The organism is Mitsuokella sp. UBA4253 (assembly GCF_002395285.1).
GTDB lineage: Bacteria > Bacillota > Negativicutes > Selenomonadales > Selenomonadaceae > Mitsuokella > Mitsuokella jalaludinii.
In genome coordinates this window covers 1-56,937 of record NZ_DGWR01000008.1, presented here as the reverse complement: position 1 = coordinate 56,937, position 56,937 = coordinate 1, and the positions used below count along the sequence as shown (strand labels likewise).

Below are 56,937 nucleotides of genomic sequence, written 5' to 3'. Positions count from 1 at the left end.
GAGGGGAAGATGGCTCTTTTTACAGAATTTCCCGAATGGCGGCGTGCCTTCTACGAAGACTACGCGGCGCAGGGAGCGGCCTTCGTTTCCATCGCGGCCCGTGACCCGGAGATCTTTTGCGACATTGACCCGGAGAAACTCAAGCTGGCCAATCAGGCGGCAGGTGCGGCGCTCATGGAATACAGGGAGCGCCTGATGAACAACCGCAACACCTGGTGTGTCGTCTCCGTGCCGACGAAAGGCTGGGCGAAGAAGGTCTTCCCAGGGCTTGCAGAGGATAAGGCCGTCGCACGCCTCTGGCAGGAGATCTTCCAGACGGTGCGCGTCGGCGAGGGCATCGACACCGTCAAGGACTGGCAGGATCACATCGCCTTCCTGCACAGGGCGGCCGATTTCCTCAACGCGAATGACTTCCAGAAGCTCCACTACACGAATCGTCTCGGCACGGACCTGACTATCGAACTGCCGGAGGGTCATATCTGGGCGGGGGGCGCCGAGAAGTCGGAGCTTGGCACGGTGTTTGCCGCAAACATGCCGACGGAAGAGGTCTACACGCTGCCGAAGCGCGACGGTGTCAACGGCATTGTCTACGCGACGAAGCCATTGAACTTCAACGGCAATCTCATCGAGGACTTCTGGCTGCGCTTCGAGAATGGCCGCGTCACAGACTTCGCCGCGAAGAAGGGCGAGGAGATCCTCAGGGGGCTGATCGAGACGGACGAGGGCTCGCACTTCCTCGGCGAAGTGGCGCTCGTGCCGTATGACTCGCCTATCTCGAAGAGCGGCGTGCTCTTCTACAACACCTTGTTCGACGAGAACGCTGCCTGTCATCTGGCGCTCGGCAAGGCATATCCGACCTGCCTCAAGGACGGCGAGAAGATGGACAGCGTGACGCTCCTGCAGCACGGCGTCAACGACTCGCTGATGCACGAGGACTTCATGGTCGGCAGCCGCGACCTCGAGATTGTCGGCACGCGCCGTGACGGCACGGAGGTGCAGGTATTCCATGAGGGCAATTTCGCTTTTTGACGCATAGGAGACAGAAAGGAGATGGGATGATGCAGAGGACTCTAGTCATCTTCACAGCGCTCGTGCTGGTCTTGGCGGCACTCTGCCTGCCAGCGGGGCGCTCAGAGGCAGCTGGGCTTCGGGATGCGGATTTTTCCTGCCGCGGCGCCATGCTCGGCGCGAGCGAAGCGGAGCTTTTCAAAGCGTGGGGGGAGCCGCTCTTTGACCGGACGGAGATACGCCAGGGCGTGATGGTCAAGGTCTACGTCTACAAGGACCACTACGAGGCCGCCGTCGACAAGAGTGGCCACGTCGTCGACTTCCTCATCAAGAACGACCGCTACGAGGCGAGGAACGGCATCCGGCTCGGCGCGACTTCGTACTGGATCCAGAAGACGTACGGCAAGACAGAGCGCCAGCGTCTCGACGGGGCGGCGTACTACATCTACACGCGCGAGGGCCATCCGCACGACCATCTCCTACTGGGCATCGATGCGCAGGATGGGTATCTGACGTCGATGCGCATCACGTCTCTGCCGCTGACCGATGAGGAAGCGGAAAAGCGGGCGCTTGAAGACGATGCGGAAGAAGGGGAACTCGAACCGCGCTTTGCCGAGAAGGAAATCGACACCTCCGCACTCGGGAAGGCAGAGCCGCCCGTCCTCAAGGAGGTACGGCCATGATTCACCTCAAGATGATGCGCCACCGCCTGCTGCGCTATCTCGGCATCACCGTGGGCTGCCTGATCGCGAGCTGCTCCATCAACCTCTTCCTCGTGCCTTCCCATCTCCTGACGGGCGGCGCGACGGGCATCGCGATCATCGTCTACTACCTGGCGCAGCTGCCCATCGGCCTGCAGACCTTCCTCTACAACATCCCGCTGCTCATGGCAGCCTGGAAGACGCTCGGGCACGGCTACACGGTCGATGTCATCATCGGCACGGGCATCTTCTCGCTGTGCCTCGATCTCACGCGCTTTCTCAATGCCTACGCGCCGGTCAACGACATCATGCTCGCGGCCATCTTCGGCGGCGTATTCAACGGCATTGGCTACGGCATTGTCTTCCGCATGAACGGCAGTACGGGCGGCTTCGACATCGTCGGCGCCATCGCCAAGAAGTACTACTCGCTCAACATGGGCGGCGTCATCTTCGCCTTCAACTGCATGATCATGTGCGTGGCGGCTTTCCTTTTCGGCGTTGCTCCGGCGATGTTCACTTTGATCTGCATGTACATGAATGCGATGGTCACCGACAAGGTCATCGCTGGCTTCAACAGCCGCAAGGCCGTCCTGATCGTCTCGGACCGCGCGCAGCAGATCGCGGACGGCATCATGGAAGTCGGCCGCGGCGTGACATTTCTGCACGGGCAGGGGGCCTTCACGCGCAAGGAGCGCAATGTCGTCTTCGTCGTCGTCAAGCTCACGCAGGTCAGCAAGATCAAGCTGATTGCACACGCGGTCGACCCGCACGCCTTCATGATCATCATGTCGGCAAATGAAGTCATGGGCCGCGGCTTCAGTGAGCCCGGCATCGCCTTCCGGCGCTTCATCAACAAGGACAAGGTACAGCTAGAGCATCCGGAGCATCTGAAATGGCACGATGAGCGCTGAGCCTCTACCAAAAGAAAGGAAGAATCCACATGATTGAGATCACCTACCTGCTGAACAGCGGCTTTCTCGTGAGCGTCGGCCGCACACTGCTCGTATTCGATGACTTCAAGGACCCGGCGGGAGCCGTCGATGCAGCCGTCGAAGCGGCGGATTTTGACCACCTCTACTTCTTCGCGTCGCACGGCCACTTCGACCACTTCGATGCGCACATCTGCACTTACGAGGCAAAGACAGAACGCTACATCCTCAGCGATGACATCCGCTGCACAAAGGGCCTCAGCAGCTTTGACCAGGCGAAGCTCGTCTTCCTCAAGACGTACGCATCCTGGCAGGACGAGCACATCGCCGTGGCGTCCTTCGACTCGACAGATATCGGCACATCGTTCCGCGTCGTGCTCAAGGACGAGGGTGTGACGCTCTTCCATGCCGGTGACTTCAACTGGTGGGACTGGACGGGCGAGCCCCAGGAGCAGCGGAAGCTCGCCGAGAACGCCTTCCGCAAGCAGATGAAGAAGCTCAAGGGGCTAGAGGCGGATCTGGCCTTCTTCCCCGTCGACGGCCGCCTGGGCCCGAGCATCGACAAGGGCGCAAAGGTGTTCTGCGCCGAGACGGAGGTGCGCGCGCTCGTCACGATGCACTCCGTCGGCTATCCAGCCTGGCAGCCGCCAGAGGGCTTTTTCGGAGCAGGCCGTTCCATTCCCGTCTGGTCGCCGCGCACGCCGGGCGAGAGGGCCTGCCTCAAAGATGGCCAATTCCTTGCAGACTGACGGTCGACTATTGAAAACATAGGAGGATATAAGGTAAAATGAAGAAGGTGTTCTTGCTGCTGCTCGCCATGCTCGTGATGACGGGCAGTTGCCTTGCCGCATCCGGCAGTGAGAAAACAACAAGCATTCAAGACGGCCAGACCGTCAAAGATGTTCATGGAGGAGATAAGAAAATGGTAAATCGCATTGCAGTATTTGAGACGAACCTCGGCAACTTCAGCGTGGAGCTCTTTGAGGACCAGACGCCAATCACGACGGAGAACTTCATCGACCTCGCCGAGAAAGGCTTCTACGATGGCGTCATCTTCCACCGCGTCATCGACGGCTTCATGATCCAGGGCGGCGATCCGGAGGGCACGGGCATGGGCGGCCCGGGCTACACGATTGAGGATGAGTTCCTCGACGATCTGCGCTTCGACGGTGAGGGCATCCTCGCGATGGCCAACACGGGCATGCCGCACACGGGCGGCAGCCAGTTCTTCATCACACTCGATAAAACGCCGTGGCTCAACGGCCATCACACGATCTTCGGCAAGGTCAAGGAAGGTATGGATGTCGTGCGCCGCATCGGCCATTCGGAGACAGACATGGCCGACCGCCCGCTCGAGGACGTTGTCATCAAGACCATCGAGATCAAGTATCCGGAGTGATGGCAGAGGCCTACACCTACATCCTCGAATGTGCGGACGGCAGCCTCTACACGGGCTGGACGAATGACCTAGCGGGGCGCGTCAAGGCGCACAATGCAGGGCGCGGCGCGAAGTACACGCGCTCGCACCGCCCGGTCCATCTCGTCTACTTCGAGTCCTTCGCGACGAAGGGAGAGGCACTTTCGCGCGAGGCCGCCATCAAGAAGATGACGCGCGCGGCGAAGCTTGCCTTGATTGACACAGCTGAGAAAAGAAATTATAATAAATAAGTTAAACTGAAACATAAAGGGGCGTTTTATCATGGCAGATAAACAGGTCATGCTGACCGAAGAAGGCTATAATAAACTCGTAGAAAAGCTCAACTACCTCAAGAGCGTCAAGCGCATCGAGATTGCAGAGCGCCTGAAGGCCGCCATCGCACTGGGCGACCTCTCCGAGAACTCGGAGTACGACGATGCCAAGAACGAGCAGGCATTCCTCGAGGGCGAGATCCAGGACCTCACGGCCAAGATCCGCAACTCGCACATCATCAAGGCTGGTGCCGGCGACATCGTCCAGATGGGCAGCAAGGTCACGGTCAAGGACATCGAGTTCGGCGATGAGGAGACCTTCATGCTCGTCGGTTCGACCGAGGCGGATCCGGACGAGGGCAAGATCTCGAATGAATCTCCGCTCGGCCAGGCACTTCTCGGACAGAAGAGCGGCAGTGTCATCGACGTGCACGCTCCGGCCGGCATCATCAAGTACGAGATCCTCGAGATCAAGGGCTGATTGCAACGGATCGCTAAGATTGGAGTAATGGAAAGTATGTCAGATAAGAAGCAGAAGGGGCAGCAGGCTCCTGTGGAAGACCTCAATGAGATGATGAAGGTCCGCCGCGAAAAGATGGAAGAATTCCGCGCGATGGGCGTGCCGCCGTTTGGCCATCGTTACGAAGTCACGGATTATGCAGAGCCAATCAAGGAGAAATACGCACATCTTGAAGGCGATGAAGAGGGCGGCGAGGTCCGCATCGCCGGCCGTCTCATGGCCATCCGCGGCCATGGCAAGGCGTCGTTCTGCACGCTCAACGACCGCACGGGCAACATCCAGGTCTACTTCAAGATCGATGTGCTCGGCGAGGACAAGTACAAGAACCAGTTCAAGAAGCTCGATATCGGCGACATCGTCGGCATCCGCGGCATCGTCTTCAAGACGCACCGCGGCGAGGTGACGGTCCGCGTCGAGGACTTCGACCTGCTCTCGAAGTCGCTGCGCCCGTTGCCGGAGAAGTTCCACGGCCTGCAGGACGTCGACATCCGTTACCGCCAGCGCTACCTCGACCTCATCATGAACCCGGAGGTCCGCGACACCTTCCGCAAGCGCACGAAGATCATCCAGTCCATCCGCACGTACCTCGATGATCGCGATTACCTCGAGGTCGAGACGCCGGTACTTTCGACGATCGCCGGCGGCGCAGCAGCGCGCCCGTTCGTCACGCACCACAATGCACTCGACATCGACCTCTACCTGCGCATCGCGACGGAGCTCAACCTCAAGCGCCTCGTCATCGGCGGTTTCGACCGCGTCTACGAGATGGGTCGCGTCTTCCGCAACGAGGGCATGGATGTCCGCCACAACCCGGAGTTCACGACGATCGAGTTCTACCAGGCGTACGCTGACTACACGGACATGATGGACATCACGGAAGGCATTGTCGTCAATGCCGCCAAGAGCGTTCTCGGCACGCCGGTCATCAATTACCAGGGCGTCGAGATCGATCTCTCGAAGGTCAAGCGCATCAGCATGAACGATGCCGTCAAAGAGGCGACGGGTAAGGATTTCCTCTCTTGCAAGACCGTCGAAGAGGCCCGCAAGATGGCTGACGAGATCGGCGTCCCGTACGAGCCGCGCCACGGCATCGGCGGCATCCTCAACCAGGCCTTCGAGGAAAAGGTAGAGGAGACACTGATGCAGCCGACGTTCATCACGGGCCATCCGACGGAGATCTCGCCGCTCGCGAAGCGCAATCCGGAAGACCCGCGCATCACCGACCGCTTCGAGTTCTTCATCTACGGCCGCGAGCTGGCCAATGGCTTCACGGAGCTCAACGACCCGATCGACCAGGAAGGCCGCTTCCTCGACCAGCTCAAGCAGCGCGAGGCTGGCGACGATGAGGCGCATGTCATGGACCGCGACTACATCACGGCCATGGAGTACGGCCTGCCGCCAACGGGCGGCGTCGGCATCGGCATCGACCGACTCGTCATGCTGCTGACGGATGCGCCGTCCATCCGTGACGTCTTGCTGTTCCCGACGATGAAGCCGATCGAGCAGTGATTTCCGCTTGATAAAACTTTACAAATGAGAAAGCCTGAAACTTCCCGCTGTGACGAGAAGTTTCAGGCTTTTTGCTTTGATGAATTTACGAGCTGAGTGCAACAAGGCCAGTATTTTCTCTTAGAGAATAGCTGATATAGCACTTCTGCTTAGAACAGAGCTGGATGCGAATGAAAAGTCCGGACGCCTTTTGGTGGTGTCCGGACTTTTTTTCTTTACTGTTTTGCTCTGCGATAAGACTGACACTCTGATGGCCCAGCTGGCTTTTGGGAGAGACCCCATCGATGCGCTGCCTGTACCGATTGTTTCAGTCAAAGCAGACAAAAGCGTTGTTGAATAGCTGTTCTTGTGCTTTTGGTAACAGAGCTTGTCAAGGATACATCTATCTGTCAAATTTTTGGCCGAGAGAGTGTGTGCCATGATTCTGAAGGCACTGCAGCAGGAGTCAATTTTCCTCGACGTCAATGGCATGATCATTCTCAAATAGGAGATGCCAAGCGTGAGTTGTTCTATAAGTGTACAATAATAAAAATATAAATGTCTTGCGGGGGGGGACAAATATTGTATACTAAAGATAAAGTTTTCTGATAGAGTGATTTGAAACATATTACAATTCTAAGAGGTGAAGATATGAATATTGAAGGGCTTAGCGAACAAGAAGTTGCTGAATCCAGACGTCTTCATGGAGACAATCGGTTGACTGAACACGCAACGGAGAGTTTCTGGGACAAGCTGTGGGATAATTTTAATGATCCAATCATCAAGATTCTCTGTGTGGCTTTGATTATCAATGTAGTGTTTGCATTCATGGGGCAGGCTAAATGGTATGAGTCAGTTGGCATAGCCATGGCAGTCTTGATTGCTACGCTGGTGTCGACATTTTCGGAATACCGCAATGAAAATGCTTTTCAGAGCCTTCAGGCCGATGCCTCGCGTATTTTATGCAAGGTATATCGCAGCGGTAATATCAGTGAGATTGCTATAGATGATATAGTCGTTGGCGATTGTGTACTACTTCAGACGGGAGATAAGATTCCAGCTGATGGTGTAATCATTCAAGGGCACATCCAGGTCGACCAGTCCGTACTGAATGGCGAGTCGGAGGAGATAGAGAAAACGGCACTATCGGATAGTGACGCAGATCAGCAGCGTAATCTACTGGATTCTCATAGCGTCTATCGTGGTGCTATCGTGGCAGCAGGTAATGCAGTCATGCGGGTCACAATCGTAGGCGATGAATCTGAGTATGGCCGTATTGCTGGTGAATTGCAGACAGATGAGGAACGCGATACGCCGTTGAAGTTGAAACTTGGAAAGCTGGCTGATGATATCAGCAAGTTCGGCTACTATGGCGGTACACTCATAGCCATTGCTTATATGTTCCAGCGCATCGTGATTCAGAATGGCTTTGATATTGCAGCTATTAATGCATATTGCTCGAACTGGATGATTGTAGGTCATGATCTTATAGAGGCAGTGATGCTAGCTGTCATCATAATAGTCGTGGCAGTGCCAGAGGGGTTGCCGCTGATGATTGCAATCGTATCCGCTCAGAACATGGGCAAGATGTTGAAAGAGAATGTTCTAGTTCGCAAGCTGAGTGGAATAGAAACGGCAGGCAGCCTTAATATACTTTTCAGCGATAAGACCGGTACAATCACTAAAGGGCAGCTCGAGGTAGTGACCTTCTTGGATGGACAGGGAAGGACCCATAAAGCGACGACTGATCTGTCGGCGGAACTGGGCAGACTGGTATCACTCAGCATACGCCAGAATACGGCCGCTGTTGTTACCGCAGACGGGCAGATCGTTGGCGGTAATGGTACTGACAGAGCTTTGTTGAGTTTTATTCGCGATTTGCCTGATGAGCCGGGTGATGAAGTGGTTGATACGGTTCTCTTCAATAGCACGAATAAATATTCAGCTGCACAGATACGAGGACGTGATAATCTGACTCTCATAAAGGGCGCACCTGAGCGTATTATAGATCGATGCACAACGTACTATGACGAGACAGGTCATGTCCAGCCGCTTATAACAGACATGCTTAATGCCAAGCTCGATGAGTTGGCCGGTAGGGCTATTCGTCTGCTGGCTGTGGCTACGACATCGGCTCCATTGGAAAAAGGTAGTCTGCCGGACGGTGAATGGACGCTGGTCGGTGTTGTTGGTATTCGCGATGAGGTTAGACCTGAGTCAATAACTGCGCTAGAGGAAGTACGACGGGCAGGTGTACAGGTTGTTATGATTACCGGTGATCGACGCGAGACTGCTGCAGCTATCGCCAAGGAGTGTGGTCTCGTAAAATCTGCAGATGATGTAGTTATAACCTCAGATGAGCTAGCGGCTAAGAGTGACGAGGAAATAGTGGGGATACTGCCGCGGTTACGCGTGGTCGCACGTGCCCTGCCGAGTGATAAGAGCCGTCTTGTGCGTATAGCTAAATCTCTGAATCTTGTTGTTGGCATGACGGGGGATGGAGTGAATGACTCGCCAGCTCTCAAGCAGGCTGATGTCGGCTTTGCAATGGGTGGTGGCACTGAAGTGGCGAAGGAAGCCAGCGAGATAGTCATCCTCGACGATAATTTTAAATCTATTGAAAGAGCGGTACTTTACGGACGCACCATATACAACAACATCCGTAAATTCGTAGTATTCCAGCTCACAATCAACGTTGCTGCGGTAGGTATTTCGTTTGTTGCCCCTTTACTTGGCTTCCAGCCACCGTTGACCATCACGCAGATGCTGTGGGTGAACCTCGTAATGGATACATTGGCGGCCTTAGCACTTGGTGGTGAGCCGGCTCTAGCCGAATACATGCGGGAGAAACCAAAACGTCGTGACGAAAATATTATAAGCAAGCCCATGTGGACGCAGATATTAACAGGTGCGACGTGGACATTTGCGCTAAGCCTTGTGTACATAATGACATCATTTGCATCTGGATTCTTCCGTCCTGACCCAGATGATATGTTTAATAAATATCTGTTGACAGGCTATTTTTCGTTCTTTATTCTGATTGCAGTATGCAATGCTTTCAATGTTCGAACAAATGGGTTGAATCTGCTGGCAAATGTAGGACGTAACCCTGGCTTCATTCAGGTCATGGGCCTTATCGTCATAGTGCAGGTGATAATGACTTATCTTGGCGGTGAGGTGTTGAGCTGCTATGGATTGGTTGCTTCAGAATGGGGATTTGTCATAGTGACAGCATTGACAATCATACCTGTAGACATGATTCGCAAGATTATTATACGTTAAATGAGTACAATATAACTGAGTAATAGGTGAAATACATAAGAGCAGCATATAGAATAATATCACCATATAATTCCATGACATACATGACATAAAGGAGGAGATTCCATGTCTGTTAATTTATCCAAGGGCCAGAAGATAGACCTGACTAAGGGCAATCCAGGGTTGACGAAAGTGCTCGTCGGACTTGGTTGGGACGTTAATAAGTATGATGGTGGAGCTGATTTCGATCTAGATGCAGCTGCTTTCATGCTGAAAGACGATGGTAAGGTAGCAAAAGACACAGACTTTGTCTTCTACAATAATACCAAGCACGAATCCGGTGCGGTAGAATATATGGGAGATAATAGAACTGGTGCTGGAGAAGGCGACGATGAACAAATCAAGATAGATCTGTCAAAAATGCCGACTGGAGTAACCAAGATTGATTTCACAGTCACTATCGATCAGGCCGAGGAACGTCGTCAGAATTTCGGGCAGGTAAACAATGCTTATATACGCGTTGTAGATGAGGGATTAGGCAAAGAACTTATTCGCTATGATCTCGGCGAAGATTATTCACTAGAAACAGCAATAGTCGTCGGTGAGCTTTATCGCCATGGCTCGGAGTGGAAGTTCAATGCTATCGGCAGCGGCTTTGGTGGTGGCCTGGCAGCTTTGTGTCGCAATTTTGGAATCGATGCCTAAATTTCAAGAGGCAGCTAAGCTCTGCGGCATAAATCAGGCAGCAGAACTTTGGATATAGGTTCATAGTAGAAGGAGGAAACATAAAATGGCAGTAAGTCTATCAAAAGGTCAGAAAGTAGATCTGACGAAAGGCAATCCAGGGCTGACGAAGGTATTGGTAGGTCTTGGCTGGGATGTCAATAAGTATGATGGTGGCGCTGATTTCGATCTCGATGCAGCGGCGTTCCTGACGAAAGATAATGACAAAGTTGCCAGCGATGAAGATTTTGTTTTCTACAATAATCTGAAGCATAAATCTGGTGCTGTTGAGCATATGGGCGATAATCGTACTGGCGAAGGTGAGGGCGATGATGAGGAGATAAAGATAGATCTTGCTAAAGTACCTGCCTCGGTAGCGAAGATTGCCTTCACAGTAACCATCGATCAGGCACAGGAACGAGGACAGAACTTTGGGCAGATAAGTAATGCTTATATACGCGTTGTTGATGTTGCTACTAATCGAGAACTCATTCGCTATGATCTCGGTGAAGATTACTCCATTGAGACGGCCGTAGTTGTCGGTGAACTTTACCGTCATGGTTCTGATTGGAAATTCAATGCCATAGGCAGTGGCTTCCAAGGCGGCCTTGCTGCTTTGTGCCGCAATTTCGGTGTGAACGTATGAGGTAGGGGACATGAGTGTTAATCTACAAAAAGGTCAGAAAGTCAATCTGAAGAAATCGGATGGCGGGCGCCTGAAAAGGGTCATAGTCGGTCTAGGTTGGGATGAAGCTGAGCAAAAATCTGGTGGTTTATTTTCAAGCTTGTTTGGTAGTGGTAATCGAAATGCAGATATAGACTGTGATGCTTCGGCTATACTCTGTGTAGACGGTAAGCTTACCGACAAGGACGATGTAGTTTTTTTCGGCAATCTAAAACATAAGAGTGGCGCTGTAAAGCATATGGGTGATAATCTCACTGGTGCTGGAGAGGGCGACGATGAGCAGATTGTCGTTCAACTCGATTTGTTACCAAGTCGTTATGACAAGATTATATTCGTTGTGAATATCTATGAAGCTGATAAACGGAAACAAGATTTCGGTATGATTAAAAATGCTTTCATCCGTATTATTGATGCCGATAATGGACAGGAGTTAATGAAATATAATCTGTCTGAAAACTACGATGGTAAAACAGGTATGGTATTTGGCGAGGTCTACCGGCACAATGGAGAATGGAAATTCAATGCCATAGGACAGGGCGTCAATGCGTCTTATGTATTTGATCTTGCTGAGCACTTTATCTGAGCCGGCATAGTAGTTTATGAGGATAAAGGGGTTTGCAAAAATCCCTTTATTTTCATTTATGAGAAAATTGAAAGTTCGCTATATTGGGCTTGGATGAGATGGAATGGAGAGACGATATGTATGATTGACTTGAATGATCGTCGGCATAGACATAGTCCTACTGGAAATCGCGAGGAAGAAAAAAGGAATAATGGGCAACAAGCTCCTGAAGAGGATACGACCACACTTGAGGAGTTGCTGGCCGAGCTTGACAACTTGACTGGGCTGTCTGCTGTCAAGCATGAAGTCATGGAGAGTATAAATGTTGTGCGTGTTCAACAAGCCAGAGCTCAACTGGGACTGCGAAAGTCAAATATGTCTCTACATCTGGTTTTCTCAGGCAACCCTGGAACAGGTAAGACGACCGTAGCGCGTCTGCTTGCGCGTATATATCATAAGATTGGTATTCTGTCCAAAGGACAGCTTGTTGAAGTCGATCGCTCAGGACTTGTAGGCGGCTATGTGGGACAGACAGCATTGAAAGTGCAGGAAGTTATAAAAGAGGCGCTTGGAGGTGTACTTTTTGTTGATGAAGCATATACGCTGACTTCGAACCAAGGCGGCAATGATTTTGGTCAAGAAGCTGTAGATACTCTGCTTAAGGGTATGGAGGATCATCGTGATGATCTCATAGTCATAGTTGCAGGTTATCCTGACCTTATGGACAAATTCTTGGACTCTAATCCCGGTATGCGCTCCCGCTTTAATAAATATATTCATTTTGACGACTATAGCCCCGAGGAATTACAGGACATATTTGTCAAACTATGCAAGAAAGATGGTTATAAACTTTCCCGTAGTGCCAAACGCTATGCGGAGGATTATTTCTATGATGTCTATGAGAAACGTGATGAGCGATTTGGCAATGCTCGTGAGGTGCGCAATTTCTTCGAGCGAGCATTAGGAAATCAGGCGAATCGACTCGGGGCATCTTTTGGTGAAAATGGTCTGGCTCCCGGTATAGATCTGACGCAGCTACTGCTATGCGATCTTACTGGCAATCCGGATGATGTCGAAGGGGAGGTGCATGATGCGAACTGTCATGCACCGCAGGGACAATTGATGCACGCTGGTGAGCGCATAGATATTACATCATATTCACAAATGTCTCTGGCTATAGGGCTAGGCTATGCATCGATATCTGATGATATCGAGGTCGACTGCTATGTGTATTTGCTGCATGCTGATGGAAAGGCACATGGCGATAAAGACATGGTATATTTCGGCTTTCCTGCCTCATGCGATGGAGCGGTTGTGATAAATGCGGGAGAGTATACATCATCGGCATTGGTCAAACTTGCTAGCGTAGTCAGTGATACTGAAAAAATAGCGATTTGTTTCTCTGCTTATGGTGAAGATGAGGCGAAGAACCTTTCGGGGATGCGTAATGCTTTCGTACAGATTTCATGTGCGGGTAAAGGGATTTACTATTTGCCGCTTGATCGTATTTCTAGAGAAAAAACACTGGTAGGAATAGAGCTATATCGTCATCGGGGGGCATGGAAGATGAAAGGTGTCGGTTCAGGATATAACGATGGCCTCAGAAGACTATGTGAGAGCTATGGCATAGAGGTTCAGTGAGAATAAGGGGGAATAGAAATGAGAAGCATGGCGGCACAAACACAGATGGCACAGCAACTGCAGCGTGGTCAGAAAGTAGATATCGATAAAGCACGTCCAGAGATAAAACATCTGGAGGTTGAAGTGGGCTGGAATACCTCATCTAATCTCGATGTGGATGTGGCTGCATTCCTTCTTGATGGAAACGGAAAGGCAGCTGGCGATGACGATATGGTTTTTTATGGTCAACAGCGTCACCCTAGTGGCAGTGTCATCCATGAGGGTGGAGATGATGGGGAAGAAAGACTTCGCATAGACTTAGTCGCTATTCCCGAACGCGTAGAAAAAATAGATTTTACAGCGACTATATACGATGCTGATAAACGCGGTCAAAGTTTCCAGCAGGTACGAAACTTGCACGTCCAGGTCAGTGATAAGTCGAGTGGTAGCCGCATATGCCGTTATGATGCTGAACAGGGAGCGCTTCAAAAAGAGACAGCTGTTGTGATAGGTGAACTGTATCGTCACAATGGTAATTGGAAATTTCAAGCTATAGGTGCTGGATATAATGGCGGACTGGCGGCGCTTACTAAAAGCTATGGATTAGAAGTGACTGACAGCCAAATTTCCGCTACTAGGCATGAATCAAAGGTAAAATCAACACCAAAGATTGAGCCTAAATCTACTGTTTCATTAAAGAAAGTGGAATTGAAAAAAGGCCAGAAAGTAAGCCTTGTCAAAAAGAACAATGAGGCATTAGGCGAGATATCTATAAATCTCAACTGGCATCAGGGCAATCCTAACGGGAGCTCAGGTGGATTTTTCTCAGCTCTGTTCGGCAGTCGTAATAATGGAGCTATAGATTTGGATCTCGGCTGTCTATTCGAACTTTATGATGGACAAAAAGGAACAGTGCAGGCGCTTGGTAATGCATTCGGCTCATTGGAGCGTGCACCATATATAGCGCTCGATGGAGATGATAGAACTGGGGCATCGATAGGTGGTGAAACACTGCGCATAAATGGCAAGAAAGTCAATAAAATAAAGCGTGTCCTAGTTTATACCTTTATATATGATGGGATAGCGAATTGGCAGCAGGCAGATGGTGTGGTGACAATAAAATGTCCAGGAAGTCCTGATATTATCGTGAAAATGGATGAGTATGGATCTAATAAGATTATGTGTGGCATTGCTATGTTGGAAAATGATGGACATGGTAGCTTCACTATATCAAAAATTGTTCAATTCTATAATGGCCATAAATATTTGGATGAAGCTTTTGGCTGGGGATTGAGATGGGTCAGAGGAAGAAAGGATTAAATGAATGATAGATAGTGGAAAAGAAGATTTACAACAAGAAATAGAATTGCCATATCGTCTAGGAGGTCTTTTATATACTCCGGCTTTGAATGAAACTATTGCTCAGAAAATCATCGAACATAGGATACCATGTCTCACGTCGCTAGTATTTTGTCTAGAGGATTCAATAATGGATCATGCCCTAGACGAGGCAGAGAATCGCCTCAGGTGTACGTTGCAAAAAATAAGTGAATCAGGCAATAATTCTTTGCCACTGCTTTTTGTGCGTGTACGAACACCTAATCAATTAAGGCGGCTGCATAGGGAATTTGGAAGTTTGGCAAATCTGCTTACAGGCTATGTATTCCCAAAATTTGATACTACCAATGCAGCAGACTATCTAGACTTGCTGGCTGAAATCAATGCCGCATCAAGTCATAAGGTATATGGTATGCCGATTTTAGAAAGTAGAGCTATTGCCGATAGTAGGACAAGGGGGAAGGAACTCACTAATCTGCGTCAGGAATTGATGGCTATGAAAAATTGTATACTGAATGTTAGAGTAGGTGGTAATGATTTCTGCAATTTGTTTGGTTTGCGTCGTTCTTTTCGGCAGAATATCTACGAGATTGGAGTGGTTCGGGATATCTTGATTGACATAGTGAATCAGTTCAGCGATGTATTTGTCGTATCCGGACCGGTCTGGGAGTATTTCGGTGCTTCAGAAGATGAGAGATGGGAACCAGGGTTGCGGCGTGAGCTTGAACTCGATCGCTTGAATGGCTTCATTGGTAAGACCGTTATACATCCAAGCCAGCTGCCTGTAGTATACGAGAGTATGAAGCCGTCACAAGCTGACTATGAAGATGCTTGCAACATACTGGGCTGGAGAAGTGAGATGCTAGGCGTGGCTAAAAGCAGAGATACCGGTCGCATGAATGAAGTCAAATGTCATAAAAATTGGGCGAGAAAGATAAAAATTTTAGGTGATATATATGGAGCAAAGGCTGAGGCGTTTGGTGATGTGAAATGAAGAAATACGAAAAAGAAATATTCCGCTTGGCTAAGCGCTATGCGAATAAGAAGCGAAGCTATCTGCTGGTTAATCCATGGCAGGCCAAGCATATGCCAGTATCACCCACGGATGCTTTGCTGATGATGAATGATCTGGGGTGTCTTACAGCACAGAAATATCCGTCAGCACGGCTTGTCATCGGCTTTGCGGAGACAGCGACAGCTGTCGGAGCAATTGTTGCGGCCAATCTGGCAGATGATTGCTTTTATGTTCATACGACTCGTGAAAGTCTGGCAGGAGAATATATAGAATTCTCCGAGGAGCATAGTCATGCAGTGGAACAGAAACTGCCATCTGCGACATTATCACATATCACTGGTACACCGGTTGTGCTCGTCGATGATGAGATTTCGACAGGGAAAACCATGCGCAACATGGTTTCTGTCATGCGACAAGATGTGGCGGGACTGAGCAGGCAAGACTTTGCTGCGGTCTCCCTGATAAATCGTCTTGATTCGGATGATGAAATCAGGATGGAAGAAGCCCATATTGCTCATTGCGAACTATGTCGTTTGGAGAACATAGATTACGAGAGTCGAGTCAGAGGCATACCCATCGAAGCTGCACAAACTGCTACAGGAAATTTTGAACAGCGTAGCTACAGAAGGTATCGGGCGGCTACTCGGGTCAGTGATGTGCGCAAAGGCGAGTGGGCTGGCCTATATTACAAACAGTGCCGCGCACTGGCGGCAGAAGTACTCAGCTACCTCTCAAAGCAACTAGCTGGGCTCGATAGTGCGCTCATCATTGGTACGGAGGAATTCATGTATCCCGCACTCATTTGTGGGAAACTGCTAGAGGCGCGTGAGCAGTTTGAGCTGGTCCGTTGCCAGGCTACGACACGCAGTCCGATAGGGGTGTGCATCGATGGTGATTATCCTATCTATGAAGGACATTCGCTGCATAGTTTTTATGAAAACGAGCGGCAGACGTATATATATGATTTGGCCAATTACGATGCAGTCATTGTCGTGACTGATGCAGACGGTGATAAGGATTTGGCGATGCATGATATAATGACGGCGTTCGGACAGCGGTGTGACAGATTTTGTTTAGTGGAGGTGGCGCATTGATGAGAAGTTCCTATAGAGGTGATGATGTCACAATCTTGCTTAAGGACATCACTGGGATGGTAGATCCGCTCGAGAACAAGGTTCGTGAGCGATATATTCAATCTGGCACGCCATACTCGGCCATGCTGCCGTTAGAACATTTGCCTTCGCCGAAATACATGCGGCTTTTCTATGATGCATTGACTAGATATTCGTCGGTCACGGCGACAGCTGTGGCCTCAGTGGCAACAAAGATATATCACGAAAAAGGCAGGAGCGTAGTGCTCGTATCCCTCGCGCGGGCTGGGACGTCGATAGGAATTCTCATAAAGCATTATATGGAAAAATATTTTGCTGTGAGTCCGGTTCACTACACGATATCGATAATCAGGGGACAAGGAATAGATCGCAATGCCATGCGCTATATACTGACTCGCCATGCTGCAGAGGAAATTCAGTTTGTTGACGGCTGGACTGGTAAGGGCGCTATACGAAATCAATTGAAAGAGGCCATGCATGATTATCCTGCTGTCGATTCTGGACTGGCCGTGCTCTCTGATCCAGCTTATGTGGCGGCTAAGTGCGGCACACATGATGATTTCCTCATTGCTAGTTCATGCCTGAATTCTACTGTGTCGGGGCTCATCAGTCGTACTTTTTACCGACCGGATATCATAGGGGCGGATGATTTTCATGGTGCTATGTATTACGAAAAATTCAAGCCAGAGGATTTGACATATAGATTTCTAGATGCTATCGAGGCCGAGTTCCAAGCTCCGGAGCGTGTGCCGAAATCCTCGGCTACAACTGCTGAGGTACATTTTGGTATCGAAGAAGTACGATCCATCATGGCACATTTTGACATAAATGACATCAATTTGATAAAGCCGAGCATTGGTGAGGCCACACGGGTTTGCTTGCGGCGCATTCCATGGAAGATACTCGTACATAGTTTGCATGATGATGAGCATCTGGGGCATCTTTATGAGCTAGCACGGGAAAAGGGCGTGCCGGTTGAAGTTTATCCATTGAAGAACTACAGAGCTTGTGGGCTCATAAAAGAGTTGAGGGATGTATAATTGATATGGAAAAGAGGAAGATACTCTTTGCCTGTGATCTCGACAATACGCTATTTCATTCATATAAGAATCAAGCAGAAGGAGATGTATGTGTCGAGTATATAAATGGCAATCCGCAGAGCTATATGTCGTCAGCCAGTATTCGTATGCTTCATACAATCTGTCAGTCAGATCGAGTGGAATTTATGCCGCTAACGACCAGATCTATAGAGCAGTATCGTCGAATCGATTTTCCTGATGGCTGTAATCCTGACTACGCCTTAGTCGGTAATGGGACGAATCTGCTCGTGCGAGATAAGATAGATGTAGCATGGCAACAGACATCAGCATGTATAGAGAAAAGATATCACGATATACTGATGGATATATATCAGCGCTGTGAAAAAGACTCACATTTTCATTTAGCCAAGATAGTCGACGGGATGTTTATAAATGCCATCTGTGAAACAGTGAGTAAGCTGATGGATTGTGCAAATGAATATAGTGTATTGGCAGTAAAGAATGGTCTTTGTGCGAATAGCAGCGGGCGAAAGCTCTATATCTACCCTGCAGATTTTGATAAAGGCGAGAGTCTTAGTCGGTTCTGTGATAAATTTAACTTTGATGGAGTACTGGCGGCTGGCGACAGTACGATGGATGCAGGTATGCTACGCTATGCTGATGCAGGCATTAGCATTAGCAGTGTTCTGCCGTACATGCAGTCTGTTCGATTAGAGGATACAGTTGATGGTTTCGGTGAAAAAGTACTAGAGTGGGTATGCGAGCAGACTGATTTAGCAATCTAACAGTATGTAGTAGTGTTAAGGTAATGGTAACGACTGCGGCACTGGTTGTGGTTTTTCTGTACTTGCAGGTAAGGTCCTTCTGATTCCGTTGTATGATTGTGGCTATTGTTGTGATTATCTTGGTCTTATTCCGCATCATGATGTGCACTCATCTTCCGCTTGGATGCGCGGCGCCGTACGAGGCTGGCGTCCTGTATCATCCGCCCCTGTTCATCTTCTCGACAGATGCGCAGGAGCTCTTTGTCCATGCCCTCTATTGCGTGGAGTGCCTTCGCATAAGCACCCATCGAGACAGAGGGGCTTCCTTTTTCGATCTGCCAGATTGTCGTCTGGCCAAGTCCTGAGCGTTCGGCAATCAAGCTCGCTGGGATATTCCTGCGAAGACGAGCTAACTTGATCTGTTCACCCATCTGTTGCAGGATGCGGCGGATGCTCGGTGTTAGAATGATCCGTTTTCCCATATAGCAAAACTTCATAACATTTGCATTTGCAAATATTATACAATATAACATCTGCAAATACAAATATTATGTGGCTTAAATATCGCACAAATGGAATCTGGATAGATGCTTGCTCAATCGTGGCTCGGGGCAGAGTCATCCTTTCATGCACACTGTTTCTATTCATTGACAAGATTATCACTCTATATTAAAATGTCTGTAAAACATACTAACGAACTATGCATATAGAGTGAGGGATATATATGAACGAACAGGAAATCCTCCAGAAGATCACGGATGAATTCTACTGGTTCCACCGCCATCCGGAACTTTCTTATGAGGAAGTCGAGACGACGAAGCGCCTGAGAGACGACCTCGCGGCTGCTGGCATCGAGGTCCTCGACCTGCCGCTCAAGACGGGCCTTGTCGCCAAGGTTGGTACAGGTGAGGCGCCGTTCATCGCGCTGCGCTGCGATATCGACGGCCTGCCGATCCAGGAGGAGTCGGGTCTTGCCTATGCGTCTGAGCACGCGGGCCGCATGCATGCCTGCGGCCATGACTTCCACATCAGTGCGGTGCTCGGCTCGGCGTACCTGCTCAAGGCGAAGGAGCGCGAGCTTCGCGGCACAGTCTACCTGATCTTCCAGCCGGCAGAAGAGGCGCCGGGCGGCGCGTGCAAGGTCATGGAGACGGGGGTGCTCAAGGACGTACAGGCCATCTTTGGCCTGCACACCTCGCCGCTCTACGATGTCGGCACGCTCGGCATCCGCTCGGGCGCGGTGACGGCGTCTGTCGACAAGTTCACCGTGACGTTCCACGGCAAGGGCACGCATGCAGCTCATCCGGAGCGCGGCATCGACCCCATCATCATGGCCGCGAGCTTCGTCACGGCTGCGCAGAGCATCGTCTCGCGCAATATCGACCCGGCACACCCGGGCCTCGTCTCCATCACGCACATCGAGAGCGGCAATACCTGGAACGTCATCCCTGAATCCTCGTGGCTGGAGGGCACGGTGCGCTGCCTGACGGCAGAGGACCGGAAGCTCATCAAGAAACGCATCTACGAGCTGGCAGAGGGGCAGGCCGCATCCTTTGGCGGTCATGCAGAACTCACCTGGTATGCCGGCCCGCCGGCGACGGATAACACGCCGGACTGGACGGACTTTGCCATCGAGGTGGCGAAGGAGGCGGAGCTGGACGTCGTGCCCGCGCCCGTCAATCTGGCCGGCGAGGATTTCGCCTACTACCAGGAGAAGATCCCCGGCGTATTCGTGCTTGTCGGCACGGGCAAGTCGCCGGCTAACCACAATCCGAAATTTCACGTTGATCCGGCAGCACTCGGACCGGCTGCCAGATATATGGCAAGACTCGCCGTGGAGGCCTTTGCGCGCCTCTGAGGCGATGCGCCAAGATAAGGGGTAAGCAATGAAAATCATCGATGCACATCTTCACTTTGGGTCGGATGCCTACTTTGACGAGATCGCGAAGGCAGCCGAGCACGAGAACAGCGCCGACCACCTGCTCGAGCAGTACAGGATGCGCGGCATGGTGCACGGCATCGTCATGGGCAATCTGCCCGTCGAAGTGCTCGCGCCAGCGTATCCGTCCTTCCTTTCGTACTGCATCGGGCTTGACAGCCAGGTATTCGACATGGAGAAGCTGCCGCAGAAGCTCCATCTCATCGAGCAGCATTTGAGGAGCGATCGCTGTGTCGGCATCAAGCTCTACCCGGGCTACGCTTCGTTTTACCTCTACGACGACAGGCTCGCGCCAGTCTACGAGCTCGCCGCGCGCTACGACAAGCCGGTCGCGGTCCATACGGGCCTGACGGCGACAGACAACGCGCTCTTGAAGTACAGCCATCCGCTCGTCATGGATGAGGCGGCGACGAAGTTCCGCAAGGTGCGGTTCGTCATGTGCCACTTTGGCGAGCCGTGGTTTACGGATGCGGCAGCCGTCATTGAGAAGAACCCCAATGTGGCGGCAGACCTCTCGGGCCTTTTAGAGCGCAAGATCCCGGATTTTGGGGCTTTCTGCGAGAAGAAGCATTTCTACATCGAGCGCCTCAAGGGCTGGCTCGAATACCTCGACCTCTACGACCGCTTCATGTTCGGCACGGACTGGCCGCTTGCCAATCTCGGGGACTACATCGCCTTCACGAAGGAAATCATCCCAGAGGAGCATTGGGATGAGGTATTCTACAAGAATGCCATGCGCATCTACCATCTGAAGCCAGAAGCGATGCTCGACAGCTGATGCATATAGGACAAAGTGAATCGGCAACAAAAAATACGGTATCCGTCTAGGATACCGTATTTCTGTTGAGCATGGGATGCAGATCTCAGTGTGCACCGGCAAGGCGCTTCTCGTAGAAGCGCTGGCGGCGCTGGGCGATGATCGTCTTGGCTTCGCTGTCGCGGTCCATCTGATGGCGCGTGAAGCGGTGATGGCGGGCGAGCAGGTAGTAGTAGAGGACGATGCCGATGAGGGAGATGGCACCAGCTGCGATGTAGACGAAGGAGAAGCCGAAGGCCGGGACAAAGCTGCCGAGCGTGTATGGGCCGACGCCGATGCCGAAGTCAAGCAGGACGAAGTAAGTGCTCGTCGCGACGCCGACCTGATGCATCGGTGCGCAGTGGACGGCAAGAGCATGGCAGGATGCCGTCGTCGTGCCGTAGCCGAAGCCGAGGAAGAGTGCGCCGATCAGCATGGCTGCGTCCGTGCTGGCCGTACCGATGAAGCCCATGGCGACGGCCATGCAGATGAGTGCCGGGTAGATGACGATGTTGCCGCCGAAGTGGTCGAGCAGGTAGCCAGTCAGCGGGCGGCTGATGAAGGAAGTAGCGGCGAAGCAGAGGAAGAAGCCCGTCGCGCCGATGCCCGTGATGCCGATGTGAGCCGTGTAGGCGCCGAGGAAGCTCAGGACCGTGGAGTAGCAGACACCGGCCATCAGGGCGATGCAGGAGATGGCGAGTGCCTTGATGGAGAAGAAGCGGTCGAACGAGATCTTGTGGAGATCTGCTTTCTCTTCTGGCAGGATCGTGCGCTCCGGCGCCTTGATGAAGAAGGAGAGCGCGAAGATCAGGAAGGTTGCGGCCGCGCAGATCTCGATGGCGAGCGTGAATTCCTTGGCGGACGTGAGGTTCATGGCGATGAAGGGGCCGATGGCCGAAGCCATCGTGACGCCGAGCGTGAAGTAGCCGATGCCCGTGCCCATGCGCTTGAGCGGGACGAGTGCGGCGACGACCGTGCTCGCTGCCGTCGAGGTCGTGCCGAAAGACAGGCCATGCAGGAAGCGGACGAGCATGAAGACCTCGAGCGACGGCGCGAGCTCGTAGCAGAGGACGAGCAGGAAGAACATCAGCGTGCCGGCAAGGAACATCTTGCGGCGGCCGACGAAATCGATGAAGCGTCCAGCTGGGATGCGGGCGAACAGGGCACCGACGATGAAGAGGCCAGAGGCGAGGCCGGCCATGCTGATGGAAGCATTCCAGGTGTAGATGGCATAGGCCGTAGACCAGAGCATCAAGAGGAAGTGGACCGAGTAGACGAGGAAGTTGACACCGATGTCAAATACGTAGTCACGCGTCCAGAGGCGCGTCGGGGCAGCTGAATCTGCCATGACAGAAGACTCCTTTCCAAGCGAAACCTGTTTCTTATGATGATGGCGCGGATGATGGACCGCCGTGCAGTGCGCGACCGTCAGCATGCGATGGGCATCGCTCGCTGACATGCCAGTCTCTGCACAGAGCGCTTCAACATAATCCGAGGGAATCCGATAATTCAATGCGTTCACCTGCTTATCTAAAATATCTATGAATGAAATCTGAAACTTAGTATAGTCATCTTCAGAGAGCACGTCTAATGTATAATTTTCACAAATAGGATGCAAATTGTGCATAACCATGGCGATCCCTGCCGTTTTTTGCAGAAAATGCATGCGAGATTCCTTGTATACATGAATACAATGCAAAATAATCATGGAAATGAAGCAGGAAAACGTTGTCAGCCTAGGTTACCGTGCATATAATAGACTATAACCTAAAGTAATTATGCACGATATGCAAGAAACGAGGAACAAAATGGAATTGACACAACTGAAGTACTTCCAGGCGATGGCCAAGTGCCGTCACTTCACGCAGGCAGCCGAAGAGATGGCCGTCTCGCAGTCGGCTCTTTCTCGCTCCATCCAGAAATTGGAGCAGGAGCTCGGCGTCACCCTGTTTGAACGCCATGGCCGCACCTCGGATCTGACGGAGGCCGGGCAGAAATTCCTGTTCCACGTCGACCGCGTGATCCGCGAGCTCGCGCTGGCGGAACAGGAGATCGAACTCGACAACGGCGGTGCAGGCGTCGTGCATCTCTCCTTCCTGCACTCGCTCGGCGACACGTTCCTGCCGCTGATCCTGCGCCAGTTCCATGAGCGCTACCCGCACATCGATGTCAAGCTCAACCAGCAGAGTTCTTCGATGCTCGCCGAGCAGCTGACGAGCGGCGAGACGGATATCTGCCTCTGCTCGACGATGAATGAACCGGATACGGCCTGGATGTACCTCTGGTCGGAGGAAATGTTCCTCGTCGTGCCGGAGGACCATCCGCTCGCGCAGAAGTCGCGCGTCAGCCTGCGCGAAGTCGGGGATGAGCCGTTCGTCGCTCTGAAGCCCGAGTACACGCTGCGCCAGCAGGTCAACCAGTTCCTCGACCTCGCAGAGAGCCATCCGCAGATCATCTTCGAGGGCGATGAAGTCCACACGCTCGTCTCTTTCGTCGCGGCGCATCTCGGCGTCAGCGTCCTGCCGCACGTGCCATGCACAGAGCACCTCGGCGTCGTCTTCGTGCCGATATCTTTCCCGCTCTGCAAGCGCGCCGTCGGCATCGCCTGGAACACTTCGCGGCCACTCTCGCCGGCAGCTATGACCTTCCAGCAGTTCACCATCCACCACTTCGTGCACGAGGGGGATATTCCACTGACGCAGCCCGATGGCAGAGGAAACGCGGCGCGCTGACTTGTCGATGTTCCGTAATATTGATATAATTATATGATGACTATCATATGAGGTGATTGGAATGACAATGGAAATCAAGATGGAAACCGTAGTGAAGCGGTTCCGCGACTATATTTCCTTCAATACACAGTCGGATGAGGCAAACGACAAGGAATGCCCGTCGACGCCCGGCCAGATGGTGTTGGCCAAGCACTTGGCTGACGAGCTTCGGTCCATCGGCCTCACGGAGGTGACGGTGGACGAGCACGGCTACGTCATGGCGACGCAGCCGGCCAACAATGGTGGAGATGGCCCCGTGGTCGGCTTTATTTCGCATCTCGACACGAGTCCGGATGCGTCGGGTGGCCCTATCCACGAGCAAATCATCCATGCGTATCCCGGCGGGGACATTGTGCTGAACAAGGAGAAGGGAATCGTCTTCTCGGTCGCGGACTTCCCGGGCATCGAGCGCTACAAGGGCCAGGACATCATGATGACGGACGGCACGACGCTTTTGGGTGCAGATGACAAGGCCGGCGTCACGGCCATCGTCAGCGCTGCGGAATACCTCATGGCGCACCCGGAGATCTCGCACGGCAAGATCCGCCTAGGCTTCACGCCGGATGAGGAGACGGGCCGCAGTGCAGACCGCTTCGATGTCAAGGTGTTCGGCGCGGATTTTGCCTACACGGTTGACGGCGGCGAGCTCGGCGGGCTGGAGTACGAGAACTTCAATGCGGCGAACCCGACCATCCTCTTCCATGGCCGCAGCGTCCACACGGGCGACGCGAAGGGCAAGATGAAGAATGCCGTCTCGATGGCTGCGGAGTGGCAGCAGATGTTGCCGGCCGGCGAGAAGCCGGAGTACACGGAGGGGCATGAGGGCTTCTTCCATGTTCACACCGTCGCGGGCAGTGTCGAGCTCGTCACGATGGAGATGCTCGTGCGCGACCACGACCGCGCGCACTTCGAGCGGCGCAAGGCACTGCTCGACGATATGGCCGCATTCTTCAACAAGAAGTACGGCGAGGGCTCCGTCGAGGTGCATCACCGCGATGTCTACTACAACATGCTCGAGAAGATCGAGGATGGCAATCTCTATGTCGTGGAGCTCGCGCGCGAGGCGATGGAGGAAATTGGCATCGAGCCGGATGTCCAGCCCATCCGCGGCGGCACTGACGGCGCACGCCTCTCGTTCATGGGTCTGCCGTGCCCGAATCTCTTCACGGGCGGTGCGAACTTCCACGGCCGCTTTGAGTACCTGCCGCTGCCATCCCTGAAGAAGGCGGCGGAGCTCGTCCTTGCGATCATGGTCAAGGCAGCTTCCTGCAAGGGCAAGGCTGGCAAATGAGAATGCAGCAATGAATTGACGCGTCAGGCAACCTGGCGCGTCAGTGTTATGGATATGTGGATATCCGACTGATGAGACAAGCAATCAGACAGATAAAAGGAGATTTTTCTTTATGGCAATACTGGAAATCAAGAAAGCAGGGGCGCCGGTCCTCAAGGAGGTCTGCGCTCCGGTGGAGAAGATCGACAAGGGACTGCGCAAGCTGCTCGACGACATGGCCGTCACGATGTACGAGAGCGACGGCGTCGGCCTCGCTGCGCCGCAGATCGGCCGTCCCATCCGCGTCGTCGTCATCGACTGCCAGGACGACCACGGACTCATCGAGCTCATCAACCCGGTCATCACCTTCCGCGAGGGCACGGCAACGGATACCGAGGGATGCCTCTCCGTGCCGGGCATCTACGGCGAGGTGGAGCGCGCAGCGAAGGTCAAGGTGGAGTTCCTCAACCGCCGCGGCAAGAAGCAGCATTTGACGGCGACGGGCCTTCTGGCACGCTGCATCCAGCATGAGCTCGACCATCTCGAGGGCCAGCTCTTCATCGATATCGCAAAGAGTCTGCACAGGGGGAATCAGGCGTGAAAAAGTTCCGAGTCATTTTCATGGGCACGCCGGAATTTGCCGTGCCGTGCCTCGCAGCTCTTTATGAGCACTGCGACGTCATCGGCGTCGTGACGCAGCCCGACAAGCCGAGAGGGCGCGGCCAGAAGCTCGTGCCGTCGCCGGTCAAGGCCTGGGCGGAGGCGCACGGCCTGCCGGTCTGGCAGCCGAAGAGAATCAAGGAGGAAGACTTCACGGCCTTCCTCGAAGAGCAGAAGCCCGACCTCATGGTCGTCGTGGCCTTCGGCCAGATTCTCTCTCAGCGCATCCTCGACATCCCGCCTTATGGCTGCATCAATGTACACGGTTCACTCCTGCCGCGTTACCGCGGCGCGGCGCCGATGCAGTGGTGCGTCATCGACGGAGAGAAGAAGACGGGGATCACGACGATGTTCATGGACGCTGGGCTCGACACGGGCGACATGCTGCTGAAGGCGGAGTTCCCGATCGGTCCGGACACGACGCTCGAGGAGGTGCACGACGGCCTCATGGCGCTCGGCGCCAAGGTGCTCATCGATACGCTCGAGGAGCTCTCGGCCGGGACGCTCAAGCGCATCCCGCAGACGGGCGAGTCGAATTACGCGCCGATGCTGACGAAGGAGACGGGCCACATCCACTGGCAGGACTGTGCACAGAAGATACACAATCTCGTGCGCGGCCTCGACTCGTGGCCGGGGGCTTACACCTTCCTTGCAGGCAAGAAATACAAGATCTGGCGCACGCGCTGTACGACTGAGAAGACGGAAGCGCAGCCGGGCACCATCCTTAGGGCCGACAAGAAAGAAGGCCTCTTTGTAGCAGCGGGCGACGGCGTGCTCGAGATCACGGAGCTCCAAGCGCCTGGCAAGAAGCGTATGGCCGCGAAGGATTACCTCAATGGTCACGCGATTGCTCTGCCCGCAACGTTTGAGGATTGAATATGACAAAAGCAAAGAATGATTACGTGCTGACGGGGCGCCCGAAGAAGCGGCTGTTCATCGGCATGCTCTCTCTGACGGCCGTCCTCATGGCGGTCATCCTCTACGCCATCTGGTACATCGGCGTGCCGGGGCTCCGCGCCATCCAGCCCATGCTGCCCTGGCTCATCGGCGCTGTGTTCACCTTCTTGGTGGCAGGGGCGTTCTTCAGCATCTTCAACATGGTCCTCGCTGTCGCACATCTGCCGTACCTGCCGTTCCTGCAGCGCCAGACGTATGAGCTCATCAACCTGCTCTTCCCGCTGGCCGTGCGCCTCGGCAGCATCTTCGGCATCCGGCGCCGCAAGCTCGAGGGCTCCTTCATCGCGGTGAGCAATCTCCTGTTCAACCGCATGGGCATCCGCGTGCCAGCCGACCGGCTGCTCGTCGTGACACCGCACTGCCTGCAGCTCGCCTCATGCCCGCACAAGATCACGCGGGACCCGGAGAACTGCAAGCGCTGCGGCCGCTGCGATATCGGCGCCCTCGTGACGCTGTCGCATGAGATGGGCTTCCACTTCTTCGTGGCGACGGGCGGCACGCTCGCGCGCCAGATCGTCTATAAGACGAAGCCGAAAGCCGTGCTGGCCATTGCCTGCGAGCGTGACCTCATGAGCGGCATCCAGGACGTCTACCCGCTGCCGGCCGTCGGCGTGCTCAACATCCGTCCGAACGGACCGTGCTACAACACGCACGTCGACATCGAGGAGGTGCGGGCACAGCTCGAGAAGATCATCATACCGAAACCAAAAGAGAAACAATGAGTGATACGATACGTAGTCAAGAGTCAAGACAAATGAGGTGGATCTATGGATAAAGCGCGCGAGACGGCAGTCCGCATCCTATACGAAGTACATGAGAATGGCGCCTATGCCAATGTGGCGCTTGCCAAGGCACTGCGCCAGGCAGAGCTTGGCGAGCAGGACCGCCGCTTTGTCACGGAGCTCGTCTACGGCACGGTCAAGGCCGGCGGCACGCTCGACTGGATCCTGCGCCGCTACGTCAACCGACCCGTGCGCAAGATCCAGCCGCTCGTCCGCGAGATCCTGCGGCTCGGTCTCTACCAGCTCTTCTACCTCGACAAGGTGCCGGTTTCGGCAGCCTGCAACACGGCTGTAGAGCTGGCCAAGGGCATGGGCATGAAAGGGCTCGCGGGCTTTGTCAATGCCGTGCTGCGCACGGCAGTGCGCGAGCCGGAGAAGGCCGCATTCCCGAGCGGGAAGGGCCATGCGACGGAAAACCTCGCCCTCTCCAGCCAGCATCCGGAGTGGCTCGTGCGCCGCTGGGTCAAGACGTTCGGCTTTGAGGCGGCGGAGAGACTCTGCCGCTTTGACAATGAGCAGCCTCTCCTCTCCGTGCGCACGAATACGCTGCGCACGGACCGCGATGCGCTGCTCGAAGAGCTCAGGCAGGCAGGCGCGGAAGTCGAGCCTTCGCTCTGGGCTCCCGAGGGCATCCTCGTGCGCCGTCACGGCGCACTCGATGCGCTCGCACCGCTTCAGCAGGGGCGCTGTCAGGTGCAGGATGAGAGCTCGATGCTCGTCGCACATGTCGTAGGGCCGCAGCCTGGAGAGTTCATCATCGACTGCTGTGCGGCGCCGGGCGGCAAGACGACGCACATGGCGGCGCTCATGCACGACAAGGGCCGCATCCTCGCCGGTGACATCTATGACCACAAGCTCCAGCGCATCGAGGAGAATGCCGCGCGCCTCGGCATCCAGATCATCGAGACGGAGGAGATTGACGCGCGAGAGATCGGCGAGCAGTATGAGGCGATGGCTGACCGCGTCCTCGTCGACGCGCCGTGTTCCGGTCTCGGCGTGCTGCGCCGCAAGCCGGATGCCCGCTGGCGCAAGACGGCAGACGAGATCGCGGCCTTGCCTGACCTGCAGCTTTCCATTCTCGAGAGCGCAGCGAGGGCCGTCAAGCCGGGCGGGGTGCTCGTCTATAGCACCTGCACGATCGAGCTCGCCGAGAATCAGGGCGTCGTCAGCCGCTTCCTCGAAGCGCATCCGGAGTTCGCCTTGGAGACGACGGGCCATTACCTGCCGCTGCCGACGAAGCATGCGGAGTCGAAGATGGTTCAGCTGCTGCCGCATGTCGACGGCACGGATGGCTTCTTCATCTGCCGCATGAAAAAGACAAGCAAGACAGACAAGAAAGGATAAGACGTTGAACGATATTTTGGGGTTGACCTGCCAGGAACTCCAGGCAGCGCTGCAGCCGTTCTCGCTGCCGAAGTACCGCGCCAAGCAGATCGCGGAGTGGATGTACCAGCGCGGTGCCACGAGCTTCGGTGATATGACGAACCTCTCGAAGAAGCTGCGCGAGGAGCTGTCATCTTCGCTGGCGATTGGCCGCCCGCGCCTCAAGGACCGCCTCGATTCGGCCGACGGCCACACGACGAAGTTCCTGCTGGAATTTGCTGACGGCACGGCCGTAGAGACAGTGCTCATGCGCCAGCCCTACGGCAATAGCATCTGCGTCTCGACGCAGGCCGGCTGCAACATGGGCTGTGCTTTCTGCGCATCGACGCTGCACGGCATGGCGCGCAACCTGACGAAGGGCGAGATCCTCTCGCAGGCCATCGCGATAAACGACATGCTGCGCGGGGAAGGGCGCGGGGAGAAGGTCGACACCGTCGTCATCATGGGCTCGGGCGAGCCTCTGATGAACTACGAGAACGTGCTCGGCTTCATCCGACTGCTGCATGAGGAATACGTCCTCGGCCTGAGCTACCGCAGCATCACGATCTCGACTTCCGGCATCGTGCCGCAGATGTACAAGCTCGCAGATGAGGGAATCCCCATCTCGCTCTCTGTCTCGCTGCACGCGCCGAACCAGGAACTCCGCAGCGAGCTCATGCCAATCAATCGCAAGTACCCGCTCGCTGATGTCGTGCGCGCGGCGCGCCACTACGCGGAGACGACGAAGCGCCGCGTGACGTACGAGTACATCCTCATCGATCACGTCAATGACGGGGAGGTGCAGGCAAGAGAACTCGTCTCACTGCTGCGCGGCCAGCTGGCCAGCGTCAATCTCATCCCCATCAATCCTGTGGCTGAGCGTCATCTGCTGCGCCCGTCTGCCGCACGCATCGACTGGTTCGAGCACTACCTCACGGCGCATCATCTGACGGTCACGGTGCGGCGCGAGATGGGGACGGACATCCAGGCAGCCTGCGGCCAGCTCCGCAATAAGCACCTGGAAGAGTGACCATTTCCCAATAAATTCACAGCTTTTTCATCCGATATCTGCTATAATGTACGGATAGTGGTCATAGCAAAAGAAACGGAGGCGAAAACCATGGGTTTAGGGACATGGGAATCGTATCTGGCAAATCATATCGAGGGCTTCTTCAACAAGAAGTTCAGCAGCAGCCTTGAGGCTGTTGAGCTCATGAACGGCCTTGAGCGTGAGGTCAAGCGCCAGTCCTCTGGCAAGAGGCGGCAGGATATCGACACGGCATTCATCTTCTCGCTGAATCCGGAGGACTACCACCGCCTCTGTGCGCGGCGCGTCATCGAGGACCTCAGGACGATGGCAGCGCGCCAGATCATCCTGCAGGACTGCGCGGCGGACGGTGTCATCACCGTGCGCATGGAGCAGAGCGGCAAGCTGAGTCGCGGTGTCTACAAGCTGCGCTGCGGGCGCTCCGACGAGGTGGAGGACATCTCGGCCAACACGCTCGTCCTCCAGAAGCGGCCGTCGCTTGACGGCCGCGTACCGCTCAACCTGCCGGCCTTCCACGCGATGGCTTCGCTGACTGTCGTCGAGGGTCCCGATCTCGATGCCTACCTCGAGATCGGGGAGAAGCAGGTCTACATCGGCCGGCGTGACAAGAACGAGTTCATCCTGACAGACACCAATGCCTCGCGGCTCCACGCCTGGATCTCGTACGAGCACCATCGCCACGAGCTCTACGATGCACAGAGCACGAATGGCACGTTCGTCAACGGGCGGCGCATCGATTCCTGCCGCCTGCAGCATGGGGACAAGATACGGATCGGCATGACGGTCCTGCGATATGAGGTGATATAATTGGCGGTGACAGCCGTTTTTCTCAAAGGCATCCGCGTGGTGCTCGAATATGGCATGCTCCTTTGGCTCCTGTGGTTCACGGTGACGCTCTCAAGGCGCCTCTTCGGGGCGGTGCGCAAGCAGTCAGCGGCCATACGCAGGCCGGAGACGAAGCCGCAGGAGGCCGTCGTTTCTGTGCTGGAGGCGCCGGAGCCGGAACTCGCGGGCAAGCGCTTTGCATTCGGCGAACAGCTCATGGTGGGGCGCGGCCGCGACAACCACATCGTGATACCCGAGGGCTATGTCTCGCATCATCATGCGCAGATCTATCGCCATGGCAATCAGTACGTCATCGAAGATCTCGGCAGCATCAACCATACGTATGTGAACGGTCAAATCCTGGAGGGCAGGGCGTACCTTCGCCCTGGTGACAAGATCCGCATCGGGCTCGTCACCCTTCGGTTCGAGAGGTGAGAATTTTGAGTAAGGTTTATGAAGCGACCGATGTCGGCTGTGTGCGGCCGATCAATGAGGACAGCGCTGCGGTATTCGACCCGGAGGTCTACGTCGTGGCAGACGGCATGGGCGGCCATGCGGCCGGAGAAGTCGCGAGCCACATCCTCGTCAAGGCAGTGCGGGACGATCTCGCTGACTGCGGATCGATTGAGGAGCAGGCGCTCTGCCGCGCCATCCACCGCGCCAACCGCGAGATCCTCGCCACGGTGGCAGAGAATCCTGACTGCCAGGGCATGGGGACGACGGCGACGCTGCTGCACACGGAGCAGGGGCTGGCCTTCTGGGCCCATGTCGGGGACAGCCGCCTCTACCTCCTGCGCGACGGTGTGCTGCATCAGGTCACGCGCGACCATTCGTATGTCGAGGACCTCGTCGAGCACGGCGAGCTCACGGAGGCAGAGGCGCGCATCCATCCGCAGAAGAACATGCTGACGCGCGCCGTCGGCGTCGCGGAAGCGCTCGAGGTGGACAGCGGCCGCTTTGACGTCCGGACGGGGGATATCCTGCTCCTGGCGACAGACGGCCTCATGAACATGGTCCGAGAGGAAGAGATCGCATCCATCCTGCAGCAGGGGCAGCAGGACCCCGCCAGGGCCCTCATCGAGGCGGCACTGCGCTCGGGCGGGCGCGACAATGTCACGGCAGTCGTGGTGGTGTACGGCGTATGAAGAACTGGAGTCTTCTCTTACCGCCGTTCGGCATCCTGATTTCCGGACTCGCTGTGCTCTACCTCAAGGCGCATCCGCAGCCGGGCGTCGTCCACACGCAGGACCTCCTGGGCATCGCGTACCTGCCGTGGCTCGCAGCCGTCATCGTCGCGGCCGTCATCCTGCAGGGCGTCCTCGTGCGCCGGCACATGGACACGTGCCTCTTTCCGCTCGTCATGCTGCTCGCGAGTGTCGGCGTCGTCGAGATCGCCCGCCTAAAGCCCGCGTTGCTCATACCGCAGTTGCGCTGGCTGCTCATCGCGATGGTCCTGATGTTCCTCGTCATCCGCTTCTGGAGCCGCATCGTCAGGCTCGTCGACTACCCGTACATCACGGGGATCTGCTGCGTCGTCGTGCTCTTCCTGCCCATTCTCTTTGGCACAGAGATCGGCGGCAGCCGCAACTGGCTCGTGCTCGGGCCGTTTTCGGTGCAACCGTCGGAATTCGGCAAGATCCTCATCGTCCTGTTCCTCGCGGCGTACCTCTCGGATCACCGCAAGGTCCTATCCCTGCCGAAGCGCCGCCTGCTCTTCCTGCAGTTGCCGCCGCTGCGCTTCATCGCGCCGCTCATCTGCATCTGGAGCATCGCGGTGCTGATGTTCGTCGTGGAGAAGGACCTCGGCTCGGCACTGCTCTTCTTCGGCATTGCCGTACTCATGACGTACATGGCGACGGGGAGCAAGTCCTATGTCTTCTTGGCGTTGCTCTTCATGGGCCTTGCCGCGACCATCTGCTACATGGGCTTTGCCCACGTGCGCGTGCGCTTCGACATCTGGCTCAACCCCTGGCAGGACCCCAACGGCATGGCCTATCAGGTCGTCCAGTCGCTCTTCGCCTTCGGTACGGGCGGTGTCTGGGGCACGGGCTTCGGCTACGGTCACCCGGGCTTCATCCCCGAGGTACACACGGACTTCATCTTCGCCGCTATCGCGGAGGAGATGGGCCTCATCGCCTCGCTGATGCTCATGGCCTGTTATGTCATGGCCTTCTGGCGCGGCATCTGCATCGCGCTCTCGTGCCCGCAGGAGAAAGAGCTGCTGCTCGCGGCCGGATGCAGTGCGCTGCTCCTCATGCAGGCCTTCATCATCATTGCCGGCGTGACGAAATTCCTGCCGCTGACGGGCATCACGCTGCCGTTCATCAGCTACGGCGGCAGCTCGATGGTGTCGGGCTTCATCTTGCTCGGCATGCTCCTGTCTCTGTCAAAGGAGAGGAAAAATGTCTGATTGGAAAATCAAGCGGCAGGTCCTCAGGGCGGCATCTTTTGCGATGGTCCTGTTCGGACTGCTGGCTGTCTATATCATCTACCTGTCGACTTGGGAGGCGGACGACCTCGCCAAGAACCCGCTCAACATGAGGCGTGCGGCGGCTCGGGCCGACATCCAGCGCGGCTCCATCCTCGCGGCCGACGGCCAGATCCTGGCCGAGACGCGCCAGGACGGCAGCCGCGTCTACCCGTTCGGCACGACCATGGCTGCCGTCACGGGCTACAACGGCGAGAACATCGGCAGCGCCGGCATCGAGGGTCACGCCAACCAGGCGTTGCTCGGCCTGACGGCCGATATGAGCCGCCTCGGCCCGCTCTCGCAGCTCCTGCAGTCGGAGCGCGGCAATGACGTCAAGCTGACCATCGAGCCGTCCGCCCAGAAGGCAGCCGCCGCAGCTCTCGGCAAGCGCCGCGGCGCCGTCGTCGCGCTCGACGCGCGGACGGGAGCCGTGCTTGCGATGGTGAGCTCGCCCTCGTATGACCCGAATGACATCGAGTCGAACTGGAAGGCGCTCTCGGGGCAGGAGGACAGCCCGCTCCTCAACCGCGCCGTCCAGGGGCTCTACCCGCCGGGCTCGACCATCAAGGCGATGATTGCCGATGCGGCGCTGACGGACGGCGTGACGAACACGTCGGAGGTCTTTGATTGCGACGGCGTGCTCGACGTCGGTGGCGGCCACACGATACGCGAGAGCCATGGCGAAGTCCACGGCCGCGTCGACCTCAGGCAGGCCGTCACGGAGTCGTGCAACATCACCTTCGGCACGCTCGGCATGCGCATGGGTGACGAGAAGCTCAAGAAAGCCTTCTCGCGCTTCGGTTTTGACCGCGAGATCGGCGACGAGATCCTCATGACGAAGTCGCATTTCCCCGACTTCGGCACGCTCTCCAAGGGCGATCAAGCGCAGACGGCCATCGGCCAGAGCGCCCTGCTCGTCACGCCGATGCACATGGCATTGCTCGCTGACGCCTTCGCCAATGGCGGCAAGATCATGAAGCCGTACCTCGTGCAGGACGTCATCACGCCGGGCGGCACAGTCGTCTACAAGGCACAGCCCTCGCGCTGGCTGACGGCCACGACGCCAGAAATGGCGGCTCTCATCGACAGCTATATGGAAGATGTCGTGACGAAGGGCACGGGCACGGCGGCCAGGGTGCAGGGCGTCCGCGTGACGGGCAAGACCGGCACGGCCGAGAATCCAGCGGGCAAGGATCACGCCTGGTTCATCGGTTCGGCCGAGCTGCCGGAGCGCAAGATCGTCTTCGCCATCATCGTAGAGAACGGCGGTGGCGGCGGTATCGAGGCCGCACCAATCGCGAAACAAATGATAGAGAGTCTGATGTAACTTTATTCCTGGTATAGTAGGGGGAACGGATATGGTACAGCGTATCTTAGATCAGCGCTATGAACTCGAGGAGCTGATCGGCGGAGGCGGCATGGCCGATGTCTACAGGGCAAAGGATCGCCTGCTCAACCGGCCTGTGGCCGTCAAGATCCTGCATGAGGCATTCAAGCAGGACAAGGAATTCATCGATAAATTCCAGCGTGAAGCCCAGGCGGCAGCACGTCTTTCGCATCCGAATATCGTCAATATCTACGATGTCGGCGTGGCCGATGGCGACCATTACATCGTCATGGAATACGTGCCGGGCCGTACCCTCAAGGATCGCATCCGCCAGGAAGGCCATCTTTCCGTCAGCGAGTCCCTGCGGGTCGCACGAGAGATCGCAGAGGCACTCGCCCACGCGCATGCCAACAACCTCGTGCACTGCGACATCAAGCCGCACAACATCCTCATGATGGCCGACGGCCACGCCAAGGTAGCTGACTTCGGCATCGCGCGCGCCGTCACCGAGTCCACGATGACGTACAGCGGCAATGTCATCGGCTCGGTGCATTACTTCTCGCCCGAGCAGGCCAAGGGCACGATGATCACGCCGAAGTCGGATGTCTACTCTCTAGGCGTCGTGCTCTACGAGATGCTGACCGGCAAGCTGCCGTTCACCGGGGAAAACCCCGTCAGCATTGCCGTCAAGCACCTGCAGGAAGAGCCTGTGCCAGTGCGCCAGATCGACCCCGCCATCCCGCCAGTCGTCGAGGCCATCGTCTCGAAGGCGATGAGCAAGGATCCGGCCATGCGCCCGACGAGCGCAGAGCTCGTGCAGGACATCAGCCAGGCGGAGCGCATGCTCATGGCAGGGACTCCGCAGACTCCTGCCATGATGGCGCAGGACCCTGACGCGACGCAGGTCTTGCCGCGCGTCCAGCCTGTGCAGCAGTCCATCCCGCCGCGCCGTGCGCCGCAGAATGAGGTGTACGAACAGGATGAACCCGAGCAGGAGAAGTCCATCTTCAAGTCGAAGAAATTCATAGCAGGACTGCTCGTCGTCCTCTTAGCCGGCTTCTTCATCGGCGCCTTCATGAGCTACGGCAAGTTCTGGAGCACGGCAGAAGTCACGGTCCCAGATGTCACGGGCAAGCAGATGACACTCGCGCGCCAGATCCTCGAGGACAAGAAGCTGCGCGTCAACGTAGCGGAGACGTACAACGCTGACGTGCCAGCCGGACAGGTCGTCTCGCAGAATCCGACGGCTGGCTCCAAGGTCAAGGAGCAGCGCCTCGTCACGATCTACGTCAGCAAGGGCGGCGAAGAGATCGAGATGCCGGACCTCACGGGCCTCTCAAAGTCAGATGCAGAGGCACAGCTCAAGAAGATGGGCCTGAAGCTCGGCTCCGTTTACGAGAAGTACTCGAATGAAGAGGCGGGCACTGTCATCAAGCAGGACCCGAAGGCCGGCACGAAGATCAGCCGCGGTCAGACGGTTGACATTACAGTCAGCAAGGGCAAGCAGAGCCACAAGGTCAGCGTGCCGGATGTGACGGGTGTCTCGCTCGACGCAGCGAAGGCCGCTCTGCAGAGCCGCGGCCTCAGAGTCGGCAGCGTCTCGAAGCAGGAGAGCCGCCAGGCAGCGGGCACGGTCATCAGCCAGTCGCCGGCAAGTGGTGAGGTAGAAGAGGGCTCGAGCATCAGCCTCGTCATCGCAGAGCCAGTCAAGCAGCAGGTCCAGAAAACGGACAAGAAAGATCCGGAGAAGAACAGCAACAGCGAGGCGAAAGTGCCCTCCAAACAGAATGAGAATGGCAAAGAGCGGTGACAAGCCGCCTTTGCCTGTGTACAGAGAGTAGGAGGCTTTATGCTAGAAGGTCGCGTCATCAAGGCCTACAACAGTTTTTTCTATGTCATGACAGAGGCGGGGCTCGTGAGCTGCAAGCTCCGCGGCAGGTTCAAGAAGCGGCGTCAGAGCGCCGGAGTCGTGCCGGGCGACCGCGTCGTCATTGACCAGCTGCCCGACGGCACGGGCGTCATCGAGCAGCAGCTGCCGCGCGAGAACCTGCTGCGCCGCCCGGCGGTGGCCAATCTCACGCAGGTCGTCCTGACGTTTGCGGCGGCAGAGCCCGATCTCCATCCGCTGCTCCTGAATCGCTTCCTCGTGCTCGCGGAGTGGTCGGGCATCCCGAAGATCGTCATCTGCGTCAACAAGATGGACCTCCATGAAGGTCCCTGGCAGGATTTCCTGCACGATTACGAGGCAATCGGCTATCCCGTCGTGCGCGTCTCTGCCCATGAGGGGCGGGGAATCGAAGCGCTGCGCAGCCGCCTCAGCGGCGAAGTCTCCGTCTTTGCCGGGCCATCCGGCGTCGGCAAGTCCTCGCTGCTCAACGAGATCGATTCGTCGCTGACGCTCGCGACAGGTCATGTCAGCGAGAAGATCAAGCGCGGCCGCCACACGACGCGTGTCGCGGAGCTCCTTCCCTACGAAGGCGGCTACATCGTCGATACGCCGGGCTTCAGCGCCATGGAGATGACCGAGCTTTCAGTCACGGACCTGCCGCATTATTTCCCGGAATTCCGCAACTACGAGGGCACCTGCCGCTTCTCGCCCTGCAGCCACACGCACGAGCCGGGCTGTGCCGTCAAGGCGGCCGTCGAAGAAGGGCGTATCGCGCGAGAGCGCTACGATGCCTACGAACAGATACTCCAAGAAGTCAAGGAAGCACAGATGCTTGCCAGAAAGAAGGAATACAAATGATCAAGATTGCACCGTCCATCCTTTCCGCCGACTTTGCCCACCTGGCCGATGAGGTCAAGCGCGTCCAGGATGCTGGCGCGGATTACATCCACATCGATGTCATGGACGGCACATACGTGCCGAACATCACGCTGGGCTCGCCTGTCGTCAAGAGCCTGCGCAAATCATCGGATGCCGTCTTTGACGTGCACCTGATGGTCGAGCATCCCGAGACGCAGATCGAGGCCTTTGCTGAGGCCGGTGCCGACATCATCACCTTCCACGTCGAGGCGGCTAAGCACAGCCACCGCATCGTGCAGCAGATCAAGGCTGCCGGGTGCAAGGCGGGCATCGCGTTGAATCCGGGCACGAGCCTCGCGATGATTGAGGAGCTTCTGCAGGATCTCGACATGGTCCTCATCATGACGGTCAACCCGGGCTTCGGCGGCCAGAAGTTCATCGAGTCGCAGCTCGACAAGATCCACATGCTGCGTCACACGATCCAGGACATGGGCTTTGAGTGTGACATCGAGGTAGATGGCGGCATCAATGAGGAGACGAGCTTGCTCGTCCGCCAGGCCGGCGCCAATGTGCTCGTGGCCGGTTCGGCCATCTACGGTGCAGAGGATGTCGCAGAAGCCATCAAGAAGATCCGCGGCTGACAGCCGCTCTAAATAGAGGGAGTAATCATCATGGAAAAAGCAGTCGTTTTACTTTCGGGCGGCCTCGACAGCTGCACGTGCATGGCCGTGGCCAAGAGCAAGGGGTATGACGTATACCCGATCAGCTTCAACTACCACCAGCGCCACAGCATCGAGCTTGAGGGCGCCAAGAAGATTGCCGCGTACTACGGTGTCAAGAAGCATCTGATCATCGAGACGAACATGGAGGCCATCGGCGGCTCCGCGCTGACAGACGAGAAGATCGAGGTGCCGGAAGGCGATGTCAATCGCCACTCGGTGCCGCCGACGTACGTGCCGGCGCGCAACCTGATCTTCCTCTCGTACGCGATGGGCTACGCGGAGGTGCTCGGTGCGACGCACGTCTACATCGGCGTCAACTCCGTCGACTACTCGGGCTACCCGGACTGCCGCCCGGAGTTCATCCAGAAGTTCCAGGCGCTCGCCAACTACGCGACGACGGCGACGGCCGTCGAGGGCAGGAAGATCACGATTGAGACGCCGCTGCAGGACCTCTCGAAGAAGGACATCGTCTTGCTCGGTACGAAGCTCGGCGCGCCGTTCCAGTTCACGCACAGCTGCTACAAGGGCGGCGAGAAGGCCTGCGGCATCTGCGACAGCTGCAAGCTGCGCCTGCGCGGTTTCGCTGAGGCGGGTGTCGAAGATCCCATCGACTACGAGACGAGGGAAATCTGATGCGCGACGTACAGAACCAGGCAGATGCGCGCGGCATTGCCATCCAGCGCGTCGGCATTAAGGATGCGCAGCTGCCTTTCCTGATCAAGACAAAGGACGGCGGCTTCCAGCAGGTCCTTGCGCGCATCCTCTTCACGGTCGCGCTACCGATGGAGTACAAGGGTACGCACATGAGCCGCTTCCTCGAGATTCTCATGCCGTGGAGCAAGAAGCCGCTGGCAGAGCCGGAAATGGAGGCCATGCTCGAAGAGGCGCTCGAGCGCCTCGACGCGCAGTCAGCTGAAGTCGAGCTCTCCTTCAAGTACTTCATCGACAAGGAGGCGCCCGTCAGCGGCCGCAAGTCCGTCCTGGACCTCGACTGCTTCTTCCGCGGCACGAAGGCACGCAGGGAGACGATGGCGTTCACGCTCGGCGTCGACGTTCCCTTCACCTCGCTCTGCCCGTGCAGCAAGGAGATCTCAAAGTACGGCGCGCACAACCAGCGCTCCGTCTGCCGCACGGCCGTGCGCTTCCAGGAGGACACGGAGTGCATCTTCATCGAAGACCTCGCCGCGCTCATCGAGAAGCAGGGCTCTTCGCCCATCTATCCGCTCCTGAAGCGCGAGGATGAGAAGTACGTGACGGAAGCTGCCTACGAGAATCCCAAGTTCGTCGAGGACATCCTGCGCGACACGGTGCTCGCCCTGCGCAGTCTGCCGGGCATCGCCTGGTTCTCGATCGAATGTGAGAATTACGAGTCCATCCACAACCACAATGCGTTTGCGGCTCATGAAGAAACGGTCGTCTGAAGAGAAGGCGGCACGACAGCTGGATTGGAGTTTTCATGAATAAGTTTTACAAGCGATTCCTGATATTGATCGTCCTGGTGCTCGTGATTTCCGGGACCGTCATCTACACGACGGTGGACATCAACACGCTTAAAAACCTGACTCAGTTCAAGACGTGGTCGATTGCGCTGGCTATCTTTGCCGTGTCACTCGGGCTCTTCTTTGACGGCAGCCGACTCATGCATCTCGTCAAGATATCGGACGAGAAGATCACGCTGTATCAGGCCGTGCAGGTCATCTTCGGCAATTACTTCCTCGCGCTCCTGACGCCGGGGGCGACGGGCGGCGCGGTGGCGCAGCTGATGTTCCTGCGCCATGCCGGCGTGCCGACAGGCAAGGCAGCCGTGCTCGTCATCGTGCGCACGCTGCTCTCCATCCTGTTCCTCGTCCTCTGCATGCCGTTCATCTTCATGCACGATGCGGGCATCGTGCCGGGCATCTCGAACGACACGCTCATGGCCATCACGCTGACGGCCTTCGTCGTCATCATCGCCATCGTCGTGGGCGCAAGGCGCGGCTATCTCGATTACCTCGTCGTCCGCATCGCCCGCCACACGAAGAAGGAGCGGCGCTGCAAGATCATCGCCTTCTACCGCGATACGAAGAGCGCCATCGCGCTGCTCGCGGCCTCGCCGAAGGCCATGCTGCTCGTCTTTGCGGAGTCGGGGCTCAACCTGCTCTGCATCTACGCCATCGTGCCGTGCCTGCTCCTGGGCCTCGGCGTCACGGATGCCGACTGGTACAGCGTCATGGGACGCATGATCTTCCTGAACATGCTGCTCTACTTCACGCCGACGCCGGGCGGTTCGGGCATCGCTGAGGGCGGCTTCGTGTTGCTGTTCAGCGACACAGTGCCTGCGGGCACAGTCGGCATCATCGCGGTCTGCTGGCGCCTGATTGCGGAGTACATCCCGTTCCTCATCGGACTCTACTACACGCTGACGGTATTCGGGCGCGACTTCCTCAACCGTCAGCTGCGCTGAGGTGACTGTCATGAAGAACGGCTATACGACAGGCGCCTGTGCGGCGGCCGGCGTCAAGGCGGCACTGCTCTTCGAAGCAGGGAGACCCTGGCAGACAGTCCATCTCACGGCGCTCGACGGCACAGAGCTGACGATTCCCGTCAAGGCAGTCACGCAGACGGAGGGTGGCATCTGTGCAGAGGTCGTCAAGTTCTCGGGCGATGACCCCGACATCACGGACGGCGTTTCCGTCTTTACGACGGTCCGTCACGAGGACGGAGGTGCGATGACGTTCGCCGCAGGCGAGGGCATCGGCACGGTGACAAAGCCGGGCCTCTCGGTCCCCGTCGGCCAGCCGTCCATCAATCCCGGGCCGCGCGAGCTCATGCGCCGCGCGGCCTCTGATGTTCTCGGCACGAGCGACGGCCTGCATGTCACCATTGCAATCCCGGCGGGGAAAGGATTGGCCGAGAAGACGCTGAACCCCGTGCTCGGCGTCAAGGGAGGCATCTCTGTCATCGGCACGACGGGTGTCCTGCGGCCCATGTCAGAAGAGGGTTTCAAGAACTCGCTCGTGCCGCAGATCGATGTCGCGCGCGCGGCTGGGGCAGAGGAGCTCATCTTCGTGCCCGGCAAGATCGGCGAGAACTTGGCGAAGGCATGGGGCCTGCCGCAGGATCGGCTCGTGCAGACGAGCAACTTCATCGGCTTCATGCTCGAGAGGGCTGCGGAGCGCGGGATTGCCCGCGTCATGCTCTTTGGACATATCGGCAAGCTCAGCAAGGTGGCAGCGGGCGTCTTCTACACACACAACCGCATCGCAGATGCGCGCCTCGAGACGATTGCCGCCTATGCGGCAGCCGCGGGGCTGAGCACCGAAGGCGCGCGCCGCGTGCTCGCGAGCAATACGACGGAGGACGCCCTGACTGTCCTGCGCGAAGCGGGACTCGAGCAGGCAGTCTGCCGTGCCATCGCGGAGCGCGCCTCGGTGCGCGCCGAGCGCTACCTATTCGGCAAGATGAAGGTGGGCGTCGCCATGGTGACACTGCAGGGCAGGCTGCTCGGCATGGATGAGACGGCGCGCGAGATCGGGGAGAAGTATCACTGGCATATCAGCAAATAGGAGCAGGAGAGAAACATGAATGAGATTATCGTGGCCGGCATCGGCCCGGGCCATCCCGACTACATACTGCCGGCGGCGGCACGTGCCATCCGCGAGGCGAAGGTCCTTGTGGGCGGCCGTCGCGCGCTCGCGCAGTTCGCGCGGCCGCGGGGCGAAGGCCAGCTGACGATGGCCGTGACGGGCGACATCGATTCTGTCATGCAGTTCATCCGCGAGAAGCTGGAGCTGTCATCCGTCGTGGTGATGGTTTCGGGTGACCCGGGCTACTTCTCGCTGCTCGACGCGCTGCGCCGCCATTTCCCGCCCGCGTGCCTCCGCGTGATACCGGGACTCAGCGCCATGCAGCTGGCCTTTGCGCGGCTTGCCCTGCCGTGGCATGAGGCGCGCCTGCTGTCGTTCCACGGCAGGAAGCCCGCGGCAGAGCGCCTCGCCTATCATCCCGGCAGTGTGCTCGGCATGCTGACCGACAGGACATTCACATCGAAGACCATACCGGCTGTGCTGCTCGCGCACGGCTGGCCGCCAGAGACGCGCCTCTTCATCTGTGCGCGTCTTTCTTATGAGGACGAGCAGATCGTGGCGACGCGATTGTCCGAGGCGCAGGAGCTGCCTGAGCTGGGCGGCGTCATCCTGATCGCGGTGGACGAGACGGAAAAGAAAGAGAGGGACTGCAAATGAAGCTGGGACTGCCGGATGCGGCATTCGTCCGCGGCAAGGTGCCGATGACGAAGCAGGAGATCCGCATCCTGACGCTCGTCAAGGCGCAGATCGGGCCGCGCGATATCGTCTACGACATCGGCGCGGGGACGGGCTCGCTCTCCATCGAGGCGGCGCGTCTCGCGCCAGAGGGCCATGTCTATGCTGTCGAGCGCAAAGAAGAAGCCATCCGCCTCATTGAGGCGAATGGCGAGCGCTTCGGCCTCGAGAATCTATCCGTCATTGAGGCGGAGGCACCAGCTGGCCTCGAGAACTTGCCGCTGGCCGACGCCGTGCTGATCGGCGGTAGCGGCGGCCATCTCGCATCGATACTCGACTGTGTGACAGGGAAAATGCGCGAGGGCGGCCGCCTCGTACTCAACTGCATCACTGTGCAGACATTGGCGGCGGCGCTCGACTACCTCCATGCGCATGAGGCGGTCTACCGCTACGAGGCCGTCCAGGTGCAGGTCAGCCGCCTGCGCCGTGTGGGACCCTACGACATGGCCGATGCACAGAATCCCGTCTACATCATTACCTGCACGAAGGAGGTTTGATTCATGGTACACATCGTTGGAGCCGGTCCGGGCGACCCGGAGCTCATCACAGTCAAGGGCAGGCGCTATCTCGAAGAAGCGGACGTCGTCATCTACGCGGGCTCGCTCGTCAACCCGGCGCTATTAGGTGTCTGCCGCGAGGACGCCGTCATCTACAATTCGGCGAAGATGACGCTCGAGGAAGTCCTCACGGTCATCGAGGAGGCCGAGGCGGCAGGCAAGATGACGGTGCGCCTGCACACGGGCGATCCCGCCATCTACGGGGCCATCCAGGAGCAGATGGATGCGATGGCGAAGAAAGGCATCGCTTACGACGTCGTGCCGGGTGTCAGCTCGTTCCTTGCCTCGGCCGCTGCTCTGCGCCAGGAGTACACGCTACCCGGCATTTCGCAGACGGTCATCATCACGCGTCAGGCCGGGCGCACGCCTGTGCCGGAGCGCGAGCAGCTGCGCGCACTCGCCGCGCATCAGGCGACGATGTGCATCTTCCTCTCTATCACGATGCTCGAGACGGTCATCGCTGAACTGATGGCGGGCGGCTACGCGGCGGACACGCCAATCGCCATCGTGCAGAAGGCGTCGTGGCCTGAGCAGAAGATCGTGCGCGGTACGCTCGCGACGATTGCAGAGCAGGCAGCTGAGGCCAAGATTGACCGCACGGCGATGATCGTTGTCAGCCGTTGCCTCGGCGCGGACTACGAGCTCTCGCGCCTCTACGCGCCGGAGTTCTCGCACATGTTCCGCAAGGCGAGCCGATGAGGACGGCCGTCTTTGCGCTGACAGAGGCGGGCGCGCAGATGGCAATGCGGGTGAAGTTTGCCTTAGGAGGTTCGGCTGTGCTCTTTGTCAGCAGCCGCCATCCCGTCGAGGGGGCGCAGACCTTCGGGCGCCTGCGCGCGGCGGTGCAGGAGAATTTTGCGCGCTACGATGCGCTCGTATTCATCATGGCGTCTGGCATCGCCGTGCGCAGTATCGCGCCGCACCTCGTGAGCAAACTCGAGGACCCCGCCGTCCTCGTGCTCGACGAGCGCGGGCAGCACGTCATCAGCCTGCTCTCAGGCCATGTCGGTGGGGCGAACCGCCTGGCGCGTGAGCTCGCAGCGTCGCTCGGCGCAGAGCCTGTCATCACGACGGCGACCGATGTCGAGGGAATCGTGGCGCCTGACGCGCTGGGCATGGAACTCGGTCTCTTCCCCGAGCCGCACGAGGCCATCCAGGCCGTCAACAGCGCCCTGCTGCGCGGAAAGTCTGTCGCTTATTACGTCGATCCCCGCTGTCATCTGGCCAGCTTCTACAAAGGGGCCTTGCGGCAGCGCGGCCTTTCCGTCTGCGACTTTGGCGCGGCAGAGCAGGATGAAGGGATGCAGGTCATCATCAGCCCTGATTCCTGCGGGAGACGGGCAGGCCGACTCTTCCTGCACCCGATGATGCTGCGCGCGGGCGTTGGCTGCCGCAAGGGGGCGTCGAGGGACGCGATACTCGCGGCACTTCGCGAGGCCGTCTCGCGCATCGCCATGCCGCTTGCGGCCATCAGCTCGCTCTCGTCGACTGTGTTCAAACAGGAGGAGAGAGGGCTTCACGAAGCCGCGGCAGAGCTTTGCATCCCGCTGACCTTTTACACGAATGAAGAATTGCAGCCCGTCATCGAGCGGTGCGGGCTCGCGGAGTCCGATTTCGTGCGGCAGACAATCGGCATCGGCAACGTCTGTGAGGCGGCGGCTCTTGCGGCAGGAGGCGGGCGCATGGCGCTCGGCAAGACGAGATTCGAGCGGGTGACGGTGGCACTCGTATGGCAGAACAAGGAGGATTTGCAAATATGGCAGGAATCACAGTAGTCGGCATCGGGCCGGGTAGCCTTCTCGACATGACGCCGCGGGCGCGCGCGGCAATCGAGCGCGCGGAGGTCGTCGCGGGCTATACGACATACATCCGCCTGATCGAGCCGCTGCTCGCGGGCCAATCAGACAAGGAAGTCATCGGCACGGGCATGATGCAGGAGATCGACCGCTGCCGCATGGCAGTCGAAGCGGCTGCCTCGGGAAAGGAGACGGTCGTCGTCTCGAGCGGCGATGCCGGCGTCTACGGCATGGCCGGGCTCGTGCTCGAACTCGTGCTGCAGAAAGATGCAGCAAAGCGGCCAAACTTTGGCGGCGTGATTGCCGGCGTCTCGGCCGTCAATGCCGTGGCTTCCGTCCTCGGCGCACCACTCATGCACGACTTCGCCGTCATCAGCCTCTCGGACCTCCTGACGCCTTGGGAGACCATCTGCAAGCGCGCGGAGATGGCGGCGGCCGGCGACTTCGTCATCGCGCTCTACAACCCGAAGAGCAAGAAGCGCGTGCAGCAGATCGAGGAGATCCGCCGCATCGTGCTGAAGCACCGGGCTCCTGAGACGCCTGTCGGCATCGTGACGGCGGCGAGCCGTGCGGAGCAGTCAAAGGCCATCTCGACGCTCGCGGACTTCACGAAGGAGCCCATCAACATGTTCTCGCTCGTCATCATCGGCAACTCCCAGACGTACGTCAAGGAGGGCTGGATGCTGACGCCGCGCGGCTACGGCAGGAAGGAGAGCGGTCTATGATCTTCGTCGCAGCGGGGACACAGGATGGGCGCGAACTCACGAAGCTGCTGCTCGACGCGGGCCATCGTGTGACGGCCTCTGTCGTCAGCCATTACGGCGAGCAGCTGCTCAAGCGTTGCGGCAGCGAGAGACTGACCATCAACGACAAGCCACTGGACCGTGAGGCGCTGGAGTCTTACCTGCGCGAGCACCGGGCATCCTGCTTCGTCGACGCGAGCCATCCCTATGCCGTGAACGTCTCAGAGAACGCAATGGCGGCCTGCCGTGCGCTCGCCATCCCGTATCTGCGCTACGAGCGGTCGCTGACAGAGCTCGAGGATACGTGGCGTGCGGCGATATGCCTCGTCCACTCGTACGAGGAGGCGGCTGAAGCGGCGGCGCGGCGCGGACGGGTCGTCTTCCTGACGACGGGCAGCCGCAACCTGCGGCAGTTCACCGAGTCGCCGGCCCTCTCGGACTGCACGCTGATCGCGCGCGTGCTGCCGACGGCCGAAGTCATCGCGCTCTGTGAGGGTCTTGGTCTTTCGCCGAAGCAGATCGTCGCCATGCAGGGGCCATTCTCGCAAGCGCTCAATCGGGAGATGTTCCGCCAGTACAGGGCGGACGTCATTGTGACGAAGAACAGCGGCGCGATCGGTGGTACGGACACGAAGATCGCGGCGGCCGTCGAGCTCGGTCTGCCCGTCGTCGTCATCGACCGACCTGTCCCCGCGTACGACCGCCTCGTGCATTGCTATGAGGATGTCCTTTCTTTTGTGAACAATCTGGAGGATTGATGATGGAATTTATCAAGCAGCCGATGGCAATCGAGCGCCGCAGCATGGAGCTCATCGCGCCGTATATCGAGGGACTTTCCCTGAGCGAAGCCGAGAAGAAGGTATACTCGCGCATCATCCACGCGGCCGGCGACGTCGAATACGCGCCAATCATCCGCATCTCAGAGACGGCGGTGGAGGAAGGCATCGCGGCTCTGCGCGGCGGTGCGGACATCTACACGGATGTCGAGATGGTCCGCACGGGCATCAACAAGCGCAAGCTCGCCTCATTTGGCGGAGCGGTCCACTGCCGGATCCAGGATCCGGAGATCGCGGCGCAGGCCAAGGCTCAGGGCGTGACGCGCTCGCTTGCCGCCATGCGCAGCTTCGGCGCAGCGCTGACGGGCAGCGTCGTTGCCATCGGCAATGCGCCGACGGCGCTCTTCGAGGTCCTGCGCCTTGTGCGCGAAGAGGGCGTGCGCCCCGCCTGCATCGTCGGCATCCCCGTCGGCTTCGTCGGCGCGGCCGACTCCAAGAAGGCACTAGCCGAGAATCGTCTCGTGCCCTACATCACGGTCGAGGGCACGAAGGGCGGCAGTCCGATTGCCGCCGCAGCTGTCAACGCGATGCTCTATGAGATCGACAACAGCCGCGATTGATTTTTCTTGTGTAAGATGTACCAGATGCACGTCTCGATAGGATTCAGTCATTCATCAGGAGGTTTATCATGCGCTATTCGATTCCACGCTTAGTGATTGCCGCGACGCAGTCCGGCTCTGGCAAGACGACGATCGCGACGGGGCTTCTCTCGGCGCTGCGCGAGCAGGGCATTGCGGTCCAGTCCTTCAAGGTCGGCCCCGACTACATCGACCCGGGCTACCACGCGATGGCCAGCGGCCGGCCCGCTCACAACCTCGACAGCTGGCTCGTGCCGGAGCAGGTCTTGCCGAAGCTCTTCGCCAAGGCGATGGACGGCTCGGATATCGCCGTCATCGAGGGCGTCATGGGCCTCTATGACGGCGGCCGCGAGGGCATAAGCTCGACGGCTTCCATCGCCAAGCTGCTCAAGGCGCCTGTCGTGCTCGTACTCGATGTCAAGTCGATGGGCGCGTCGGCCGCGGCCATCGCGCAGGGATTCCGCGACTACGACCGCGAGGTCGACTTCGCCGGCGTCATCCTCAACCGCCTCGGCTCCGCGACGCACGAGGAGATGATCCGCAGCGCCATGAAGGATGCGGGCATCCGTGTGCTCGGCGCGTTGCACCGCGATGACTCGCTCAAGATGCCGGAGCGCCACCTCGGCCTAGTGCCCGTCGCCGAGAATGCAGAGGAACGGCAGGCCATTGAATCGATGGGGACGGCTGTCGCCAAGTCGCTCGACATCGAGGCCATCCTGCACCTCGCCTGCCTCGCGCCGGAGCTCGAGGCCGAGCCGTTTGACCTCGGGCAGGTGGCGGAGCGCTCGTGCCGCATCGGCATCGCGCGCGATGAGGCGTTCTCCTTCTACTACCCGGCCAGCCTCGCCGTGCTCGAGCATGAAGGTGCGGTGCTCGTGCCGTTTAGCCCGCTGCATGACGCAGAGCTCCCGGATGTCGACGGCCTCTTCCTCGGCGGCGGCTTTCCCGAGATGTTCGCCGCGAAGCTGCAGGAAAATGCCGCAATGCGCGCTTCCATCAAGAAGGCCGCGGAAAAAGGCATGCCCATCTACGCAGAATGCGGCGGCTACATGTATCTCATGCACTCGCTCCAGGATTTCACGGGCACGGAATACGCGATGTGCGATGTGCTGCCCGGCAAGGCAGCGATGAAAGAGAAGCTCCAGATGGTCGGCTACGTCGAGGCCGAGCTCATGGGGGATACGGTGCTCGGCAAGGCCGGCACGAAGCTGCGCGGCCACGAGTTCCACTTCTCGGAGGACGCTGTCGAGGGCAAGCGCCCGCTTCGCTTCGAGAAGCTGCGCACGGGCGAGCGCTATGAGGCGGGCGCGAGCCGCGGGAACGTGCTCGGCAGCTACCTGCACCTGCACTTCGCCGGCTGCCCGGAGGCCGCGGCGCATTTCGTGGAGGCTTGCACTTCATGGGCAAAATGATCCTGGTCACAGGCGGCGCGCGCAGCGGCAAGTCCGCGTTTGCCGAGCAGCTGGCTCGCGAGAGCGGTGGTAGCGTGGCCTACATCGCGACGGCCGAGGTCTGGGATGAGGAGATGGCGCACCGCGTCACCCTGCACCGCAGCCGACGGCCCGCTGGCTGGAAGACGTACGAGGCACCGCGCGAGGCAGCTGCAGTCATCCGCGAGGCGGGACGGGAGCACGGCGTTATCCTCTTTGACTGCGTGACCATCTACCTCAGCAACATGCTCTGCCGCGAGACGGAGCCGTATGATGAGGCGCACCTGACCGCGCTCGTGCGGGGCGAGATGGCGGCACTTGTCGAGGCGGCACGAGGACTGCCCAAAGAGGCGGAAGTCCTCTTCGTGACGAATGAGGTCGGGGCCGGCATCGTGCCGGAGAACCGCCTCGCGCGTCTCTACCGCGACCTCGCGGGCCTCGCGAACCAGCAGCTCGCCGCGGCCGCCGATGCAGTCTACGCCGTTCTCTGCGGCATCCCGCTGCGCATCAAGTGATATGTTCCAGTGAGACAGATAAGACAGATAGGAGGCATGGTTTTGGAATCCATTATGCTCATGGGCACGAGTTCGCACGTCGGCAAGAGCATCCTGACGACGGCGCTCTGCCGCATCTTCTACCGCGAAGGGCGGCGCGTCGTGCCGTTCAAGGCGCAGAACATGGCGCTCAACTCGTATGTCACGAAGGATGGCCTGGAGATGGGCCGGGCGCAGGTCGCGCAGGCGGAGGCAGCCGGCCTTGAGCCGATGGTGGACATGAATCCCGTGCTCTTGAAGCCGACGGGCAATTCCCGCTCGCAGGTCATCCTCGCGGGCCGCTCCATCGGCACGATGAGCGCGCGGGAGTACCATGCCGGCTATTCGCTCGAGGCATTCGGCGAGGTCAAGGCGGCCCTCGCGCGCCTGCAGCAGGATTTCGACACGCTCGTTGTCGAAGGGGCCGGCAGCCCCGCTGAAGTCAACCTCAAGTCGCACGATATCGTCAACATGCGCGTGGCAAAATACCTGCAGGCACCCGTGCTGCTCATCGCGGACATCGACCGCGGCGGCGCACTGGCCTCGCTTGTCGGTACGCTGGAACTCCTCGATGAGGAAGAGCGCGCGCTCGTCAAGGGACTCGTCATCAACAAGTTCCGCGGCGATGTCTCGCTCTTCACGCCAGCTATCGACTTCCTCGAGGAGAAGACGGGCAAGCCAGTGCTCGGCATCGTGCCCTACATCGAGGACATGGGCATCGATGACGAGGATTCCGTCTCGCTCGAAGAGCGTGAGGAAAAGCAGGAGAAGAAGGCCGAGATCCGCATCGCCGTCATCGAATTGCCGAAGCTCTCGAACTTCACGGACTTCGACGCGCTCGCCGACGAGCCGGACGTCGAAGTCACCTATGTGCGCCGGCCAGAAGAGCTCGGCAGCCCCGACCTCATCATCCTGCCCGGCTCGAAGAACACGACGGAGGATCTGCTCTTCGTGCGCGAGTCGGGCCTCGAGACGGCCATCCGCACGAGCGTCGAGGCGGGCACGCCGCTTATCGGCATCTGCGGCGGCTACCAGATGCTCGGCGAAGCGATTGCCGATCCGCATCGCGTGGAGTCGGAGCACGGCGAGGTCAAGGGACTCGGCTACCTGCCGATGAAGACGACCTTTGCCGAGCAGAAGCACACGCGCCAGGTCACGGCCGACTGCCCGGGCATGGAGTTCTTTGGCTGCACGCTGCTGGGCCGCGGGATGGCCGGTTACGAGATCCATATGGGCGAGACAGAGTTCACTGCGCCCGTGCGTCACCCCTTCTATATCCATGGAGACAAGGGGGAGACGAGCCGCTGGGACGGTGCGCTGCGCGAGGATGGCCTTGTCTTCGGCACCTACATCCACGGCCTCTTTGACGACGATGCCTTCCGTCGCCAGCTCATCAATACGCTGCGCATCCAGAAGGACCTGCCGCCGCTCGCCATCCAGCGCAACCGCCGTCAGCAGAAAGAGCGTGCCTACGAGCATCTGGCCGACGTCGTCGAGAGCGCGCTCGACATGGAGAAGGTCAGGGCCATTATGGCGGAGATGGCGGAAGAGCGGTGCGATAGGAGGGAGAGCGAATGAACGTTGCAATCTTCGCCTTTATCATCGACACGATCATCGGCGACCCGCGCTCGCGCTTCCATCCCGTCGTGCTGATCGGCAAGCTCATCTCCTTCCTCGAGCGGCTCTACTACCGCGAGGCGGACGGCGACCAGAAGAAATTCCTCTGCGGTGCCATCCTCGTGCTGCTCGTGCTCTTCATCACCTACGATGTGGCGGCGGGCATCATCTATCTCTCGTACGCCATCCCGTGGGAGTGGGGCACGATGGCCATCGAAGCGCTGTTGCTCGCCTTCACGATTTCGCCCAAGAGCCTCGCGAAGGCCGGCCGCGGCATCTACGCATTGCTCCTGACGAATGAGCTCGACAAGGCGCGCAAGGCCGTCGGCTGGATTGTCGGACGCGACACAGAGGAGCTCGACGAGTCGGAGGTCGCGCGCGCGACCGTCGAGACAATCGCCGAGAACACGGTCGACGGTGTCATCGCGCCGCTCTTTTTCTTCGTGATCGGCGGCGTGCCGCTGGCCTTCCTCTACCGCGCGGCCAACACCATGGACTCGATGATCGGCTACAAGAATGAGAAGTACCTCTATTTTGGCAAGGCCGCGGCGAAGCTCGACGATGTGCTCAACTATATCCCCGCGCGCATCACGGCCGTGCTCTTCATCATCTCGGCCTGGCTCTTGGGCTTCGACTCCCGCAATGCCATGCGCATGATGCAGCGCGATGCCGCCAAGCATCCGAGCCCGAACGGCGGCTATGCCGAGGCGACGGTGGCCGGCGCATTGCACATCCGGCTCGGCGGCATCAACTCGTACTTCGGCAAGAAGTCGTTCCGCGCCTACATGGGCGAGGCCATCGAGCGCACAGCCCCCAAGCACATTATGGAATCCATCCGCATGATGTACACGGCGACCGTCCTTTTTCTGATCTTTGCCTATGCGCTCTTGAAGTGCATGGGATATTAAAGGAGAATCACATTGCGAAGCTTTCTGACTGCACTTCAGTTCCTCACGCGCATCCATCTCGTCCAACAGGAGAACCTGACGGCGGAGGATTTCGGCCGCAGCACGCGCTTCTTCCCGCTCGTCGGCGTCGTGCTCGGCGCACTCTACCTGCTGGCTGCACTCGCCTGCCTGGCCTTCCTCGGCCTGCCGTCCTACACGGGCAAGGCCATCCTCGTCTTGCTGCCGCTCCTCTTGACAGGCGGCCTGCACGCCGATGGCTTCATGGACACGGTGGACGGCCTCTTCTCGGGCCGCAGCCGCGAGCGCATGCTCGAGATCATGAAGGACAGCCGCACGGGTTCATTTGGCGTTGCTGCGTTTGCCGGGCTACTGCTGCTCAATTGGTCGCTGCTGCTCGACTTGCCGGCGCCAGTGCTCCTCATCGCGGTCTTTACTATGCCCGTCATCGGGCGCATGGCCATGCTCCTTGCCGTCGCGCACTTCCCTTATGCGCGTCCGAGCGGCATGGGGCAGGCTTTCGCGGCCATGGCCGACCGCAGGGCAGTCATCATCGGCCTCGTGACATCGCTGCTCTTTGTCGCACCGTGGGGCATTGCCGCTATCGCCGCCCTGCTTATCGGGCTGCTCTTTGCCTTCCTGTTTGGCCGCTATGCGGAAAAGAAGCTCGGCGGCCTGACGGGCGATGTCTACGGCGCCATCGAGCTCATGACAGAGGTGCTCGTGCTCTTCGTCCTGTTCCTCTTCGCCGTGCTACCATTTGACCGCGCGGGCTGCTTCCTCTGGATGTGATGGATTCGATGGATGTGATGGAAGTGTTGGATGTCACAGTGCGAGTGCCGGGGTCTTGCGGTGAGCTGCTGCAGGGCTGGCATCGCGGCGAGCCTTTCCTCGTGACCTGCCCGATCGCGCGCTATACGACAGTCAGGGCCGCAGCTTCCCTGCAGGGGCTCATCGGCCTCGGCGAGAAGGCGCGGTGCGCGCTGCAGCTCTACCTGTGCGAGGCGGGCATCGAGAAATTTCCCTTTGGCATGCAGCTCACGTCCGAGCTGCCGCGGGGCAAGGGCATGGCCTCGTCGAGCGCCGACATCGCCGCCGTCCTCGCGGCCGCTTCGCAGGCTCTTGGGCAGCCGCTCGCGCCCGAGGCCATCCTGCACCTTGCCGTGCAGGTCGAGCCGACGGACGCCGTCTTCCTCCCGGGCATCGTCTGCCTCAATCAGGTGACGGGGCGCGTGCAGCGCGTTTACCGTCGTCTCTCGCATCCGTACCTGACCATCTTCGATACGGGCGGCACTGTCGACACGGCCGACTGCCATGCCTGTGCTGCAATAGCGGGAGAGCGCGGCAGCCGTCCCTGGACGGACTTGCTCGAAGCTTTGGCAGAGGGCGAGAGGCGCATGGCAGAGGCCGCGACGCAGAGTGCGCTCTGGAATCAGGCACGACTGCCAAAACATTGCCTCGAAGCCCTGTTGCAGCAGGCGAGAGGCATTGGTGCTCTGGGGCTCGTGGCCGCGCACAGCGGCACGGTCATCGGCGTCATCTGGCCGTCGCAGATGGCGCGCGGGCAGATCGAGTGCCGCTCGGCACACCTTGCGCGGCAGTTTCCTGCGCTCACTTGCCTCGGCATCTCTTTGATGCGCAGCGGCGGCATAGAATACATGAGAAAGGATGATGCATGATGCAGGAAGAACTTCGCTTTGTCCACGGCGGCAATGTCTATGAGCCAACGGCAGATGGAGAGCCATGGCTCGACTTTTCGGCCAACATCAATCCGCTCGGCCTTTCGCCGCGCGTGAAAGAGGCCCTCGCGGCGCATCTCGACGGGGTCATCCACTATCCCGACCCCGCGATGCGCGAGCTGCGGACGGCCCTCTCTGCCTATTATGGCAGGGCTCCCGGCGACTTTATCCTCGGCAACGGCGCGGCGGAACTCTTTTACCTCTACGCTTTCGTCACGCGGCCGAAGCGCGTCCTGCTGCCCGTGCCCGCCTTCAGCGAGTATGAGCGGGCCGCGCATGCCGCGGGCGCTGCCGTGTCGTACAGCCCGCTCGAGGAGAGGGAGGACTTCGAGCCGGACCTCATCTTTCTGGCAGAGGAAGCGCGGCGCGTCGAGGCCGACTGCATCGTGCTCGGCAACCCCAACAACCCGACGGGCACGCTCGTGGAGCGCGAGGCCATTGCAGACCTCGCGCGGGAGCTCCTGCCGCTCGGCACACAGCTCGTCGTCGACGAGTCCTTCCTCGACTTCCGTGAGGATGAGGCGCGCTTTACCGTGCGCCAAGAGCGTCTAGAAAATCTCTTTCTCGTGCGCTCCTTGACGAAGTTCTTCGCAATCCCCGGCCTGCGCCTCGGTTTCGCCATCGGTAGCCCCGCACTGCTCGCGCGGATGGAGGCAGCCAAGGACGTCTGGAATGTCAACGTGCTCGCGCAGGCAGCCGGTGCGGCGGCCCTGGCGGACACAGCATATCAGCAGGAGACGCGCGCGTTCATCGCAGTGGAGAAGGAGAGGCTTGCCGCGGCGCTTGTCTCGCTGCACGGTGTCACCGTCTTCCCGCCGAGCGTCAACTTCATCCTCGTGAAGCTTGCTCCCGCGGAGCGGGCAGAACAGCTCGTAAAGTATTTGCGCGCGCGCCATATCCTCGTGCGCGACTGCCAGCACTACCCCGGTCTAGCGCCGGGCTTCCTGCGCCTCGCCGTGCGCACGCGCGCAGAGAACGAGGCACTGCTCGCCGCCTGGCGGGATTTTGACCGCATGGATCCGTGACTTTATTTTTGGATAGATTCTGGATGGATTGGAGAGTTCCTATGACAAAGATCATTTTTGTGCGCCATGGCCAGACCGAGTGGAATGTGCTCGGCCGCTACCAGGGCCAGACGGACATCGCACTCTCGCCGCTCGGCATCGAGCAGGCTGAGAAGCTTGCGGCACACTTCCCCGTGGACAAGGTGGAGGCCGTCTACTCGAGCGACCTCGTGCGCGCCATGACGACGGCCCGCTGCGTCGCCGACCGCTTTGGCCTGACGGTCGAGCCGCGCCCCGAGCTGCGCGAGCTCAACTTCGGCGACTGGGAGGGACTGACGTACGACGAAATCGTCGCCAAGTGGCCCGATGCCCTCAATAATTTCTTCCAGCATCCCGACGTCCTCGAGATCCCGCACGGCGAGAGCTTCCCGAAGCTGCGCGAGCGTGCGCTCGATGCCGTCGAGAAGATCGTGGCCTGCCACCCCAATCAGACCGTTGCCGTATTCGCGCACGGCGCCATCCTGCGCACCATCCTGACGGCCGCCCTGCACATGGACCTCAAGTACGTCTGGACCATCCGCCAGTTCAACACGGCCGTCAACATCGTGACGTACACTGAGCACGGCACGACGGTCGAACTGCTCAATGGCACAGGACATCTGAAGTATACACAGGGGACTGTGGATTAATTTTGTTTTCCGCTGAAAAATCCCTTGACTTTCTCGGGACTTTTCATTAGAATAATTCTATGTGATGTCATGGACGAGCGTTTCCATTAGCCCCGGAAGCCTGTTTCGATACATCATACTACATGAATAATTGACATTGAAAAAACTCTAGGGGGGAAATCGCATGAAGACAACGTTTATGGCAAATGCATCCAATATCGAGCGCAAATGGTACGTTGTAGACGCTGAAGGCCAGACTGTCGGCCGCCTCGCAGCTGAAGTCGCAAAAGTTCTTCGCGGTAAAAATAAACCGACCTTTACTCCGCACGTTGATACGGGTGATTACGTCATCGTCATCAATGCAGAGAAAGTAAAGTTCACGGGTAAGAAACTCACGGATAAGACGTATTTCCGTCATTCCGGTTACCAGGGTGGCACGACGTTCACGAAGGCTGGCCACATGCTGGAGCGCTTCCCGGAGCGCGTTCTCGAGCATGCAATCAAGGGCATGCTGCCGAAGAACCGTCTCGGCGCTCAGATGTACCGCAAGCTCAGCGTTTACGCTGGCCCGGAGCATCCGCATGCAGCTCAGAAGCCGGAGAAGCTTGAGCTGAACATCCGCTAATCTGGAAAGGGAGGAACATAACACATGGCAGAAGTCATCTACTACGGCACTGGCCGCAGAAAATCGTCCGTTGCCCGTGTTCGTCTGGTTCCAGGCGAGGGCAAAGTCACGATCAATGGTCGCGACATGGAAGAGTATTTTGGTCTCAAGACTCTCGAACTCATCGTTCGTCAGCCGCTGAACCTCACGGAGACGGTTGATAAGTACGACGTCATCGCAAACGTTGCTGGTGGCGGCGTCACGGGCCAGGCTGGCGCAATCCGCCACGGCATCACCCGCGCGCTCATGGAAATGAACGCAGAGCTCCGTCCGGCTCTCAAGAAGGCTGGCTTCGTTACGCGTGATCCGCGCGAGAAAGAGCGCCGCAAGTACGGCCTCAAGAAAGCCCGCAAGGCTTCCCAGTTCTCGAAGCGTTAATCACTCGCTTTACACGAACATACAAGTCCCACTGGCATCAGCTGGTGGGGCTTTTTTGTATGCAAGAAAGGTCCTTTTCTCGCATATGCTTTCATTATGTACTATTTTCGGTCCTAATCCAAAGGTCAGTTGTCAATCTTTGCAAATCCTAGTAGAATGAAGCTAGGAAGGCAGGTGGGAGCATGAGTTTATCGGAAGAAGCGCTGTACGGCAACCGCAATGCTGCTTATGACCAGGCGGCGAAGAAGGTGCTGTCGCAGAAGAAGATCCTGGCATTCATCTTGAAGCGAATGGTCGAGGAGTTCAAAGATGAGTCGGTACAGGATATCATGACGAAGTACATCGAGGGCACGCCGCTCATCAGTCATGTGCCGGTGCATCCGGACGAGACGAATCAGGAATATGAGCGCATCCAGGGCAATAATACCGAAGACGGCAGTATCTCGGAAGGGATGGTACGGTACGACATCCTGTTCCAGGCACTTGTTCCGAAGACGAAAGAGCCCATCATGCTCATCATCAACATCGAGGCACAGGACAGGGCAAATCCCGGCTATTCCATCCTGAAGCGGGCGACATACTACGCAAGCCGCATGGTGTCCTCTCAACGTGGCCGCGACTTCTATGGCGACGACTACGACAAGATCAAGAAAGTCTATACCATCTGGATCTGCATGAACGCGCCGAAGGACATGGGGAACTCCATCAACCGCTACCGGATGACAGAAGAGCGCCTACATGGGAAATATCATGCGGAAGAATGGCAATATAACATCTTGAATGTCGTCATGCTGTACCTCGGCAATCGCAAGACACAGGATAATCTGATCGAGATGCTGCGCATCATCTTCAAGGAGAAGGCATCGGCGTTGGTCAAGAAACGGCAGTTGGAAGAAGAATACGGCATCCATCTGACAGAGGATGAGACAAAGGAGTTGAAAAAAATGTGCAACTTAAGCGAAGGCGTCTATAACAGTGGATTCAATTAAAATGCGGCCAGGAATCTTCTCACTTCAGTCAGGAGAGGAATGGACGCAACGGTAGTCACTTGGAATACT

General features: G+C 57.8%; 59 protein-coding genes (1 of these 59 only partly in view). 57 read left to right on the top strand and 2 right to left on the bottom strand.

Annotated elements, in window-relative coordinates:
- The 18 genes from B2X55_RS04100 to B2X55_RS04015 all read left to right on the top strand — a co-directional run.
- A protein-coding gene (locus B2X55_RS04100; protein ID WP_286820996.1) for an aminopeptidase crosses the window boundary here: on the top strand, positions 1-1,029 show its 3' portion. 204 nt of this gene lie to the left of the window's left edge; the window shows 1,029 of its 1,233 coding nt (coding positions 205-1,233); its start codon lies off the left edge, out of view; its stop codon occupies positions 1,027-1,029.
- Positions 1,030-1,058: 29 nt separating this feature from the next.
- Positions 1,059-1,691, top strand: coding sequence for a hypothetical protein (locus tag B2X55_RS04095; RefSeq protein WP_286820995.1), 633 nt, complete (start codon positions 1,059-1,061; stop codon positions 1,689-1,691).
- A complete protein-coding gene (locus B2X55_RS04090; protein WP_036378074.1) occupies positions 1,688-2,620 on the top strand; it encodes a YitT family protein in 933 nt (310 codons plus the stop codon). Before B2X55_RS04095 ends, B2X55_RS04090 begins: the two co-directional genes overlap by 4 nt.
- A gap of 29 nt (positions 2,621-2,649) precedes the next feature.
- Complete coding sequence (locus B2X55_RS04085) at positions 2,650-3,387, top strand: MBL fold metallo-hydrolase (RefSeq protein ID WP_286820994.1); 738 nt, start codon at positions 2,650-2,652, stop codon at positions 3,385-3,387.
- 38 nt (positions 3,388-3,425) lie between these two features.
- Entirely contained in the window at positions 3,426-4,037 is a 612-nt protein-coding gene (locus tag B2X55_RS04080; protein ID WP_036378067.1) for a peptidylprolyl isomerase, read from the top strand.
- A complete protein-coding gene (locus B2X55_RS04075; RefSeq protein ID WP_286820993.1) occupies positions 4,037-4,306 on the top strand; it encodes a GIY-YIG nuclease family protein in 270 nt (89 codons plus the stop codon). Before B2X55_RS04080 ends, B2X55_RS04075 begins: the two co-directional genes overlap by 1 nt.
- 31 nt (positions 4,307-4,337) lie before the next feature.
- A complete protein-coding gene (greA, locus tag B2X55_RS04070; RefSeq protein ID WP_286820991.1) occupies positions 4,338-4,808 on the top strand; it encodes a transcription elongation factor GreA in 471 nt (156 codons plus the stop codon).
- Between the two features lie 27 nt (positions 4,809-4,835).
- Complete coding sequence (lysS, locus tag B2X55_RS04065) at positions 4,836-6,356, top strand: lysine--tRNA ligase (protein WP_414683486.1); 1,521 nt, start codon at positions 4,836-4,838, stop codon at positions 6,354-6,356.
- Positions 6,357-6,986: 630 nt separating this feature from the next.
- Positions 6,987-9,617: a calcium-translocating P-type ATPase, PMCA-type gene (locus B2X55_RS04060; protein ID WP_055160829.1), complete on the top strand. Its 2,631-nt coding sequence runs from the start codon at positions 6,987-6,989 to the stop codon at positions 9,615-9,617.
- Between the two features lie 105 nt (positions 9,618-9,722).
- Positions 9,723-10,301, top strand: a complete 579-nt coding sequence (locus B2X55_RS04055; RefSeq protein WP_286820988.1) for a TerD family protein — start codon at positions 9,723-9,725, stop codon at positions 10,299-10,301.
- Between the two features lie 85 nt (positions 10,302-10,386).
- A complete protein-coding gene (locus B2X55_RS04050) occupies positions 10,387-10,965 on the top strand; it encodes a TerD family protein (protein ID WP_082427697.1) in 579 nt (192 codons plus the stop codon).
- Between the two features lie 10 nt (positions 10,966-10,975).
- The gene (locus B2X55_RS04045; protein ID WP_055160838.1) at positions 10,976-11,587 is read left to right on the top strand and encodes a TerD family protein; all 612 of its coding nucleotides are present in this window, start codon (positions 10,976-10,978) and stop codon (positions 11,585-11,587) included.
- Positions 11,588-11,707: 120 nt separating this feature from the next.
- Entirely contained in the window at positions 11,708-13,207 is a 1,500-nt protein-coding gene (locus B2X55_RS04040) for a TerD family protein (protein WP_055160841.1), read from the top strand.
- Positions 13,208-13,225: 18 nt separating this feature from the next.
- A complete protein-coding gene (locus B2X55_RS04035) occupies positions 13,226-14,506 on the top strand; it encodes a TerD family protein (protein ID WP_286820986.1) in 1,281 nt (426 codons plus the stop codon).
- Between the two features lie 4 nt (positions 14,507-14,510).
- On the top strand, positions 14,511-15,518 hold the full coding sequence (locus B2X55_RS04030; protein ID WP_055160847.1) for an HpcH/HpaI aldolase/citrate lyase family protein: 1,008 nt from the start codon (positions 14,511-14,513) through the stop codon (positions 15,516-15,518).
- Entirely contained in the window at positions 15,515-16,633 is a 1,119-nt protein-coding gene (locus B2X55_RS04025; RefSeq protein ID WP_286820984.1) for a phosphoribosyltransferase domain-containing protein, read from the top strand. The genes B2X55_RS04030 and B2X55_RS04025 overlap by 4 nt, the downstream gene beginning before the upstream one ends.
- Entirely contained in the window at positions 16,633-17,691 is a 1,059-nt protein-coding gene (locus B2X55_RS04020; RefSeq protein WP_055160891.1) for a cysteine protease StiP family protein, read from the top strand. Before B2X55_RS04025 ends, B2X55_RS04020 begins: the two co-directional genes overlap by 1 nt.
- 5 nt (positions 17,692-17,696) lie before the next feature.
- On the top strand, positions 17,697-18,476 hold the full coding sequence (locus B2X55_RS04015) for an HAD hydrolase family protein (RefSeq protein WP_286820982.1): 780 nt from the start codon (positions 17,697-17,699) through the stop codon (positions 18,474-18,476).
- A 125-nt stretch (positions 18,477-18,601) separates the two neighbouring features.
- Here the strand turns inward: B2X55_RS04015 and B2X55_RS04010 are convergent, their stop codons facing one another.
- Positions 18,602-18,937 (bottom strand): helix-turn-helix domain-containing protein, encoded by a 336-nt coding sequence (locus B2X55_RS04010; protein WP_055160852.1) that lies wholly within the window; start codon positions 18,935-18,937, stop codon positions 18,602-18,604.
- Positions 18,938-19,179: 242 nt separating this feature from the next.
- Between B2X55_RS04010 and B2X55_RS04005 the strand changes: the two genes are divergently transcribed.
- Together B2X55_RS04005 and B2X55_RS04000 are read left to right on the top strand one after the other, a co-directional pair.
- The gene (locus tag B2X55_RS04005) at positions 19,180-20,313 is read left to right on the top strand and encodes an amidohydrolase (RefSeq protein WP_286820980.1); all 1,134 of its coding nucleotides are present in this window, start codon (positions 19,180-19,182) and stop codon (positions 20,311-20,313) included.
- 28 nt (positions 20,314-20,341) lie between these two features.
- The gene (locus B2X55_RS04000; protein WP_286820979.1) at positions 20,342-21,172 is read left to right on the top strand and encodes an amidohydrolase family protein; all 831 of its coding nucleotides are present in this window, start codon (positions 20,342-20,344) and stop codon (positions 21,170-21,172) included.
- A gap of 85 nt (positions 21,173-21,257) precedes the next feature.
- On the opposite strand, the gene B2X55_RS03995 is transcribed toward B2X55_RS04000, so the two are convergent.
- Entirely contained in the window at positions 21,258-22,649 is a 1,392-nt protein-coding gene (locus B2X55_RS03995; protein WP_270528088.1) for an MFS transporter, read from the bottom strand.
- 349 nt (positions 22,650-22,998) lie between these two features.
- On the opposite strand from B2X55_RS03995, the gene B2X55_RS03990 reads away from it, so the two are divergent.
- The 37 genes from B2X55_RS03990 to B2X55_RS03810 all read left to right on the top strand — a co-directional run bounded on the left by B2X55_RS03990 (position 22,999) and on the right by B2X55_RS03810 (position 56,868).
- Positions 22,999-23,922, top strand: coding sequence for a LysR family transcriptional regulator (locus B2X55_RS03990; RefSeq protein WP_036378053.1), 924 nt, complete (start codon positions 22,999-23,001; stop codon positions 23,920-23,922).
- 79 nt (positions 23,923-24,001) lie between these two features.
- The gene (gene pepT, locus B2X55_RS03985) at positions 24,002-25,252 is read left to right on the top strand and encodes a peptidase T (protein ID WP_414683485.1); all 1,251 of its coding nucleotides are present in this window, start codon (positions 24,002-24,004) and stop codon (positions 25,250-25,252) included.
- 112 nt (positions 25,253-25,364) lie between these two features.
- The gene (def, locus tag B2X55_RS03980; RefSeq protein ID WP_036378051.1) at positions 25,365-25,832 is read left to right on the top strand and encodes a peptide deformylase; all 468 of its coding nucleotides are present in this window, start codon (positions 25,365-25,367) and stop codon (positions 25,830-25,832) included.
- Positions 25,829-26,767, top strand: a complete 939-nt coding sequence (gene fmt / locus B2X55_RS03975) for a methionyl-tRNA formyltransferase (RefSeq protein WP_279181831.1) — start codon at positions 25,829-25,831, stop codon at positions 26,765-26,767. The genes def and fmt overlap by 4 nt, the downstream gene beginning before the upstream one ends.
- 2 nt (positions 26,768-26,769) lie before the next feature.
- The gene (locus tag B2X55_RS03970; protein ID WP_278743249.1) at positions 26,770-27,570 is read left to right on the top strand and encodes a DUF116 domain-containing protein; all 801 of its coding nucleotides are present in this window, start codon (positions 26,770-26,772) and stop codon (positions 27,568-27,570) included.
- Positions 27,571-27,615: 45 nt separating this feature from the next.
- On the top strand, positions 27,616-28,974 hold the full coding sequence (rsmB, locus tag B2X55_RS03965) for a 16S rRNA (cytosine(967)-C(5))-methyltransferase RsmB (RefSeq protein WP_278823581.1): 1,359 nt from the start codon (positions 27,616-27,618) through the stop codon (positions 28,972-28,974).
- A gap of 4 nt (positions 28,975-28,978) precedes the next feature.
- Positions 28,979-30,022, top strand: a complete 1,044-nt coding sequence (gene rlmN / locus B2X55_RS03960) for a 23S rRNA (adenine(2503)-C(2))-methyltransferase RlmN (protein WP_286820977.1) — start codon at positions 28,979-28,981, stop codon at positions 30,020-30,022.
- A gap of 90 nt (positions 30,023-30,112) precedes the next feature.
- Positions 30,113-30,847 (top strand): FhaA domain-containing protein, encoded by a 735-nt coding sequence (locus B2X55_RS03955; RefSeq protein WP_270528091.1) that lies wholly within the window; start codon positions 30,113-30,115, stop codon positions 30,845-30,847.
- The gene (locus B2X55_RS03950; protein ID WP_148485450.1) at positions 30,848-31,300 is read left to right on the top strand and encodes an FHA domain-containing protein; all 453 of its coding nucleotides are present in this window, start codon (positions 30,848-30,850) and stop codon (positions 31,298-31,300) included.
- Between the two features lie 5 nt (positions 31,301-31,305).
- The gene (locus B2X55_RS03945; protein ID WP_036378035.1) at positions 31,306-32,010 is read left to right on the top strand and encodes a Stp1/IreP family PP2C-type Ser/Thr phosphatase; all 705 of its coding nucleotides are present in this window, start codon (positions 31,306-31,308) and stop codon (positions 32,008-32,010) included.
- Positions 32,007-33,275 carry an FtsW/RodA/SpoVE family cell cycle protein gene (locus B2X55_RS03940; RefSeq protein ID WP_036378031.1) on the top strand — a complete coding sequence of 423 codons (1,269 nt, stop codon included), beginning with the start codon at positions 32,007-32,009 and terminating at the stop codon, positions 33,273-33,275. The genes B2X55_RS03945 and B2X55_RS03940 overlap by 4 nt, the downstream gene beginning before the upstream one ends.
- Positions 33,268-34,662 (top strand): peptidoglycan D,D-transpeptidase FtsI family protein, encoded by a 1,395-nt coding sequence (locus B2X55_RS03935; RefSeq protein ID WP_270528094.1) that lies wholly within the window; start codon positions 33,268-33,270, stop codon positions 34,660-34,662. Before B2X55_RS03940 ends, B2X55_RS03935 begins: the two co-directional genes overlap by 8 nt.
- Before the next feature lie 31 nt (positions 34,663-34,693).
- Positions 34,694-36,472, top strand: a complete 1,779-nt coding sequence (pknB, locus tag B2X55_RS03930) for a Stk1 family PASTA domain-containing Ser/Thr kinase (protein ID WP_286820975.1) — start codon at positions 34,694-34,696, stop codon at positions 36,470-36,472.
- A 39-nt stretch (positions 36,473-36,511) separates the two neighbouring features.
- Positions 36,512-37,408 carry a ribosome small subunit-dependent GTPase A gene (gene rsgA, locus B2X55_RS03925; protein WP_286820974.1) on the top strand — a complete coding sequence of 299 codons (897 nt, stop codon included), beginning with the start codon at positions 36,512-36,514 and terminating at the stop codon, positions 37,406-37,408.
- Positions 37,405-38,049, top strand: coding sequence for a ribulose-phosphate 3-epimerase (rpe, locus tag B2X55_RS03920; protein ID WP_036378015.1), 645 nt, complete (start codon positions 37,405-37,407; stop codon positions 38,047-38,049). The genes rsgA and rpe overlap by 4 nt, the downstream gene beginning before the upstream one ends.
- A 30-nt stretch (positions 38,050-38,079) precedes the next feature.
- The gene (queC, locus tag B2X55_RS03915) at positions 38,080-38,763 is read left to right on the top strand and encodes a 7-cyano-7-deazaguanine synthase QueC (RefSeq protein WP_036378010.1); all 684 of its coding nucleotides are present in this window, start codon (positions 38,080-38,082) and stop codon (positions 38,761-38,763) included.
- Positions 38,763-39,551 (top strand): GTP cyclohydrolase FolE2, encoded by a 789-nt coding sequence (gene folE2 / locus B2X55_RS03910; protein WP_286820973.1) that lies wholly within the window; start codon positions 38,763-38,765, stop codon positions 39,549-39,551. The genes queC and folE2 overlap by 1 nt, the downstream gene beginning before the upstream one ends.
- A gap of 35 nt (positions 39,552-39,586) precedes the next feature.
- Positions 39,587-40,573, top strand: coding sequence for a lysylphosphatidylglycerol synthase transmembrane domain-containing protein (locus B2X55_RS03905; protein ID WP_036378004.1), 987 nt, complete (start codon positions 39,587-39,589; stop codon positions 40,571-40,573).
- A 10-nt stretch (positions 40,574-40,583) separates the two neighbouring features.
- Complete coding sequence (cbiD, locus tag B2X55_RS03900) at positions 40,584-41,675, top strand: cobalt-precorrin-5B (C(1))-methyltransferase CbiD (protein WP_270528098.1); 1,092 nt, start codon at positions 40,584-40,586, stop codon at positions 41,673-41,675.
- Positions 41,676-41,690: 15 nt separating this feature from the next.
- The gene (cbiE, locus tag B2X55_RS03895; RefSeq protein WP_286820971.1) at positions 41,691-42,353 is read left to right on the top strand and encodes a precorrin-6y C5,15-methyltransferase (decarboxylating) subunit CbiE; all 663 of its coding nucleotides are present in this window, start codon (positions 41,691-41,693) and stop codon (positions 42,351-42,353) included.
- Positions 42,350-42,928 carry a precorrin-6Y C5,15-methyltransferase (decarboxylating) subunit CbiT gene (gene cbiT / locus B2X55_RS03890; RefSeq protein WP_286820970.1) on the top strand — a complete coding sequence of 193 codons (579 nt, stop codon included), beginning with the start codon at positions 42,350-42,352 and terminating at the stop codon, positions 42,926-42,928. The genes cbiE and cbiT overlap by 4 nt, the downstream gene beginning before the upstream one ends.
- Before the next feature lie 3 nt (positions 42,929-42,931).
- Complete coding sequence (gene cobM / locus B2X55_RS03885; protein ID WP_279181839.1) at positions 42,932-43,687, top strand: precorrin-4 C(11)-methyltransferase; 756 nt, start codon at positions 42,932-42,934, stop codon at positions 43,685-43,687.
- 77 nt (positions 43,688-43,764) lie between these two features.
- The gene (locus B2X55_RS03880; protein WP_349678224.1) at positions 43,765-44,763 is read left to right on the top strand and encodes a cobalt-precorrin 5A hydrolase; all 999 of its coding nucleotides are present in this window, start codon (positions 43,765-43,767) and stop codon (positions 44,761-44,763) included.
- The gene (cobJ, locus tag B2X55_RS03875; RefSeq protein ID WP_286820968.1) at positions 44,745-45,509 is read left to right on the top strand and encodes a precorrin-3B C(17)-methyltransferase; all 765 of its coding nucleotides are present in this window, start codon (positions 44,745-44,747) and stop codon (positions 45,507-45,509) included. The genes B2X55_RS03880 and cobJ overlap by 19 nt, the downstream gene beginning before the upstream one ends.
- Positions 45,506-46,285: a precorrin-6A reductase gene (gene cobK, locus B2X55_RS03870; protein ID WP_286820967.1), complete on the top strand. Its 780-nt coding sequence runs from the start codon at positions 45,506-45,508 to the stop codon at positions 46,283-46,285. Before cobJ ends, cobK begins: the two co-directional genes overlap by 4 nt.
- A gap of 2 nt (positions 46,286-46,287) precedes the next feature.
- Positions 46,288-46,923: a precorrin-8X methylmutase gene (locus B2X55_RS03865; protein ID WP_036377982.1), complete on the top strand. Its 636-nt coding sequence runs from the start codon at positions 46,288-46,290 to the stop codon at positions 46,921-46,923.
- Between the two features lie 68 nt (positions 46,924-46,991).
- Positions 46,992-48,353, top strand: coding sequence for a cobyrinate a,c-diamide synthase (locus B2X55_RS03860; protein WP_286820966.1), 1,362 nt, complete (start codon positions 46,992-46,994; stop codon positions 48,351-48,353).
- On the top strand, positions 48,341-48,886 hold the full coding sequence (gene cobU / locus B2X55_RS03855) for a bifunctional adenosylcobinamide kinase/adenosylcobinamide-phosphate guanylyltransferase (protein WP_286820965.1): 546 nt from the start codon (positions 48,341-48,343) through the stop codon (positions 48,884-48,886). Before B2X55_RS03860 ends, cobU begins: the two co-directional genes overlap by 13 nt.
- Before the next feature lie 36 nt (positions 48,887-48,922).
- Positions 48,923-50,482, top strand: a complete 1,560-nt coding sequence (locus tag B2X55_RS03850; RefSeq protein ID WP_286820964.1) for a cobyric acid synthase — start codon at positions 48,923-48,925, stop codon at positions 50,480-50,482.
- Positions 50,479-51,429: an adenosylcobinamide-phosphate synthase CbiB gene (gene cbiB / locus B2X55_RS03845; protein WP_286820962.1), complete on the top strand. Its 951-nt coding sequence runs from the start codon at positions 50,479-50,481 to the stop codon at positions 51,427-51,429. Before B2X55_RS03850 ends, cbiB begins: the two co-directional genes overlap by 4 nt.
- Before the next feature lie 12 nt (positions 51,430-51,441).
- Positions 51,442-52,218, top strand: coding sequence for an adenosylcobinamide-GDP ribazoletransferase (gene cobS / locus B2X55_RS03840; protein WP_286820961.1), 777 nt, complete (start codon positions 51,442-51,444; stop codon positions 52,216-52,218).
- A 17-nt stretch (positions 52,219-52,235) separates the two neighbouring features.
- A complete protein-coding gene (locus tag B2X55_RS03835) occupies positions 52,236-53,105 on the top strand; it encodes a GHMP kinase (RefSeq protein ID WP_286820960.1) in 870 nt (289 codons plus the stop codon).
- A complete protein-coding gene (gene cobD, locus B2X55_RS03830) occupies positions 53,105-54,190 on the top strand; it encodes a threonine-phosphate decarboxylase CobD (protein WP_286820958.1) in 1,086 nt (361 codons plus the stop codon). The genes B2X55_RS03835 and cobD overlap by 1 nt, the downstream gene beginning before the upstream one ends.
- 41 nt (positions 54,191-54,231) lie before the next feature.
- A complete protein-coding gene (locus B2X55_RS03825) occupies positions 54,232-54,858 on the top strand; it encodes a histidine phosphatase family protein (RefSeq protein ID WP_286820957.1) in 627 nt (208 codons plus the stop codon).
- 163 nt (positions 54,859-55,021) lie between these two features.
- Complete coding sequence (rplM, locus tag B2X55_RS03820; protein ID WP_286820956.1) at positions 55,022-55,462, top strand: 50S ribosomal protein L13; 441 nt, start codon at positions 55,022-55,024, stop codon at positions 55,460-55,462.
- Positions 55,463-55,486: 24 nt separating this feature from the next.
- Positions 55,487-55,879, top strand: coding sequence for a 30S ribosomal protein S9 (gene rpsI / locus B2X55_RS03815; protein ID WP_005838873.1), 393 nt, complete (start codon positions 55,487-55,489; stop codon positions 55,877-55,879).
- Positions 55,880-56,061: 182 nt separating this feature from the next.
- The gene (locus B2X55_RS03810) at positions 56,062-56,868 is read left to right on the top strand and encodes a PD-(D/E)XK nuclease family transposase (protein ID WP_286820954.1); all 807 of its coding nucleotides are present in this window, start codon (positions 56,062-56,064) and stop codon (positions 56,866-56,868) included.
- The last annotated feature ends 69 nt before the right edge of the window (positions 56,869-56,937 follow it).

Bases quoted from the DNA above. Each gene is read 5' to 3' on its own strand.
- B2X55_RS04095 (WP_286820995.1), top strand. From the start codon at position 1,059: ATGCAGAGGACTCTAGTCATCTTCACAGCGCTCGTGCTGGTCTTGGCG.
- B2X55_RS04090 (WP_036378074.1), top strand. From the start codon at position 1,688: ATGATTCACCTCAAGATGATGCGCCACCGCCTGCTGCGCTATCTCGGC.
- B2X55_RS04085 (WP_286820994.1), top strand. From the start codon at position 2,650: ATGATTGAGATCACCTACCTGCTGAACAGCGGCTTTCTCGTGAGCGTC.
- B2X55_RS04080 (WP_036378067.1), top strand. From the start codon at position 3,426: ATGAAGAAGGTGTTCTTGCTGCTGCTCGCCATGCTCGTGATGACGGGC.
- B2X55_RS04075 (WP_286820993.1), top strand. From the start codon at position 4,037: ATGGCAGAGGCCTACACCTACATCCTCGAATGTGCGGACGGCAGCCTC.
- greA (WP_286820991.1), top strand. From the start codon at position 4,338: ATGGCAGATAAACAGGTCATGCTGACCGAAGAAGGCTATAATAAACTC.
- lysS (WP_414683486.1), top strand. From the start codon at position 4,836: ATGGAAAGTATGTCAGATAAGAAGCAGAAGGGGCAGCAGGCTCCTGTG.
- B2X55_RS04060 (WP_055160829.1), top strand. From the start codon at position 6,987: ATGAATATTGAAGGGCTTAGCGAACAAGAAGTTGCTGAATCCAGACGT.
- B2X55_RS04055 (WP_286820988.1), top strand. From the start codon at position 9,723: ATGTCTGTTAATTTATCCAAGGGCCAGAAGATAGACCTGACTAAGGGC.
- B2X55_RS04050 (WP_082427697.1), top strand. From the start codon at position 10,387: ATGGCAGTAAGTCTATCAAAAGGTCAGAAAGTAGATCTGACGAAAGGC.
- B2X55_RS04045 (WP_055160838.1), top strand. From the start codon at position 10,976: ATGAGTGTTAATCTACAAAAAGGTCAGAAAGTCAATCTGAAGAAATCG.
- B2X55_RS04040 (WP_055160841.1), top strand. From the start codon at position 11,708: ATGATTGACTTGAATGATCGTCGGCATAGACATAGTCCTACTGGAAAT.
- B2X55_RS04035 (WP_286820986.1), top strand. From the start codon at position 13,226: ATGAGAAGCATGGCGGCACAAACACAGATGGCACAGCAACTGCAGCGT.
- B2X55_RS04030 (WP_055160847.1), top strand. From the start codon at position 14,511: ATGATAGATAGTGGAAAAGAAGATTTACAACAAGAAATAGAATTGCCA.
- B2X55_RS04025 (WP_286820984.1), top strand. From the start codon at position 15,515: ATGAAGAAATACGAAAAAGAAATATTCCGCTTGGCTAAGCGCTATGCG.
- B2X55_RS04020 (WP_055160891.1), top strand. From the start codon at position 16,633: ATGAGAAGTTCCTATAGAGGTGATGATGTCACAATCTTGCTTAAGGAC.
- B2X55_RS04015 (WP_286820982.1), top strand. From the start codon at position 17,697: ATGGAAAAGAGGAAGATACTCTTTGCCTGTGATCTCGACAATACGCTA.
- B2X55_RS04010 (WP_055160852.1), bottom strand. From the start codon at position 18,937: ATGGGAAAACGGATCATTCTAACACCGAGCATCCGCCGCATCCTGCAA.
- B2X55_RS04005 (WP_286820980.1), top strand. From the start codon at position 19,180: ATGAACGAACAGGAAATCCTCCAGAAGATCACGGATGAATTCTACTGG.
- B2X55_RS04000 (WP_286820979.1), top strand. From the start codon at position 20,342: ATGAAAATCATCGATGCACATCTTCACTTTGGGTCGGATGCCTACTTT.
- B2X55_RS03995 (WP_270528088.1), bottom strand. From the start codon at position 22,649: ATGTCAGCGAGCGATGCCCATCGCATGCTGACGGTCGCGCACTGCACG.
- B2X55_RS03990 (WP_036378053.1), top strand. From the start codon at position 22,999: ATGGAATTGACACAACTGAAGTACTTCCAGGCGATGGCCAAGTGCCGT.
- pepT (WP_414683485.1), top strand. From the start codon at position 24,002: ATGGAAACCGTAGTGAAGCGGTTCCGCGACTATATTTCCTTCAATACA.
- def (WP_036378051.1), top strand. From the start codon at position 25,365: ATGGCAATACTGGAAATCAAGAAAGCAGGGGCGCCGGTCCTCAAGGAG.
- B2X55_RS03970 (WP_278743249.1), top strand. From the start codon at position 26,770: ATGACAAAAGCAAAGAATGATTACGTGCTGACGGGGCGCCCGAAGAAG.
- rsmB (WP_278823581.1), top strand. From the start codon at position 27,616: ATGGATAAAGCGCGCGAGACGGCAGTCCGCATCCTATACGAAGTACAT.
- B2X55_RS03955 (WP_270528091.1), top strand. From the start codon at position 30,113: ATGGGTTTAGGGACATGGGAATCGTATCTGGCAAATCATATCGAGGGC.
- B2X55_RS03940 (WP_036378031.1), top strand. From the start codon at position 32,007: ATGAAGAACTGGAGTCTTCTCTTACCGCCGTTCGGCATCCTGATTTCC.
- B2X55_RS03935 (WP_270528094.1), top strand. From the start codon at position 33,268: ATGTCTGATTGGAAAATCAAGCGGCAGGTCCTCAGGGCGGCATCTTTT.
- pknB (WP_286820975.1), top strand. From the start codon at position 34,694: ATGGTACAGCGTATCTTAGATCAGCGCTATGAACTCGAGGAGCTGATC.
- rsgA (WP_286820974.1), top strand. From the start codon at position 36,512: ATGCTAGAAGGTCGCGTCATCAAGGCCTACAACAGTTTTTTCTATGTC.
- rpe (WP_036378015.1), top strand. From the start codon at position 37,405: ATGATCAAGATTGCACCGTCCATCCTTTCCGCCGACTTTGCCCACCTG.
- queC (WP_036378010.1), top strand. From the start codon at position 38,080: ATGGAAAAAGCAGTCGTTTTACTTTCGGGCGGCCTCGACAGCTGCACG.
- folE2 (WP_286820973.1), top strand. From the start codon at position 38,763: ATGCGCGACGTACAGAACCAGGCAGATGCGCGCGGCATTGCCATCCAG.
- B2X55_RS03905 (WP_036378004.1), top strand. From the start codon at position 39,587: ATGAATAAGTTTTACAAGCGATTCCTGATATTGATCGTCCTGGTGCTC.
- cbiD (WP_270528098.1), top strand. From the start codon at position 40,584: ATGAAGAACGGCTATACGACAGGCGCCTGTGCGGCGGCCGGCGTCAAG.
- cbiE (WP_286820971.1), top strand. From the start codon at position 41,691: ATGAATGAGATTATCGTGGCCGGCATCGGCCCGGGCCATCCCGACTAC.
- cbiT (WP_286820970.1), top strand. From the start codon at position 42,350: ATGAAGCTGGGACTGCCGGATGCGGCATTCGTCCGCGGCAAGGTGCCG.
- cobM (WP_279181839.1), top strand. From the start codon at position 42,932: ATGGTACACATCGTTGGAGCCGGTCCGGGCGACCCGGAGCTCATCACA.
- cobJ (WP_286820968.1), top strand. From the start codon at position 44,745: ATGGCAGGAATCACAGTAGTCGGCATCGGGCCGGGTAGCCTTCTCGAC.
- cobK (WP_286820967.1), top strand. From the start codon at position 45,506: ATGATCTTCGTCGCAGCGGGGACACAGGATGGGCGCGAACTCACGAAG.
- B2X55_RS03865 (WP_036377982.1), top strand. From the start codon at position 46,288: ATGGAATTTATCAAGCAGCCGATGGCAATCGAGCGCCGCAGCATGGAG.
- B2X55_RS03860 (WP_286820966.1), top strand. From the start codon at position 46,992: ATGCGCTATTCGATTCCACGCTTAGTGATTGCCGCGACGCAGTCCGGC.
- cobU (WP_286820965.1), top strand. From the start codon at position 48,341: ATGGGCAAAATGATCCTGGTCACAGGCGGCGCGCGCAGCGGCAAGTCC.
- B2X55_RS03850 (WP_286820964.1), top strand. From the start codon at position 48,923: ATGGTTTTGGAATCCATTATGCTCATGGGCACGAGTTCGCACGTCGGC.
- cbiB (WP_286820962.1), top strand. From the start codon at position 50,479: ATGAACGTTGCAATCTTCGCCTTTATCATCGACACGATCATCGGCGAC.
- B2X55_RS03835 (WP_286820960.1), top strand. From the start codon at position 52,236: ATGGAAGTGTTGGATGTCACAGTGCGAGTGCCGGGGTCTTGCGGTGAG.
- cobD (WP_286820958.1), top strand. From the start codon at position 53,105: ATGCAGGAAGAACTTCGCTTTGTCCACGGCGGCAATGTCTATGAGCCA.
- B2X55_RS03825 (WP_286820957.1), top strand. From the start codon at position 54,232: ATGACAAAGATCATTTTTGTGCGCCATGGCCAGACCGAGTGGAATGTG.
- rplM (WP_286820956.1), top strand. From the start codon at position 55,022: ATGAAGACAACGTTTATGGCAAATGCATCCAATATCGAGCGCAAATGG.
- rpsI (WP_005838873.1), top strand. From the start codon at position 55,487: ATGGCAGAAGTCATCTACTACGGCACTGGCCGCAGAAAATCGTCCGTT.
- B2X55_RS03810 (WP_286820954.1), top strand. From the start codon at position 56,062: ATGAGTTTATCGGAAGAAGCGCTGTACGGCAACCGCAATGCTGCTTAT.